Origin of the sequence: Vibrio sp. YMD68 (assembly GCF_029958905.1) — a bacterium.
GTDB lineage: Bacteria > Pseudomonadota > Gammaproteobacteria > Enterobacterales > Vibrionaceae > Vibrio.
The window spans coordinates 1,207,957-1,265,627 of sequence record NZ_CP124614.1 but is presented as its reverse complement, the minus strand read 5'-3'; the positions used below and the strand labels follow the sequence as shown (position 1 = coordinate 1,265,627).

At 42.7% G+C, this 57,671-nt stretch carries 52 protein-coding genes and 1 riboswitch (2 of these 53 only partly in view); of the genes, 16 read left to right on the top strand and 36 right to left on the bottom strand.

Annotated elements, in window-relative coordinates; translation table 11 throughout:
- Positions 1–362: the 5' portion of a two-component system response regulator TorR gene (gene torR, locus QF117_RS11970; RefSeq protein WP_282389124.1), read on the bottom strand. It extends 355 nt beyond the left edge of the window; 362 of the gene's 717 nt are visible here — the first part of the coding sequence; it begins with the start codon at positions 360–362; the stop codon falls past the left edge of the window.
- 242 nt (positions 363–604) lie between these two features.
- On the opposite strand from torR, the gene torD reads away from it, so the two are divergent.
- From torD to QF117_RS11950, 4 genes are all read left to right on the top strand, one after another.
- Positions 605–1,252 carry a molecular chaperone TorD gene (torD, locus tag QF117_RS11965; RefSeq protein WP_282389123.1) on the top strand — a complete coding sequence of 216 codons (648 nt, stop codon included), beginning with the start codon at positions 605–607 and terminating at the stop codon, positions 1,250–1,252.
- A 247-nt stretch (positions 1,253–1,499) separates the two neighbouring features.
- Positions 1,500–2,507 carry an HTH-type transcriptional repressor PurR gene (purR, locus tag QF117_RS11960; RefSeq protein WP_017033756.1) on the top strand — a complete coding sequence of 336 codons (1,008 nt, stop codon included), beginning with the start codon at positions 1,500–1,502 and terminating at the stop codon, positions 2,505–2,507.
- A 142-nt stretch (positions 2,508–2,649) separates the two neighbouring features.
- A riboswitch (cyclic di-GMP riboswitch) is annotated at positions 2,650–2,752 on the top strand.
- A gap of 113 nt (positions 2,753–2,865) precedes the next feature.
- A complete protein-coding gene (locus tag QF117_RS11955) occupies positions 2,866–3,456 on the top strand; it encodes a TfoX/Sxy family DNA transformation protein (protein ID WP_282389122.1) in 591 nt (196 codons plus the stop codon).
- A gap of 145 nt (positions 3,457–3,601) precedes the next feature.
- Positions 3,602–4,294, top strand: coding sequence for a TVP38/TMEM64 family protein (locus tag QF117_RS11950; RefSeq protein WP_282389121.1), 693 nt, complete (start codon positions 3,602–3,604; stop codon positions 4,292–4,294).
- A 100-nt stretch (positions 4,295–4,394) separates the two neighbouring features.
- Here QF117_RS11950 and QF117_RS11945 read toward each other — a convergent pair whose 3' ends face one another.
- The 5 genes from QF117_RS11945 to topA form a co-directional block, all read right to left on the bottom strand.
- Entirely contained in the window at positions 4,395–5,192 is a 798-nt protein-coding gene (locus QF117_RS11945; RefSeq protein ID WP_282389120.1) for an alpha/beta hydrolase, read from the bottom strand.
- 229 nt (positions 5,193–5,421) lie between these two features.
- Positions 5,422–6,876 (bottom strand): glycogen synthase GlgA, encoded by a 1,455-nt coding sequence (gene glgA / locus QF117_RS11940; RefSeq protein WP_282389119.1) that lies wholly within the window; start codon positions 6,874–6,876, stop codon positions 5,422–5,424.
- The gene (gene glgC, locus QF117_RS11935; RefSeq protein ID WP_282389118.1) at positions 6,866–8,083 is read right to left on the bottom strand and encodes a glucose-1-phosphate adenylyltransferase; all 1,218 of its coding nucleotides are present in this window, start codon (positions 8,081–8,083) and stop codon (positions 6,866–6,868) included. The genes glgA and glgC overlap by 11 nt, the downstream gene beginning before the upstream one ends.
- A 338-nt stretch (positions 8,084–8,421) precedes the next feature.
- Positions 8,422–10,137, bottom strand: a complete 1,716-nt coding sequence (locus QF117_RS11930) for a diguanylate cyclase (protein WP_282389117.1) — start codon at positions 10,135–10,137, stop codon at positions 8,422–8,424.
- A 149-nt stretch (positions 10,138–10,286) separates the two neighbouring features.
- On the bottom strand, positions 10,287–12,914 hold the full coding sequence (topA, locus tag QF117_RS11925; RefSeq protein WP_017033749.1) for a type I DNA topoisomerase: 2,628 nt from the start codon (positions 12,912–12,914) through the stop codon (positions 10,287–10,289).
- Between the two features lie 357 nt (positions 12,915–13,271).
- Between topA and QF117_RS11920 the strand changes: the two genes are divergently transcribed.
- Positions 13,272–13,514: a YciN family protein gene (locus QF117_RS11920; RefSeq protein ID WP_282389116.1), complete on the top strand. Its 243-nt coding sequence runs from the start codon at positions 13,272–13,274 to the stop codon at positions 13,512–13,514.
- A gap of 37 nt (positions 13,515–13,551) precedes the next feature.
- On the opposite strand, the gene aroA is transcribed toward QF117_RS11920, so the two are convergent.
- On the bottom strand, positions 13,552–14,832 hold the full coding sequence (gene aroA, locus QF117_RS11915) for a 3-phosphoshikimate 1-carboxyvinyltransferase (RefSeq protein ID WP_282389115.1): 1,281 nt from the start codon (positions 14,830–14,832) through the stop codon (positions 13,552–13,554).
- Positions 14,833–15,099: 267 nt separating this feature from the next.
- Between aroA and aat the strand changes: the two genes are divergently transcribed.
- The 3 genes from aat (at position 15,100) to infA (ending at position 16,818) form a co-directional block, all read left to right on the top strand.
- On the top strand, positions 15,100–15,822 hold the full coding sequence (aat, locus tag QF117_RS11910; protein ID WP_282389114.1) for a leucyl/phenylalanyl-tRNA--protein transferase: 723 nt from the start codon (positions 15,100–15,102) through the stop codon (positions 15,820–15,822).
- Entirely contained in the window at positions 15,819–16,517 is a 699-nt protein-coding gene (locus QF117_RS11905) for an arginyltransferase (RefSeq protein ID WP_282389113.1), read from the top strand. The genes aat and QF117_RS11905 overlap by 4 nt, the downstream gene beginning before the upstream one ends.
- A gap of 82 nt (positions 16,518–16,599) precedes the next feature.
- Positions 16,600–16,818, top strand: a complete 219-nt coding sequence (gene infA, locus QF117_RS11900) for a translation initiation factor IF-1 (protein ID WP_001040192.1) — start codon at positions 16,600–16,602, stop codon at positions 16,816–16,818.
- Positions 16,819–16,966: 148 nt separating this feature from the next.
- Here the strand turns inward: infA and QF117_RS11895 are convergent, their stop codons facing one another.
- Together QF117_RS11895 and cysS are read right to left on the bottom strand one after the other, a co-directional pair.
- On the bottom strand, positions 16,967–17,545 hold the full coding sequence (locus tag QF117_RS11895; protein ID WP_026026762.1) for a thymidine kinase: 579 nt from the start codon (positions 17,543–17,545) through the stop codon (positions 16,967–16,969).
- Between the two features lie 149 nt (positions 17,546–17,694).
- Positions 17,695–19,083, bottom strand: a complete 1,389-nt coding sequence (gene cysS / locus QF117_RS11890) for a cysteine--tRNA ligase (RefSeq protein ID WP_282389112.1) — start codon at positions 19,081–19,083, stop codon at positions 17,695–17,697.
- Positions 19,084–19,282: 199 nt separating this feature from the next.
- On the opposite strand from cysS, the gene QF117_RS11885 reads away from it, so the two are divergent.
- The 4 genes from QF117_RS11885 (at position 19,283) to QF117_RS11870 (ending at position 22,474) form a co-directional block, all read left to right on the top strand.
- Positions 19,283–19,777 carry a peptidylprolyl isomerase gene (locus tag QF117_RS11885; RefSeq protein WP_017038944.1) on the top strand — a complete coding sequence of 165 codons (495 nt, stop codon included), beginning with the start codon at positions 19,283–19,285 and terminating at the stop codon, positions 19,775–19,777.
- Positions 19,778–19,818: 41 nt separating this feature from the next.
- Complete coding sequence (gene lpxH / locus QF117_RS11880) at positions 19,819–20,547, top strand: UDP-2,3-diacylglucosamine diphosphatase (RefSeq protein WP_282389471.1); 729 nt, start codon at positions 19,819–19,821, stop codon at positions 20,545–20,547.
- Between the two features lie 83 nt (positions 20,548–20,630).
- Positions 20,631–21,842, top strand: a complete 1,212-nt coding sequence (locus QF117_RS11875; RefSeq protein ID WP_282389111.1) for an EAL and HDOD domain-containing protein — start codon at positions 20,631–20,633, stop codon at positions 21,840–21,842.
- Positions 21,843–21,994: 152 nt separating this feature from the next.
- Positions 21,995–22,474 carry a YchJ family metal-binding protein gene (locus tag QF117_RS11870; protein WP_282389110.1) on the top strand — a complete coding sequence of 160 codons (480 nt, stop codon included), beginning with the start codon at positions 21,995–21,997 and terminating at the stop codon, positions 22,472–22,474.
- Between the two features lie 242 nt (positions 22,475–22,716).
- On the opposite strand, the gene serS is transcribed toward QF117_RS11870, so the two are convergent.
- From serS to QF117_RS11850, 4 genes are all read right to left on the bottom strand, one after another.
- On the bottom strand, positions 22,717–24,024 hold the full coding sequence (serS, locus tag QF117_RS11865; protein WP_017033737.1) for a serine--tRNA ligase: 1,308 nt from the start codon (positions 24,022–24,024) through the stop codon (positions 22,717–22,719).
- 104 nt (positions 24,025–24,128) lie between these two features.
- Positions 24,129–25,475: a replication-associated recombination protein A gene (locus QF117_RS11860; protein ID WP_282389109.1), complete on the bottom strand. Its 1,347-nt coding sequence runs from the start codon at positions 25,473–25,475 to the stop codon at positions 24,129–24,131.
- Between the two features lie 2 nt (positions 25,476–25,477).
- Positions 25,478–26,092: an outer membrane lipoprotein chaperone LolA gene (gene lolA / locus QF117_RS11855; RefSeq protein WP_282389108.1), complete on the bottom strand. Its 615-nt coding sequence runs from the start codon at positions 26,090–26,092 to the stop codon at positions 25,478–25,480.
- Positions 26,093–26,160: 68 nt separating this feature from the next.
- Positions 26,161–26,775: a YecA family protein gene (locus QF117_RS11850; RefSeq protein ID WP_282389107.1), complete on the bottom strand. Its 615-nt coding sequence runs from the start codon at positions 26,773–26,775 to the stop codon at positions 26,161–26,163.
- 139 nt (positions 26,776–26,914) lie between these two features.
- Between QF117_RS11850 and dusC the strand changes: the two genes are divergently transcribed.
- Positions 26,915–27,865 carry a tRNA dihydrouridine(16) synthase DusC gene (gene dusC, locus QF117_RS11845; RefSeq protein ID WP_282389106.1) on the top strand — a complete coding sequence of 317 codons (951 nt, stop codon included), beginning with the start codon at positions 26,915–26,917 and terminating at the stop codon, positions 27,863–27,865.
- An 8-nt stretch (positions 27,866–27,873) separates the two neighbouring features.
- Here dusC and QF117_RS11840 read toward each other — a convergent pair whose 3' ends face one another.
- The 6 genes from QF117_RS11840 to cysB form a co-directional block, all read right to left on the bottom strand.
- Entirely contained in the window at positions 27,874–29,334 is a 1,461-nt protein-coding gene (locus tag QF117_RS11840) for a GGDEF domain-containing protein (RefSeq protein ID WP_282389105.1), read from the bottom strand.
- A 100-nt stretch (positions 29,335–29,434) separates the two neighbouring features.
- Positions 29,435–30,229 (bottom strand): ABC transporter ATP-binding protein, encoded by a 795-nt coding sequence (locus tag QF117_RS11835; RefSeq protein ID WP_282389104.1) that lies wholly within the window; start codon positions 30,227–30,229, stop codon positions 29,435–29,437.
- Positions 30,226–31,200 (bottom strand): ABC transporter permease, encoded by a 975-nt coding sequence (locus QF117_RS11830; RefSeq protein WP_282389103.1) that lies wholly within the window; start codon positions 31,198–31,200, stop codon positions 30,226–30,228. Before QF117_RS11830 ends, QF117_RS11835 begins: the two co-directional genes overlap by 4 nt.
- Positions 31,201–31,256: 56 nt before the next feature.
- Positions 31,257–32,222 carry an ABC transporter substrate-binding protein gene (locus QF117_RS11825; RefSeq protein ID WP_282389102.1) on the bottom strand — a complete coding sequence of 322 codons (966 nt, stop codon included), beginning with the start codon at positions 32,220–32,222 and terminating at the stop codon, positions 31,257–31,259.
- Positions 32,223–32,381: 159 nt separating this feature from the next.
- Positions 32,382–33,575: a methyltransferase gene (locus tag QF117_RS11820; protein WP_282389101.1), complete on the bottom strand. Its 1,194-nt coding sequence runs from the start codon at positions 33,573–33,575 to the stop codon at positions 32,382–32,384.
- Positions 33,576–33,629: 54 nt separating this feature from the next.
- A complete protein-coding gene (gene cysB / locus QF117_RS11815; RefSeq protein ID WP_282389100.1) occupies positions 33,630–34,604 on the bottom strand; it encodes an HTH-type transcriptional regulator CysB in 975 nt (324 codons plus the stop codon).
- A gap of 304 nt (positions 34,605–34,908) precedes the next feature.
- Between cysB and QF117_RS11810 the strand changes: the two genes are divergently transcribed.
- Complete coding sequence (locus QF117_RS11810) at positions 34,909–35,673, top strand: DNA repair protein (RefSeq protein ID WP_282389099.1); 765 nt, start codon at positions 34,909–34,911, stop codon at positions 35,671–35,673.
- 178 nt (positions 35,674–35,851) lie between these two features.
- On the opposite strand, the gene pyrF is transcribed toward QF117_RS11810, so the two are convergent.
- The 13 genes from pyrF to tig form a co-directional block, all read right to left on the bottom strand.
- Positions 35,852–36,547, bottom strand: a complete 696-nt coding sequence (pyrF, locus tag QF117_RS11805) for an orotidine-5'-phosphate decarboxylase (RefSeq protein ID WP_282389098.1) — start codon at positions 36,545–36,547, stop codon at positions 35,852–35,854.
- A 70-nt stretch (positions 36,548–36,617) separates the two neighbouring features.
- The gene (lapB, locus tag QF117_RS11800) at positions 36,618–37,787 is read right to left on the bottom strand and encodes a lipopolysaccharide assembly protein LapB (protein ID WP_017033723.1); all 1,170 of its coding nucleotides are present in this window, start codon (positions 37,785–37,787) and stop codon (positions 36,618–36,620) included.
- An 18-nt stretch (positions 37,788–37,805) separates the two neighbouring features.
- Complete coding sequence (locus QF117_RS11795; RefSeq protein ID WP_282389097.1) at positions 37,806–38,081, bottom strand: lipopolysaccharide assembly protein LapA domain-containing protein; 276 nt, start codon at positions 38,079–38,081, stop codon at positions 37,806–37,808.
- Between the two features lie 142 nt (positions 38,082–38,223).
- Positions 38,224–38,505, bottom strand: coding sequence for an integration host factor subunit beta (gene ihfB / locus QF117_RS11790; protein ID WP_282389096.1), 282 nt, complete (start codon positions 38,503–38,505; stop codon positions 38,224–38,226).
- 121 nt (positions 38,506–38,626) lie between these two features.
- The gene (rpsA, locus tag QF117_RS11785; protein WP_282389095.1) at positions 38,627–40,297 is read right to left on the bottom strand and encodes a 30S ribosomal protein S1; all 1,671 of its coding nucleotides are present in this window, start codon (positions 40,295–40,297) and stop codon (positions 38,627–38,629) included.
- A 109-nt stretch (positions 40,298–40,406) separates the two neighbouring features.
- Entirely contained in the window at positions 40,407–41,087 is a 681-nt protein-coding gene (gene cmk, locus QF117_RS11780) for a (d)CMP kinase (RefSeq protein WP_282389094.1), read from the bottom strand.
- Positions 41,088–41,250: 163 nt separating this feature from the next.
- A complete protein-coding gene (locus QF117_RS11775; protein WP_282389093.1) occupies positions 41,251–41,541 on the bottom strand; it encodes a helix-hairpin-helix domain-containing protein in 291 nt (96 codons plus the stop codon).
- A 135-nt stretch (positions 41,542–41,676) separates the two neighbouring features.
- Positions 41,677–43,533 carry a peptidylprolyl isomerase gene (ppiD, locus tag QF117_RS11770; RefSeq protein ID WP_282389092.1) on the bottom strand — a complete coding sequence of 619 codons (1,857 nt, stop codon included), beginning with the start codon at positions 43,531–43,533 and terminating at the stop codon, positions 41,677–41,679.
- 174 nt (positions 43,534–43,707) lie between these two features.
- Positions 43,708–43,980, bottom strand: a complete 273-nt coding sequence (locus tag QF117_RS11765) for an HU family DNA-binding protein (RefSeq protein ID WP_017033951.1) — start codon at positions 43,978–43,980, stop codon at positions 43,708–43,710.
- Positions 43,981–44,161: 181 nt separating this feature from the next.
- Complete coding sequence (gene lon, locus QF117_RS11760) at positions 44,162–46,522, bottom strand: endopeptidase La (RefSeq protein WP_282389091.1); 2,361 nt, start codon at positions 46,520–46,522, stop codon at positions 44,162–44,164.
- Between the two features lie 135 nt (positions 46,523–46,657).
- On the bottom strand, positions 46,658–47,938 hold the full coding sequence (gene clpX, locus QF117_RS11755; RefSeq protein ID WP_017033953.1) for an ATP-dependent protease ATP-binding subunit ClpX: 1,281 nt from the start codon (positions 47,936–47,938) through the stop codon (positions 46,658–46,660).
- An 81-nt stretch (positions 47,939–48,019) separates the two neighbouring features.
- A complete protein-coding gene (gene clpP / locus QF117_RS11750) occupies positions 48,020–48,646 on the bottom strand; it encodes an ATP-dependent Clp endopeptidase proteolytic subunit ClpP (RefSeq protein ID WP_017033954.1) in 627 nt (208 codons plus the stop codon).
- Positions 48,647–48,748: 102 nt separating this feature from the next.
- Positions 48,749–50,056, bottom strand: coding sequence for a trigger factor (gene tig, locus QF117_RS11745; protein WP_282389090.1), 1,308 nt, complete (start codon positions 50,054–50,056; stop codon positions 48,749–48,751).
- 545 nt (positions 50,057–50,601) lie between these two features.
- Between tig and QF117_RS11740 the strand changes: the two genes are divergently transcribed.
- Positions 50,602–52,383, top strand: coding sequence for an ATP-binding protein (locus QF117_RS11740; RefSeq protein ID WP_282389089.1), 1,782 nt, complete (start codon positions 50,602–50,604; stop codon positions 52,381–52,383).
- 32 nt (positions 52,384–52,415) lie between these two features.
- The gene (locus QF117_RS11735; protein WP_282389088.1) at positions 52,416–53,762 is read left to right on the top strand and encodes a sigma-54 dependent transcriptional regulator; all 1,347 of its coding nucleotides are present in this window, start codon (positions 52,416–52,418) and stop codon (positions 53,760–53,762) included.
- Positions 53,763–53,881: 119 nt separating this feature from the next.
- Here the strand turns inward: QF117_RS11735 and QF117_RS11730 are convergent, their stop codons facing one another.
- The 4 genes from QF117_RS11730 to ugpC all read right to left on the bottom strand — a co-directional run.
- Entirely contained in the window at positions 53,882–55,243 is a 1,362-nt protein-coding gene (locus QF117_RS11730) for a TRAP transporter large permease (protein WP_282389087.1), read from the bottom strand.
- Between the two features lie 3 nt (positions 55,244–55,246).
- Positions 55,247–55,942 (bottom strand): TRAP transporter small permease, encoded by a 696-nt coding sequence (locus QF117_RS11725; RefSeq protein WP_282389086.1) that lies wholly within the window; start codon positions 55,940–55,942, stop codon positions 55,247–55,249.
- 89 nt (positions 55,943–56,031) lie between these two features.
- A complete protein-coding gene (locus QF117_RS11720) occupies positions 56,032–57,027 on the bottom strand; it encodes a DctP family TRAP transporter solute-binding subunit (protein WP_017033960.1) in 996 nt (331 codons plus the stop codon).
- A 511-nt stretch (positions 57,028–57,538) separates the two neighbouring features.
- Positions 57,539–57,671: the 3' portion of a sn-glycerol-3-phosphate ABC transporter ATP-binding protein UgpC gene (ugpC, locus tag QF117_RS11715; RefSeq protein ID WP_017033961.1), read on the bottom strand. It continues 980 nt past the right edge of the window; only the last 133 of its 1,113 coding nucleotides appear in the window; its start codon lies off the right edge, out of view; the stop codon is at positions 57,539–57,541.

Below are 57,671 nucleotides of genomic sequence, written 5' to 3'. Positions count from 1 at the left end.
GAGATCCGCCACAATAAATTTTTCACTCGAACCAGCAGTTCACGTAATTCAAAGGGTTTGGTGACGTAATCATCCGCACCCATTTCTAAGCCAACAATCTTATCAATGCTGTCCGTTCGCCCGGTTACTAGAATAATACCAATGTCCGACTGACTTCGTAGTTCTCGTGTCAACATCAGACCATCAGAGCCTGGAAGGTTAATGTCGAGCATGACCAAATCGACAGAGGACATTTGCAATATTTCATGCATCTGTTCACCGCTTTGAGCTTCACTCACCGTATAACCTTCATTCTGAAAGTAGCCGACCAGCTTACTGCGTGTTACAGCATCGTCTTCGACGACCAGTATATGATAAGTCATTTAACTCACTTATTTTTATTCATTGGAATGATTTTGCTAGAGCCATTCTATTCATAATTCATCACAATTCTAGCTCATCCGGTTAAGTTTGGACAAATCTTGCAAGTTTATTGATTCAAAACAAGCTCGCTGAATCTGTTCATAATACGACATAATTTCACAATATTTATCACACTCTTAAGTAACCCTATTCATTTTTATTCGCTAAACTAGAAAGATAATTTCTGTTAAGGCTAATGACAATGCAAGAAACAAAAGCATTCAACGAAAAACGGGCTGAAATCTACTGGTGGCTATCTAGCCTATTCGCCAAGGAGCTCACCGAAGCGGATATCGAACAGTACCAGTCTGCTCAGATTAGAGCTTTCCTCACTGGTTTGGGAGAGAACCCATCATTAAAACCTGCGATTGATAAACTCGTTGACGCACTGAATCGACTGCAAGACAGAGAAGATGCGCAACTTGAGTTATCTGCTGATTTTTGTGACCTATTTTTAAAGTCAGATAAAGATTCAGCTCTGCCATACGCGTCAATTTATATTGGCGAGGCTGGGATACTCAATGATACTCCTGCAAAGGAAATGGCTGAGCTGATGGCGAAGCATAATGTGACCGTTCATGAAACCCTCAATGAACCGGCTGATCATATCGCTATTGAACTTGATTTTTTAGGTCACCTGATTATCCGTTCCAATGAAGTTGAAATCGAAAAGCATCTTGACCAAGCACTGATTGAGCAAAAACAGTTTATCTCAACCTACTTGTTATCTTGGGTCCCGCAATTTGCTCATAAATGTCAGCAATTGGATGATTTCGGTTTCTATGCTGCGGTATCTGAATTGATGGGTGCTTTTCTGGAACTCGATTGCCAATACTTAGCTGGCGAGTAAAAACTCAATATAAACACCATGATATTGTCTAATTGTAGTTTTAGATCACGCGAATATGACCGCTTTTCATTGCTTGTACTTCACATGAAGTCTAAAATTAAAATAATAACGACAAAAGAATGACTAACTAACCGCTATTATTGGCGGTTTTTGTGTTTTTACTGATGTAAGATGTTTTTGCTCATGTAAGCACTGAAACGCTTTGTTAGTGAATGGAATTGCAACAGCAATTAACAGGAAAAGAATTATGGCCACAATTAAAGATGTTGCTCGCTTAGCTGGCGTATCAACGACCACGGTTTCTCACGTTATCAATAAAACGCGATTCGTGGCAGAAACGACACAAGAAAAAGTGAATAAAGCCGTTGAAGAACTCAACTACGCCCCAAGTGCCGTTGCCCGCAGCTTAAAATGCAATACAACACGTACGATTGGTATGCTGGTCACTCAATCTACAAACCTTTTCTTTTCTGAAGTCATTGACGGTGTTGAAAGCTATTGTTATCGCCAAGGCTACACGCTGATTCTTTGTAACACCGGCGGTATCTATGAAAAACAGCGTGACTATATTCGAATGCTGGCCGAAAAACGAGTGGATGGCATTCTTGTCATGTGTTCGGACCTTACTGAAGAACTCCGAGAAATGCTTGACCGTCACTCAACCATTCCAAAGGTTGTGATGGATTGGGGCCCGGAAAGCTCCCAGGCCGATAAAATAATCGATAATTCAGAAGAAGGGGGTTATCTCGCCACAAAATACCTGATTGATAAAGGCCATAAAGATATTGCTTGTCTCAGCGGGCATTTTGAAAAAGCAGCATGCCAAGAGCGCATTTTAGGCTTTAAGCGTGCATTGACAGAAGCCAACCTGAAAATCGATGAAGATTGGATCTTAGAAGGTAACTTTGAGTGTGATACTGCTGTCTTAGCGGCAGACCAAATTGCAGCGATGGACAACAAACCAACGGCCATTTTCTGTTTCAACGACACGATGGCTCTCGGTTTAATCAGTCGCTTAGGGCAAAAAGGGATTAACGTTCCTAACGATATCTCTGTCATCGGTTATGACAATATTGAGCTTGCTGAATACTTTTCGCCTCCACTAACGACCGTACACCAACCCAAACGTCGTGTAGGTAAAAATGCATTTGAAATTTTGCTTGAGAGAATCAAAGATAAAGATCATGAAAAGCGCATATTTGAGATGCACCCTGAAATCGTAGAACGAAACACCGTAAAGGATCTCAATAAGTAGGCTGTGTTGACTGGCTTTTCTTTACTTGCTAATTATATGTTATAGTTTAGACTCATTATTGAGATGAATTTGTTGGATGAACATCACAGTAACCAAGCGGTTTAGTGATATTCATTCAGATTGATCAAAGCTTTATTTTTAGTCACGCACAGGGCAAACCACTTGAAAGGGTGGGACGCAAAGCCTCCGGCCTTAACCAAACATTCTGTTTATCACAGGAGTTGGTAGGTAGCGGGGTTACCGATGGCAAGCAATGCAAACATAAAATTTACCCGTAAATGACACAGTTTCTGCATATTTTGCTAACCTCTCGGACCTGATTTGGTGGCGTATTTAACATACACCGAGAACATACAGCATGGATAAACCAATACTAAAAGACTCAATGAGGCTGTTTGAACAGCTTGGACGAGTAAAGTCTCGTTCAATGTTTGGCGGTTTCGGTATTTTTGTTGAAGACACAATGTTTGCACTTGTTGTAAATGACAAACTTCACATAAGAGCCGATAGCATTGCCGTTAAAAAGTTCAAGCAGCAAGGCTATATGCCATATGTCTATAAAAAGCGCGGACACCCTGTCGTAACCAAATATTATGCGTTACCTGATGATTGGATGTCAGATTCCGCAGCCACTCTCGCTGAAGCAAAAAGCTCATTAGAGATCGCAAAGAAAGAAAAAGAAAGCCAAGCATCTGCAAAACCGGATCGCCTTAAGGATTTACCAAATCTTAGGTTAGCAACGGAAAGAATGCTGAAAAAAGCGGGGATTGATTCTGTGGCAACTCTTGAGGAGCAAGGCTCTGTAGCCGCTTATAAGGCCATTCAGCAATCTCACCCATCAGATGTGGGCTTGGAGCTCCTTTGGGCGCTAGAAGGTGCTATTAAGGGGACTCACTGGTCTGTTATTCCCCAAGAGAGACGGGAAGAACTCGCGAATCGATTAAGATAACTCAAAAAACCAACATTCATATGTTGGTTTTTTTATGTCTCATTATCGGCATCAAAATTTGAATCTGTTTATTCTATTGATACTTGAAATTTTTTTACCCTAATACGGTTCTCTATACGCACATCACCTTACAGGTTCTATAACTATGAATAAAAAAATACTCTTTGCCATTTTTCTGATCGGCACCATTCTATTTCTTACGATAAATTACGGGCACCTTTTGACTTTAGAGAATGCAAAGTCACAGCAAGAATCATTGAGTAATATTATTGAATCCAACTTTGCAATCGCAGCTCTAAGCTACTTTGCAATTTATATCGTTGTGGTCGCATTTTCTATCCCAGGTGCTGCGGTTGTAACTCTATTAGGTGCCGCGCTGTTTGGGTTTTGGACCAGCCTGGTTTTGGTTTCTTTTGCCAGCTCAATAGGCGCAACGCTTGCCTTTCTTAGTAGTCGATTTTTGTTGAAGGAATGGGTTCAAAAAAAATTCGGCTCCAAACTCTCTACAATTAATGAAGGGGTAGAAAAAGACGGCGCGTTTTATCTTTTTTCACTGCGCCTTATCCCTGTTGTTCCATTCTTTCTGATCAACCTTTTGATGGGATTGACGCCAATATCAGCTTTAAGATTCTACCTCGTGAGTCAACTCGGTATGCTACCGGGTACGGCCGTCTATCTTAATGCGGGAACCCAACTCGCCAATATAGAAAGCCTTTCAGGCATTGTCTCTTTGCCTGTGATTCTATCGTTTGTTTTGTTGGGGTTATTTCCAATCATCACCAAGAAAGCCATGACGATAATAAGAAAGAGTGACTCTGCGAAGCAAAATGAAGGGTAACGTATTCTTGAGGAAAAAAAGGCGTGGTGCTACAGAATAAGGCTCGTGTAGCACCTAATTGATCTTGCGTGGGTGGGATTCTTGCGTGAGTGGGATCAACCTATCGAGTGCAGTTTTTAATAAACTCTATCGAGTAACGATTAAATTCTTCCGGGCGCTCAACATTACACACATGACCGCAATTAGGTATTTCTAGCAGTTTGCTATCTTGATGAGCCGCAACCATTTCTTTGACTGGTTGAATAAACATATAGTCTTGCTCACCCATTAAATAAAGTGTTGGGATTGGCAACTCTCTATTTTTGAAGTACCTCATCAATGGGTTGACTTCCGCCGTCAAAATAAACCAACGTTTAAACTCTTTCTGGCATAATTTTTTTGCCTCTCGTACAAACATATGACGAGACTCTTTCTGGTTGCGCTGAGGCATAACAACGTACGCAAACAAACGATATAACCACATGTACGGGATGATGTGTTTACTCAAATCACCTAGCTTTATTAATATCTGAGAACGAATATTGAGCCGTGTTACAGCGCCCCCTAAAACCATACTATGCACACGCTCTGACGCAATCTCTGCAATATTCTGAACGATGATCGTTCCTAGCGACATGCCAACGAAGTGGGCAGAGCGAATCTTAACGTGATCCAGTACTTTCAAAATATCCAAGGTCACTTCTCTAAACGTATAACGATTCGCAATAAGATCTTTGATGAATAGATTTGATTTCCCATGCCCACGAAGATCAAGCAGCAAGATATTGAAATGCTCTTTGTATGCTTTAATCTGTTTGAACCATATCGACGAGCTTCCACCTGCCCCGTGCACAAAAACCACCCACTCGTTACTTGAAGGGTGTTCGTATGTCTTATGAAAAAGTAGAGTTTGTGACATTATTCAATAAAACCTAAGTACGCAATCTAATGAACCTAACATAGAAGCCTACCATATTTTATAGTAAATGCTATTTATCGGATAACAAACACCACTCAAATGATTGTCTAGTTGTTGCCTGATGTGACCATTCACCTAAAGATACATTAACGTTACAGAATCGAAACCGCACAACCGTTATCGCTTAAGCAAAAAAAAGCGCCCGTAGGCGCTTGAATGTATAAGAGTGTTACTGAGTGCTTCGATACATAACCAAATAGTGCTTAGCCGCATCATCCCAACAAAAATTCTTTTTCATTGCATCCAGCTGCAATCGACGAATCTCTGGGGTATTTTGCGCATAAAGTAACAGTGAACGCATAAGCGTCAGCAAAAGAGCATTTGCCGTTGGATCAGTAAAGATAAAGCCTGTTGCTTGTTCAGGGTTCTCATCGTAATCCGTGACACTGTCTTTTAAACCGCCCACCCCGCGTACTATCGGAAGTGTGCCATAGGACATACTATAGATCTGATTCAAGCCACAGGGCTCAAACTCAGACGGCATCAAAAAGAAATCCGAACCAGCTTCGACCCAATGAGCCAACTTATTGCTGTACGCTTCGACAAATGCGAATTTGTCTCCATGTTGAGCCGCAATGTCCTTCAATTGACACGCCAATACTGGATCACCCGTACCGACAATGACGATTTGTACATCGTGCTTAAGAAACTCATGCAAAATAGGTAATAAGTAGTGAACACCCTTTTGATGAGTCAGACGACAAACCATCCCATAAAGAGCGACATCTTTAACCGGCAAACCCACTTCTTCTTGTAAGGCTTGGCAATTAGCTTTCTTACCACGAACCATACTCTGCTTTGTCGCTTTGTATTTTTTAGTCAGGTAGTCATCCGTTTCTGGGTTCCACGATGAATAGTCACATCCATTGAGAATACCGACTAAATCGTCTTTACGACGATTGAACTCATAAGACATGCCATGGCTTCCAAGCTCGGTCTTAAGCTCTTCCGCGTACGTCGGGCTAACGGCATTGATCTTGTCAGCACACATCACTCCAGCTTTCAGCATAGTGATATGTGTATCGCTTACCGCAGCTTCAGGCACATGTCTAGAGTGAAACTCAGGGACCGACTGCAATTCATCGTAGCTGAACACACCTTTAAAAACGGCGTTATGAATGGAGATAACACTTCTCATGCCTTGATAAAAGGCGTCTGCTTGATGACGAACTTTCAGGAAGTATGGGACAAGGCCCGTGTGCCAATCATTCGCATGAACAATATCAGGTTGGAATCCAAGCTTAGGGAGCATGTCTAAACTTGCCGCGCTGAAAAAAGCGAACCGTTCTGCATTGTCTGTATAAGCTTGGTTATTTTCCGCATACATTTCCTTGCGAGAAAAATATTTCTCACAACGAATCGCATAGACAGGAACACCGGATACTTCGGTACTCACGACTTGATATTCAGTATGTGGCCAACTATTTAACTGAGTATCAATCAACACCTCAGCATCTTCAATATTAGGGATTTGGCTGTAAGCTGGAATAGCTAGTTTCACCACTTGCTTCAATCTTTGCAAGGATTCAGGCAGTGCCTTGGCAACATCCGCCAAGCCACCACTTTTGATCAATCCTTCAACCTCAGAAGCAACAAATAAAATCGATAGCTTTTTAGTAGCCAATTTTCTCGCCCTTTCCTATCACAACAACACCATCTTCTGACACATGATAGTGCTTTTTATCTTCTTGTAAATTCACACCTATCTGAGTTCCTGGCGCAATATCGGCATTTTTATCAACGATGACACGGCGCAATACACAGCCTTCACCAATCTTGACGTCTCCCAATAGAATACTTTCACTAATATCACACGCTGAAGCAATATTACTTCTGAAACCCAACACTGATTTTTCAATTCTTGAACCACGAACATAACTGCCATTACAGACTAAGCTATCGATAATCTGAACACGTCCATTTGCTGAGTCAGTAAAGGTTGCTGGCGGTAATGCCGGGTAGAATGTATGCAAAGGCCATTTTCGGTTGTATAAAGAGAACGGTGGATCCTTTTTCAACAAATCCATATGAGCCTGCCAATACGCATCAATCGTACCTACATCTCGCCAATACACTTCTTCTCTCTCACCAGTAATGGTATTCGTACTAAAGTCGTAAACAAACACATCACCACGTGGGTACATATTTGGAATGATGTCGTTGCCAAAATCATGCGACGAGTCTTCTTTATCAGCATCTTCAATCAGTTCTGCATACAGGTTTTTCGCTTCGAAAATGTAGTTGCCCATCGATACTAATGCGTTTTCCGGATCGCCTGGAATTGCCTTCGGATTGGCTGGTTTCTCTTGGAAACCCACCATACGGCCTTCTGTATCAACTTCAATGACACCAAACTGTGACGCTTCAGCAAGTGGCATACGAAGTGCAGAAACCGTTAAAGCCGCTTCTTTTTGTTTATGGAAATCAAGCATTTGTCTGATGTCCATTTTATAAATATGATCAGAGCCAAATATGCAGACTTGATCCGGTTCCGCTAATTGCATGAAGTTCAAGTTTTGATAAATAGCGTCTGCAGTTCCCTCATACCAACGCTTTCCCGTTCTCATTTGAGCAGGGATTGGGTCAATAAATCGATCGGTAATCCCACTGATATTCCAACCTTTTTTCATGTGGTGGAATAGAGATTGGGATTTAAATTGCGTCAGTACGTAAATACGCATCAAATCTGCGTTAACAAAGTTATTCAGAGCGAAATCGATTAAACGATAACTGCCACCAAACGGAACTGCAGGTTTACTCCGAGATTCGGTTAACGGTCTAAGGCGAGAACCTTCGCCTCCAGCAAGAATCATACCTAAAACACCAGCCATTTTTTTCTCCATATTTATTATATTATTGTTTGGCACTATAATTATTAGTATTGGGGGTAGCGCCACTGTTCCTTCTTTCACATAAAGTCGATATCAGCGGCTTCGACTTCACGATCAAGCTCCTATACGGTAACTGCTTCCGAAAATAATACAATTTCAAATATGCAATTACGTTAGTTACCTTTATGTTTCCTTCTTACATTCTTGGCTAGCTCACAGATATAGAGTGAATACGAACAAATCAGTAACATTAAACACACAAGGTTTTGATGTACGTTCCATAGAGGAATTATTCGTATTATTGATATCACAAATACTGACACGCCCTGGTAGCAACACTACGAATCAAACAACGATTTTGCTACAGATTCATCAGCGACTGACCATAGTACATAGGATTTATTCGCCGAACGTTTCGCTAAATATAAAGCGCCATCTGCTTTAGCAAGAGCGTCTCTCATTGAATCCTTTGAATCAATGCACGCTCCCCCGATTGTCAAACGGTAATCAGATAACATAGGAACACTGCGTATTTGACGTACAAGCCTTTTACATAAATCTTCTAGTGATCTGTCGCTATCGGTGTTGGTCATGAGTAAAAAATCTCGATGACTCCAACGACAAACCGAATCATATTCTCTAACGCAAGTCTGTATCGCTGCGGCGACTGAATAGCTCACTTCATCGTCAATATCTGATGATAGAGACAAATCATGACAATTATATTGTTCAATATCTACCCACAGCAAACCAAAGCGCGTTCCCTCTCGTTGAGAAATGGCTATCGCCTTTGAGATCTCTCTTTCTATTCCTACTTTGCTGTATAACCCTGTCGATGGGTCTAACGTTTCTAAGCTATGAAGGTCATGTCGTGTCGGTGTCGATTGAAAAGACTGTCGCTCTGATTTCTGCTTGGGCGGGTGGGTCATCAATTCTAGTAGACTCATCATTGCCCCAATTTCGTTACTTGGTTTTTTATTAAATCGCATTTTTTCCGCATTATCATTTGGATCTAAATATCGATGCAAGGAAGCGTGCGTATCAACTATTGGCTTTATGAACAGTTTGTCGATAACGGCATAAAGCGCCAAAGAGAAAGTAACGATCACAACAGCGATTAAGATGTAAATCAAATGTGACTGTTTATATTGGAGAATGTGTTTTTCATTGATAAACGAGATTTCATACCAGTTGATGGCATCAATATATTGGATTGCAGCGACGATATTATTGCTTTCTAATTTTGTTACTAACCTATCTGGCTCCTGACCTAGCCTCTGCCTTTCCATCAAATACTCAATATTCAGGTAGTCTTGTTCATCTACAATCGTCTCAATAATGGACCTAAATGCTAGAGGTTTAGAATCCTGTTGAGGCGGTTGTGGACGACGTGGAAGCTGGATTTGGTAAAACGGATCAACCAGTATGGTATTAATACCTACCTCTGCGTTTTCCTTTAAGTGCTGTTTGTACTCTGAGATATCTAGACCCGTCCCAGCAATGCCTAGAAATTTACCTTTATGGTAAATACCCTGATTAATCCAGAGAAATATTTCATCGAGTTCCTTGCTGTAATCTAAATTCACATTCACGGTTAGCGCACTGGATTTGTGATCGAAAAACCAACGATCATGCTCATTCCCTTCTTCTAATTGATGTTGAAGAGCACCAACCCCCGACACCGAGGTCTGACTAGAATCAAAAAAGTAGTACTCCAGTGACTGGTCTAAAGCAATGAATGAGTTTTGGGAATGAAATCGTTGGTGATAATCATGAAGAACCTGCAAAGCAGAATGCTTGAATTGAACATAATCGGTGTCTTGCGCCCAGGCGACGATAGCGCGATTTGTCGCCAATGCGTCAACGATACTGACATCATGCTCAACATCATGTAAGAGACTATCAAAATCGAAAGTCGACGCTATCTGTCCATATTTCCACAACAGATCGATCGTCATTTGGCGCTCAAAATACCGGACCACCGACAAAACAACCACTATCAAAATGATCGTAGCAATCGTATAAAGCCAGGTAAGTTGGGTGCGAATATTCATAGTTATCACTCTAGTCACTATTCCATAGTTAGAGAGAGTGGATTGCGAGGTAAATAGGATGTATTAAAAAGTGTGCGGTATATCATACTCCATCAGAAAACTCATACTTTAGCATGAAAAAAGCAGCCCCTAAGAGCTGCTTTCAATGGTTATTTTTTGGGCTTTTTCCTTTTGTCGGTAATTTCCCATTTCCCATCGACGAACATGCCGGTCCAGCCAGAAGGCTTACCGTCTATTTCTGAACGCACATAGTTTTCTTTCGTTTTACGGCTAAATCGAACAACGGTAGGTAGACCATCAGGGTCTTCCGTTGGCGCATCAGCTAAGTAAGTAAATTTAGGGGACAGCCTATCTTTGAAACGAACCAATTCAGAAACTAATGGTGCTCGAGTTTCGCGAGATTTAGGAAAATTACTCGCCGCCATGAATAGACCAGACGCACCATCTCTCAAAACAAAATACGCGTCTGAATTTTCACATGGTAATTCTGGTAAATGAACCGGATCTTCTTTCGGTGGTGCAACTTCACCATTTCTCAGAATCTTACGCGTGTTTTTACAGGTCTCGCTGGTACAGTCCATATATTTTCCAAAGCGGCCATTCTTTAGCACCATATCTGAAGAACATTTATCACATTCAACAAGAGGGCCGTCGTAACCTTTAACTTTGAATTCACCGTACTCAACAACGTAGCCATCACAATTTGGGTTGTTACCACAAACATGCATCTTACGTTTTTCATCAATCAGATACGCATCCATTGCTGTTTCGCAAATCGGACAACGTTTCTTAGCTCTCAATGCCTCGGTTTCAACGTCTTCTTCGAGTACATTGATAATGCCGTCTTCATCCCCTAGGTTTATTGTCGTTTTACAACGTTCTTTGGGTGGCAGCGCATAGCCTGAACAACCTAAGAACACACCGGTTGATGCGGTGCGAATCCCCATAGGTCTTGAGCAGGTTGGGCATTCAATATCGGTTTCCACAATATTGTTTGGCTTCATTCCGCCTTCAAGTTCATCGAGGTCTGCTTTTTCTAAGTCACCGGTAAAGTCTGTGAAAAAGTTATTGAGAACGCCCTTCCAGTCCATATTACCTTCTGCGACTTGGTCAAGCTTAGCTTCCATTCGAGCGGTAAAGTCAAAATTCATTAAATCATCGAAACTACCATCGAGACGATCGGTGACAATTTCACCCATTTTCTCTGCATAGAAACGACGTTGGTCCACTTTGACATAGCCACGGTCTTGAATCGTAGAAATAATAGAGGCGTAGGTAGAAGGACGACCAATGCCACGCTTCTCTAGTTCTTTCACGAGTGCTGCTTCCGTGAATCGTGCCGGTGGCTTGGTAAAATGTTGCTTCGGCTCTAGAGTTTCAAGCTTTAATGTGTCGCCAACTTGTACAGCGGGCAAAATCTGATCTTCATTTTTACCTAATGGACGTTGAACACGAGTCCAACCATCAAACTTGAGAATGCGACCTTTTGCTTTTAATGTGTATTCATCCGCTTTCACACTCACGGTAGTGGAATCGTATTTGGCTTGCGTCATTTGACAAGCAACAAACTGATTCCAAATTAATGTGTACACTTTCTGAGCGTCAGGCTCTATACCTTGTAAGTCTTCCGTTTTAACCTCAACACTAGACGGACGAATCGCTTCGTGAGCTTCTTGAGCGCCTTCCTTGCTACCGTAAACAAGAGGTTTAGCTGGCAAGTAGCTTTCACCAAACTCAGTGTTGATATACTCTCTCACAGACTCCACAGCCTCTGAACTCAAGTTAGTTGAGTCAGTACGCATATACGTGATGTAACCACCCTCATACAGCCTCTGAGCAAGCATCATGGTCTTTTTCACGCCATAGCCGAGACGTGTACTCGCAGCTTGCTGCAGTGTTGAGGTGATATAAGGCGCAGATGGCTTACTAGATGTCGGCCTATCTTCACGCTTGCACACTTCAAAAGTGGCATTTTCTAAGGTATTAACCGCAGATAATGTTTGCTGTTCATTGGTCGGCTTAAAAGCAACGCCATCTTTTTGCGCCACTTGTAAACGGAAATTAGTCTCTGTGCTAGTCAGAGTATTCGCATGAATGTCCCAAAACTCTTCTGGAATAAACGCTTTAATTTCACGCTCTCGCTCGACAAGAAGTTTTACCGCAACCGACTGTACACGACCAGCCGATAAACCTCGTGCCACTTTTTTCCAGAGCAATGGAGAAACCATAAAGCCAACCACTCGATCCATGAAACGTCGAGCTTGTTGGGCATTAACTCCATCCATATTCAATTCACCAGGAGTTTCAAAAGCCTGCTGAATTGCATTTTTGGTAATTTCGTTAAAAACCACTCGTTTGTATCGCTGTTCATCACCGCCGATGATCTCACGAAGGTGCCACGCGATAGCTTCTCCTTCGCGGTCCAAATCGGTTGCGAGATAAACATAATCAGCATCTTTAGCCAATTTCTGTAATTCGGCGACGACTTTTTCTTTACCTGGAAGTATTTGGTAATTGGCTTCCCAGTCATTAAATGGGTTAATGCCCATTTTCTTGATTAAAGCTTTGCGGTCTTTTTCTTTCTTGATGCGTGCTTTTTCCTCAACACTCATCCCTTTAGTCGAGATAGCTGCAGCTTTTTTTCCGGTACTTTGACCCGCCGTCGGAAGATCACGCACATGACCGACGCTAGATTTAACGATGAAATCTTTACCAAGGTACTTATTAATAGTCTTTGCCTTGGCTGGTGATTCCACTATAACGAGTGATTTACCCATAATTGACTCAAATGTCCTTAATCGCTGCGCGAAATTTATCGCATGACATACTTAAATGCTTGTTCTTTTTTTACTATCGAGCGAGATTCGAAGAAGATCAATATCTTTTTTTAAAAAATAAATTCAATTGGTCGACAAATCGACAAAATCACAGGCAAATTACCGAGAAATAAATGACTGCCCCCCAATAAACTGGCACATACTAAACACCTAAGTCGTTGTGCTTCCAATCATTAACATAAAACTTAGTCGTAACTCACAAAATCCATTTTCATATTTTCCATTGAATTTCCTTTTTTCTCACATAAAATAGAGTGATATCTAAATGCCATTCATCAGAAAAGTAGCCAAATACGCATGAAAAAAGCCATTTCTAGTTTCGATTTATTGCTAATAGCCAATCAAATTATTCAAGAGCATGATGACTATATTGAGGGCATGAGAGCCACTTCTGTGGAAGAAAAAGAAGATGTTTTAATCTTTAAAGGCGAGTATTTTTTAGACCAAAACGGAATGCCTACCGCCAATACGACAGCCGTATTCAATATGTTTAAGTACCTTGCTCTCCACCTTTCTAAAGAGTTTACTCTCCAACAATAAAAAAGCTTGCCGATGGCAAGCTTCTTTAGCAAATCCACTATTGGCTGAGGCCAGATAGCTTTTCAAAATAGTCGGGGAAAGTTTTCGACGTACATTTAGGATCATTAATGGTCACAGGTGTGTCACTGAGCGCGACCAGTGAAAAGCACATTGCCATGCGATGGTCATCATAAGTATCAATCGCAGCATGTGTCAGCTTACTCGTTGGTGTGATAATGATGTAATCTTCACCCTCTTCCACTTCAGCCCCTACTTTGCGCAGCTCTGTCGCCATCGCTGAAAGGCGATCCGTTTCTTTAACTCGCCAGTTGTATACGTTGCGAATAGCCGTCGTGCCTTTAGCAAATAGAGCCGTGGTGGCTATCGTCATTGCGGCATCAGGAATATGGTTGAAATCCATGTCTATGGCATTTAATTCGCCGCAGCGTGAGATAACATAATCTTCACCCCACTCGATTTCTGCACCCATTTTTTCTAACGCATTGGCGAACTGTACATCACCTTGAATACTGTTTTTTCCGATGCCTGTGACTTTAATTTCTCCACCTTTGATCGCCGCAGCTGCAAGAAAATAAGAAGCGGAAGAAGCATCGCCTTCAACAAGAAAATCACCAGGAGAAACATACGATTGACCGGCTTTGATAATAAAGGACTGATAATCGTTGTTGATTACGTCAATACCAAATTGTTTCATAATATGAAGCGTAATATCAATGTATGGCTTAGACACCAATTCACCTTCAATATCGATGGTAATGTCACCGTTTGCTAGTGGCGCCGACATCAAAAAAGCCGTCAGAAATTGACTTGATATTGAGCCATCAATAGACACGGTGCCAGACTTTAAGCCTGTACCCGTTATTTTCAGCGGTGGGTAATTTTCGCTTTCTAGGTACTCGATTTTAGCACCCGCTTCTCTTAGCGCATTAACCAGGTGTCCAATTGGTCGCTCTTTCATTCTAGGCTCACCCGTGAGCACAAACTCACCGGACCCTAAACAAAGTGCCGCCGCCAACGGACGCATTGCGGTGCCTGCATTACCGAGAAAGAGTTCTTGGGCGTCCTCGACACGGAACGCTTCACCAAGGCCAACCACTTCACATTCCGTTTTGTCTTGTGACAATGTGTAAGAAACACCAAGTTGCTTTAAGGCATTCAGCATATGCCGAATATCATCGCTATCAAGCAGATTGGTTAGACGTGTCGTACCTTGTGCTAACGCGGCAAGAAGTAACGCACGATTAGAAACACTTTTCGAACCGGGTAAGTTCACAACCCCATTTACTTTTTTAATTGGTTGTAACGTAAGACTTTCCATTAAAAATTATTATCCTTGAATTCAATGCTGAACTTCCCAGAGTGAAGCATTAGTGAAAAATTTGATGCTTTCAGACTAACGAAAATAATTCCTGAACTCCAGAGCTAATCTACGTTTCGTTAAAATATTTTTACGCTTCAATTGTGACTTTTATACGCCACCCTATTGACAATAAAAACATCCCCTTTGTAACGACAAAGGCTGACATCAAGAAGAAAAGTGAATACCATTGACTCATCTTCTTACAGCTAGTCTTTCACTACTCTTATGGCTATTTATTTACCCGAGCTATCGCTTACTCAGTTGGTGTTCCCCTCTCCCTATGAAGCACTGACCGAGCCCAATGGATTGCTTGCCTTTGGTGGAGACCTTTCCGCGGATAGAATCTATGCCGCCTATCAGCAAGGTATTTTTCCTTGGTATGGCCCTGGAGAGCCAATTTTGTGGTGGAGCCCAGCCCCTAGAGCCGTCTTTAATCCGGTCAACTATACGCCATCGAAAAGTGTCAAAAAATTTCAAAGGAAATACCAGTATCAGGTTAGCTTGAATCAAGCAACAGACCAGGTAATCCAATTGTGTGGTAATTTGAGACCGGAAGAAGAAACATGGTTGAATCCTGATATGCAGTCTGCATACACAGAGCTTGCAGAGCGAGGATTGTGCCATTCTGTCGAAGTTTGGAGTGATAGCGAACTCATAGGTGGGCTATACGGGATAAGCGTCGGGGCGCTGTTTTGTGGTGAGTCGATGTTTAGCCTTAAAAGTAACGCCTCTAAAATTGCGCTTTGGTATTTTTGTCATCATTTCCAAAAGCACGGTGGTACCTTGATCGATTGCCAAGTGATGAATCCTCACCTCACTTCTTTGGGTGCAACAGAAATACCACGAGACGAATTTTTGAATTCATTGCTACAATTAAAACAACAAGTCGTTACTAATGATTGTTTTAGCACTCAATGGCTCGCATCTCCATTAGAGGATCATAAATGAGCTCTGATATTCAACAAATCAAAATAGGGCTAACAGATAGCCACCCATGCAGTTATCTTAAAAACAAAGAAGAGCGTGTAGCGGTGGCTCTTGATACACAAATGCACTCCCCTTCAAGCTATGAAGTATTGCTGGCTAATGGGTTTCGCCGCAGCGGTGATACCATTTATAAGCCGCATTGCGACCATTGCCAATCCTGCCAGGCGTTACGTGTTTCCGTTCCCGATTTTGTACTATCCAAAAGCCAAAAACGGCTCAAAAACAAAGCGGCCGCTTACCATTGGGTATTAAAAGATGAACTGGATGAAAGTTGGTTTGATCTCTATTCTCGTTATATTCACGCACGCCACAAAACGGGCAGCATGTTTCCTCCCAAAAGCGAAGAATTTGCCAGATTTTCGACCTGCGCGTGGTTAAATACTCAGTTTCTACATGTTTATGAACAAGAAAAACTCATCGCTATCGCTGTCACTGATCTAATGAGTAACAGTGCCAGCGCCTTCTATACTTTTTTCGACCCAGACATCCCTCTATCTCTTGGAACACTTGGTGTTCTATACCAATTAGAGTATTGCCAAATGCAGGGGAAACAGTGGCTCTATTTAGGTTATCAAATCGACGAATGCCCAGCCATGAACTATAAAGTCCGATTTCATCGTCATCAAAGGCTAGTAAATCAACGTTGGCAAGGGTAGAATACGCTCCAACTTTGCATAATTCCCCATTTTGACGGTGAGTAAAGTCCGTTAAAATTGCCAAATTTCTAAAGAGGATTAAATGGCTAAAGAAGACGTAATTGAGATGCAAGGCACTGTCCTTGATACTCTTCCAAACACAATGTTCCGTGTTGAGCTAGAAAACGGTCACGTAGTTACAGCTCACATCTCTGGTAAAATGCGTAAGAACTACATTCGTATTCTTACTGGTGACAAAGTAACTGTTGAGATGACACCATACGATCTTTCTAAAGGACGTATCGTCTTCCGTGCTCGTTAATCTCAGACTGCCTTAGAGCAATCCGAATTAGTCGAATACAACAAAAAGCGGAGCCATGGCTCCGCTTTTTGTTGTTTGTTACTTTTTGCTCTCTGCTAAGTGTTAAGCCTTCTTAACTCAGTAACATGTAAGCTAAGGTCGTTCGGTTTTATTTCCCAAGCGCTTCTTTATAATGACGACGACAAGCAGACACATAACGGTCGTTACCACCAATAGCCACTTGATCACCTTCTGCTATCGCATTTCCCGCTTCATCGGTTCTTATTACCATGTTCGCTTTACGCCCACAGTGGCAAATTGTTTTTAACTCAACCAGTTTATCGGCCCAAGATAATAAATATTGGCTACCTTCAAAAAGCTCACCAAGAAAATCCGTTCTTAACCCATAGCAAAGCACTGGGATGTTTAGCTTATCCACGACCTCAGTTAACTGATAAACTTGCTCTTTTGATAAGAACTGGCATTCATCCACCAAGATACAGTGACGCTTCTCTTGTTCATTTAAATGCGCTATTTCTTCGTATAAATTGGTTTCGCTTCTAAATAACTGAGCTTCAGATTGCAGACCAATACGTGAACTCACCTTGCCGATGCCATAGCGATCATCAAGTGCTGCGGTAAAGATAACAGGCACCATTCCTCGCTCTTGATAATTAAAAGAAGATTGTAAAAGTGTTGTCGATTTACCCGCGTTCATTGCTGAGTAGTAAAAATACATCTGTGCCAAAAGAAAGTACCTGCTTTGCCATTTATTGTATATGAGAGTTGCGTATTATAATTGCGTGTCAGCATTACGCATAAAAGTGATGTGTGGAAAATAAAATCATAAAAGATTGAATATAAAAAAGGGCTGAAAACTCAGCCCTAATTATTCAATTAATTACGACGCCATGTCGTGCCTTCTGCGCCATCTTCAAGAACAATGCCCATTTCAGTGAGCTTGTTTCTTGCCAAATCAGCATTAGCCCAATCTTTAGACGCTCTTGAGTCGTTACGCAGCTTAATCAATCCTTCAATTTCAGCGACTTCATCGTTATCTGCGACATCCCCTTTTAAAAAGGCTTCAGGCTCTTGATGCAAAATACCAATTACGTCAGCAAGCTCACGCATTAGGCTTCCCAATTCACTCGCTTTTTGGAGGTTCTCTGTTTTGATGCGATTAATATCTCGCGCCATTTCAAACAACACAGAATAGGCTTCTGGTGTATTGAAGTCATCATTCATGGCTTCTGAGAAGCGAGAGATATACTGCTCACCACCAGCCGCTGCAACCGTTAGATCTAAACCACGAAGAGAGGTGTACAAGCGTTCTAGTGAAGCACGAGCCTGATTGAGGTTTTCCTCACTGTAATTTAATTGGCTACGGTAATGACCCGACATAAGGAAGTAACGCACGGTTTCAGGGTCATAATGCGCTAACACATCACGAATAGTGAAAAAGTTACCTAATGACTTCGACATCTTTTCTTTGTCGACCATCACCATCCCACTGTGCATCCAAGTATTCACATACTGAGTACCATGAGCGCAGCACGACTGAGCGATTTCATTCTCATGATGTGGGAACTGCAAATCGGAGCCACCGCCATGAATGTCAAAATGATTACCCAATATTGAAGAGTTCATCGCTGAACACTCAATATGCCAACCAGGACGCCCCGCACCCCATGGCGACTCCCAAGTGGGTTCACCTGGTTTGGACATTTTCCACAATACGAAATCCATGCCACTACGCTTGACACTGGTTTCTTCTAAAGTCACACGAGAGCCAGCTTGTAATTGATCGAGGTCCTGGCGAGAAAGTCGACCGTATTCGTCATACTTTTTCACTTCAAACATCACATCTCCGTTGCTTGCTACGTAAGCAAACCCACGTTCAATCAGCTTCTCAACCAGATCAATAATCTCTTGGATGTATTCTGTTGCTCTCGGCTCTACATCCGGTCGTTTCATATTCAGAGCGTCAAAATCCGCATGCATTTCAGCGATCAATCGTTCCGTTAATGAATCGCAAGACTCGCCATTTTCTGCTGCGCGTTTGATAATTTTGTCATCAATATCAGTAATGTTACGAACAAAATTCAGATCAAATCCTAAATAGCGCAAGTAGCGAGAAATGACATCAAAAGAAACAAAGGTACGACCATGACCGATATGACAGAGATCGTATATGGTTACCCCACAGACATACATGCCTACTTTGCCGGCATTGATTGGTTTGAATTCCTCTTTCTGTCTTGTGAGTGTGTTATATATCTTTAACATGATCTCTATCTAATATTTGGTGAAATAAAGTAAATCCGAGTATATCAAGTCACAGCTTTTTAGGTAATCCCACTATGAGCAAAAATCTGATTATATCGGCAAATTCATTGGCAGTTTCTATGAAAATCCACGTATTAAATTGAGTAAAGTTGATATAGAATCTTTGCCCTAAGTCAAAAACATGAGTAAAGGTATAACCATGATCACGCTTCATACTAATTTCGGCGACATCAAAATCCAACTAAATGAAGAAAAAGCACCAGAAACGTGTGCGAACTTTTTACAATACTGCCGTGATGGTTTTTACGACAACACACTTTTTCACCGTGTTATCGATGGTTTCATGATTCAAGGTGGTGGCATGGAATCGGGTCTGCGTGAAAAGGCTACTCGTGCGACAATCAAGAATGAAGCTAATAATGGCCTAAGCAACAAAGTGGGCACGTTAGCTATGGCACGCACAATGGAACCTCATTCTGCAAGCTCTCAGTTCTTCATTAACGTGAACAACAACAACTTCCTAGATTTCCGCTCAGAGAGCATGGATGGTTGGGGTTACTGTGTTTTTGCTGAGGTTGTTGAAGGCATGGACATCGTTGATAAAATTAAAGCAGTAAGCACAGGGACGATGGGAATGCACCAAGATGTGCCTCTAGAAGAAGTCCTTATTACTGGCTCGACTATTGAAGAATAAGTGAGACAGAAGAGCACCTAGTGTGCTCTTCTATATTTATTATGACGACACTATTTATTTCAGACCTACACCTCTCTCCTATACGCCCTGATATCACCCAATGTTTCATCGACTTCATGCGTAACGACGCTGTTAACGCCACTCGCCTGTATGTACTTGGTGATCTGTTCGAGTTTTGGATAGGTGATGATGACAACTCTGAGTTTTCACTGCTGATTCAAAAAGAGTTTAAGCGATTGGTAAATTTAGGGGTCGAGTGTTACTTCACACAAGGTAATCGAGATTTTCTTGTCGGCAAGCGATTCGCCAAACAAACTGGGATGACCCTTCTCAAAGATGAAACCGTGATTGACCTTTATGGTCGCAAGGCCGTCATTCTTCATGGTGATACCTTGTGCACGTTAGACATCAAATATTTGGAATATAGAAAAAAGGTTCATCAGCCATGGCTTCAATGGATGTTTAACCGTATTCCATTTTTCATCAAAAAAAGAATCGTGTCCAAAGTTCAGTCTGACATTAAGGAAGACAAACAGAGAAAATCGATGGATATCATGGATGTAACCCCCGATGAAGTTGTTTCTGTCATGGACAAGCACGGCGTTAATTTAATGATCCATGGCCATACACACAGGCCAAACATTCATCAAGTAAGTACTTCTAACGGTGAGGGAACTCGAATCGTATTAGGTGATTGGTATACCCAGGGGTCTATTTTGGTCTATGATAAGAGTGGATTCAAATTGCAAGAAAAAGCATTTCAAAGTTGAATAAATTAGCAGTAGTGATGCACCTTTTGTGAATCATTACTTGTTGGTGCAGTAAATACAACGCAAAAAGATAAGGGACTTTTTTGAAATATTCTTATGTTGCTCGGCAACCTATCCTGGATCGAGATAGAAAAACCATTGGCTACGAGCTGCTCTTTAGAGATGGCCCTAACAACTGCTTTCCCGAAATTGATTCAGACCTGGCCACTAGTCGCTTGTTGTCCGATCATTTTTTGTCAACCCATTATTCGACACTGGGTGAGCACCTTGGTTTTGTTAACTTCCCATACCAGAGCTTAATTAATAGAGTCCCATCACTGTTTCCTGTCGATAACTTAGTCGTTGAAATCCTAGAGGACTGTTTACCGACCGATGAATTGCTCGAAGCCATCAAAGATCTGGCAAAGCAAGGTTATAAAATTGCATTAGACGATTTTGTCCCGAGCAAAGAATGGAAGGCTTTTTTACCTTATATCTCGATTATTAAGTTTGATATTCGCGCGTTACCCATTGCTAAAACTCGAGTTTTCATAGAAAAAGCAAAAGATACAAAGATCCGTTTCCTAGCAGAAAAAGTGGAAACCCACGAAGAATTTGAGCAGGCCAAAGAGGCTGGCTATCATTACTTCCAAGGCTATTTTTTTAGTAAACCGGAAATGATTCAGCGAAAAGCATTGGAACCGTCATTTGTTACGCTTGTCCAGCTTTGTAAAGAAGTGGCCAAAGACGATATTGATTATAAATCCATAGAAGATCTGGTGAGCTCAGATTTAACGCTTTCTTATAAGCTCCTTACGTTTGTTAACTCATCCTCAACGGTGAGCTCCAAGATCACCTCTTTTAGACAAGCGCTCGTTTATCTCGGAAAAGAACGGTTGAGAAAATTCATTTCTTTAGTTGCTATTGCATCGACTAAAGAATCAAAGCCTCAATATCTTTATGGTCTTTCCGTTCAGAGAGCAAGATTTTGTGAATTACTCTTTACTCATCATCCGTCCGAAGTTGCAGAAGGCAGTGCATTTTTAACAGGTATGTTTTCGTTGTTAGACAGCCTGTTGGATCAACCTCTTGAAGAATTAGTCGAGGCCATGCCAATTGAACAAGAAGTCAAAGAGGCTCTGTGCCATGGCTCCGGCATACTTGGGCAAATATTACTATTAGTCAAAGCGTATGAAAAAGCGGATTGGTCAAAAGTGGCTACAATGACTGAAGGGCTTGGATTGGAAAGTGACAAAGTCAACATCAGTTACGATGAATCAGTGAAATGGACTGCCGACCTTTTCTCTGCCAGTTAACGGAGGTCCTGTTCTACAGCTCGGAACAACAGACAGTATCGTTTTTAGCATAGTTATAGACGACCGCTTTATTAACCACCTTCATATTTTGGCGTCTTTAAATGGCGCCTTATTCATTATCAACACACCCTATATTATTAATGGACCCTATTATGCCTTTATGCCCTTGTGGGAGCTCACTGACCTACACGGCTTGCTGTGAACCCATTCATTTAGATCATTCTGCAGCTCACTACCCGGAGCAGTTAATGCGCGCTCGATATAGTGCTCATGTGCTCAAACTGGTCGATTTCGTCGTTGATACTTACCACCCAAGCTGCTTGGCAAGCGAGTCAAAAGAAGCCATCACTGAGTCTATTCATTGTGATTGGCGTCAGCTTGATGTGACCTCAACACAGCGTGGCAAAGATGCTGATGAAGGGTATGTTTCGTTCAAAGCGTATTTCAATGACGATACCCAGCAGTATTGTATGCAAGAAAAATCACGTTTCATCAGACTAAACAAACTTTGGTACTACATCGATGGCGTTGTCGAAGAAGACCCTTGTCAAAATCAGTCTGTGTCTAAAATCGGACGTAATGACCCCTGCTTATGTGGCAGTGGCAAAAAGTACAAAAAGTGCTGCGGATAAACTGCTGCGGATAAACTCTAGTTGCTTGAAAATAGCGGGCGTTTAAACAAATCTGAAAACAGTCAGTAAAAATAAGACAAACAATAAAAAAGCCGAACAATCTCACTCAATATAAGGGATTGCTCGGCTTTATCTTTCTAATGAAAACGACCTAAACTCAGAAAACCACTGGAACTCTAGGCGGCTTTATCTTTAAAAGCGGCTTTATCTTTAGAGTTCGTTCTATGATTAAGTTCAGAAAATCACCCAATATGAGTGAGCCCGCCCATGTATTTCTGTAACACCGTTGGAATGGAAATTCGACCATCCGCTTCTTGATTGTTTTCTAGAATTGCCACCATAGTACGGCCAACCGCTAGACCAGATCCATTCAGCGTGTGCACCAGTTCTGGTTTCTTCTCACCTTTACGGCGGAAACGCGCTTGCATACGGCGAGCTTGGAAGTCACCCATGTTAGAACATGAAGAAATTTCACGGTACGTTTCTTGTGCCGGAACCCACACTTCTAAATCGTACGTTTTATGAGAACCAAAGCCCATATCGCCAGTACAAAGGACGACTTTACGGTAAGGGAGTTCAAGTAACTGAAGTACTTTCTCCGCGTGACCAGTCAACTCTTCAAGAGCGTCCATTGAATCTTCAGGTTTGGTAATCTGTACCAGTTCAACTTTGTCAAATTGGTGCATACGAATAAGGCCACGCGTGTCACGGCCATATGAACCTGCTTCAGAGCGGAAACAAGGGGTGTGTGCCGTCATTTTAATCGGCATATCCGCTTCATCAGTGATGGTGTCGCGTACCATATTCGTGACCGGAACTTCAGCAGTCGGAATCAAAGATAGCTTACGAGGCTCTTCATCATTCACTTTTTCAGTCAATGGCTCAGTGTGGAAAAGGTCGCCACCGAACTTTGGTAACTGCCCAGTACCAAACAAGCTATCTGAATTGACGAGATACGGTACATACATTTCAGTGTAGCCATGTTCATCGGTATGCAGATCCAACATAAACTGCGCAATCGCGCGATGCAGACGAGCAAATTTACCTTTCATGACGATAAAGCGAGCACCGGTGATTTTAGTGGCACTGGCAAAGTCTAACCCACCGCTAAGCTCACCCAGGTCAACATGATCTTTTACTTCAAAATCGTAAGATTTTGGCTCACCCCAACGAGAGATTTCAACGTTATCGTTTTCATCTTTACCATCGGGTACTGCATCATCGGGAAGGTTAGGAACCGACAAGGTAATCTCTTCAAGCTTACTTTGAACGACAACCAGTTCCGCTTTTTTAGCTTCCAAATCACTGCCTAGCGTACCGATCTGCTTTTTAATCTCTTCAGCACCCGCTTTGTCACCAGACGCCATTTTTTGGCCGATTTGCTTGGAGATGGAATTACGCGTGGATTGTAAATTTTCAACTTCTACTTGAATGGATTTACGTTGCTCTTCAAGTTGACCGATGGTGTCTACGTCAAGTTTAAAACCGCGACGTGCTAATTTTGCAGCTGTTTCATTCAGCTCAGTGCGAAGTAATTTAGAATCCAGCATTGCTAATCCTATGCCTTATAGTTGTGGAAAACACACCAACATAACACTTAAGAAAGCGGTGATGTGTAAAGAAATTATAATCGAACAAATGTATCCAAAAACGCTCACTTTTCATAGCGCTTTCGTGGGCTTTTTGCATCTAAACTAGCCAAGTAATCTAACTTTTCGCCAATTTTTGTCTCCAAACCTCTGTTTGTCGGTGTGTAGTAACGTAAATGACTCATCTCTGGTGGCAGGTACACTTCGCCAGCAGCGTATGCTCCTTGCTCATCATGGGCGTATCTATATTCCGCGCCATAACCCAAATCTTTCATTAAACTTGTCGGGGCATTACGAAGATGCGCAGGCACCTCATATTCCGGATACTCTTTTGCATCTCGAAGCGCTTGTTTCCAAGCGGTATAAACCGCATTACTTTTGGGTGCGCATGCTAGGTAAACGATCGCTTGAGCAATGGCTCGCTCACCTTCGGCTGGGCCGACTCGTGTAAAGCAATCCCATGCCGATAATGCAATTTGCATCGCTCTTGGATCGGCATTACCGATGTCTTCTGAAGCAATCGCCAGTAATCTTCTCGCGATATAGAGTGGGTCGCACCCTGCTGAAATCATTCTGGCAGACCAATACAAAGCGCCATCAGGGTTCGAGCCTCGTATCGATTTATGCACCGCCGATATTAGGTCGTACCAAATATCGCCTTTATTATCAAAACGAGAGACTTTTTCACCCGCAACCTCCGCGAGTAATGGTAGGGTGATTTGTTTGATGCCTTCCTCTTCTTCTGCCATATCGAACAGAAGCTCAAGATAGTTAAGTGACATTCGAGCGTCACCGTTAACCAGCTCAGCCAGCCGATCCAGTACATTGTCATGGAAATGAGCGTTAACCTTACCAAGGCCTCGCGGTTCATCAGCTAAAGCCTGCTCTAAAGCTTGAAGAATCTCTAACGCGGATAACGATATGAGCTTGTAAACCCGCGCCCGAGACAACAGTGCGTTGTTCAATTCAAAAGAAGGGTTTTCCGTAGTTGCGCCAATAAAGGTCACCGTACCATCTTCGATATGAGGTAAAAAAGCGTCTTGTTGAGATTTATTGAACCGATGAACTTCGTCGACAAACAATATTGTGCGTTTGCCAATATTCTTATTTTCTCTCGCTTTCTCTATGGCGGCACGTATTTCTTTAATACCCGAAGTCACCGCTGACACTCGCTCTACTTCTGCATCAGCATAGTTCGCAGCGACTTCAGCAAGCGTGGTTTTGCCCGTGCCAGGTGGCCCCCATAAAATCATAGAATGGATATGACCCGCTTCTAAGGCTCTTCGAAGCGGTTTGCCTGGCCCTAATATATGCTGCTGGCCAATGTACTGTTCCATAGTTTCTGGGCGCATGCGTGCCGCAAGTGGTCGAAAATCTTCATCACCTGAGAAATCTAAACTGAAGTTACTCATGGTTAGTTCCTTTGGTCATCAACCTCTACGCCCTCTGGAATAACAAATACAAAGCGATCGTTTTTTGGTAACTCTAGTTTCACATTACTAAAGCTAAAAAGTCCACGTTGCCCATCTTGCTCGATGACGTTAAACCCTTTCACAATCCCTTTGTTGTCGATATCAATTTGAAACTGACCTTGCGTCGAATCCGCCGTTGTAGGCGTTAGCGTGAAGCGATCGTTTTGTTGCGATACCGTATAGTTCTCCCAATCACTTTCTTCATTGCGAGTGAGTAAAATGAAAGGAGTTTGCTCAACAGCTTGCTTTTGCCAGTACAGGCTCACCTGCTCAATGAATGGGCTGTAATACCACAAGGTTTCACCGTCTGAAATCAGCGTGTTTTCATCTGGAAATGTCGTTTCCCATCGAAACTTACTTGGCCTTGCAATTTCAACAAGACCTTCCCCTTCCATGACGATATCCCCTTCAGGGCTAACGATCTGCTGACTGAACGTCGCAGTGAATCCATCATTTAAAGAAAGTCGGGCACTCAATTCTTCTTGAGGTGTGGCGAAAGCAGAAAAACTGACCAATATTGAACAATGGACTATCAGTAGAAGGCTCCACTTTTTCATGTAATATACTCCTGATTGTTTCAGAACAAACACCCTGTTTTAGGCATCCGTTTCATGTATTTAAAGCTCTATTGACCACAGCATTGTTTGAATTTTTTGCCGCTAGAACACGGGCAAGGATCATTGCGGCCAATGTCTTTATAGGGATTAATACTCTGGCTTTTGCCTCCGACCATAGCTTCATCAGCCGCGAGTGCGACTTCACTCACCATCAGGTCAAGCTGACCAATAAAATCTGATAATGTCGGGGGTGTTTCAATACCAGCATTTTTCATTTGCTGTTGTGTCTGCTCTTCGTCAATTGACAGCATAAATAGCGTCAACAAGGCTTGAAGCATACGCATCGAACCATCGTTAAGCTGTATTTCCTGCCATTGAGGTTCAACAACGGCCCACACGGTCATAAAGCCACTGGCAAATTCAATCAGCTTATCTTGAGTATGTTCAACCTCGAGTAATGCCGATACTTCATATTCATTTCGTTGCAATCGATTAAACTGCGCATGAATCTGTTCCGTTACCAGGCTTATGTGACGTGGCGATGCATCTGAAAAAATTCGGTCTACCCATGCCTCTGGGGCAATTGGCTTAACGGCAAAATTGGCCGCCAAAATAGCGCCTTCGATAGTTTCGGATGAAACATCGCTCGTTAAAGTATCTAGGTTGATAAGCTGATAAGTCATGTCATTTTAAAATCTAAAGAAAAACAGCAATTATTATAGCCTGAAGCAAGGTGTTAGTGACAATCTTATCGTGAGCCTCTACAATCTCGCTGCCAAAATACTCTTCTACCGATCACTACCGCAAAAAGGCGATACATACATGCGTGTCATTCTAGGCCCTATGGAGGGCGTTTTAGACCACTTAATGCGAGAAATCCTCACCGATATCAATGATTATGACCTTTGTGTCACTGAATTTGTTCGTGTTAGTGATCAAGAGCTTCCTGAGCATGTATTCCATCGTCTATGCCCTGAACTGCTGACAGACTCTCAAACCAAATCTGGTGTCCCTGTTCATATTCAGCTATTAGGTCAACACCCTAAATGGATGGCAAAAAATGCGATTCAAGCTGAAAAATTAGGAGCCAAAGGGATTGATTTGAATTTTGGTTGCCCTGCCCGACTGGTCAATAAAAGCAGAGGCGGCGCGGCATTGCTGCAACACCCAGAATTAATCCATGATGTAGTTCAGGCTTGTCGAGAAGCGGTTTCAGACCATATTCCCGTTTCAGCGAAGATCCGCCTTGGTTGGGAAAATCCCGATGATTGTTTCAAGATAGTGGAAGAGATTGAAAAAGCGGGCGCCAACGAATTAACGGTTCACGCTAGAACCAAATCAGGCGGCTACAAAGCCAGTGAAATCAAGTGGGATTACATAAACGAAATCCGTAAGAGTTCTTCAATTCCTTTGATTGCAAACGGAGAAATTTGGAACTACGAAGACGGCCAACGCTGTATCGAAACAACCGGAATCGATTCTTTGATGGTCTGCCGGGGCGCATTTAATGTTCCTAATCTTGGTAATGTGGTTAAACACAATCACAAACCAATGCCATGGGCTGATGTGGTTGAACTCTTACTGGCCTATTCAAAATATGAAATGGCCGGAGATAAGGGAATGTACTACCCGAATAGGGTCAAGCAATGGTTTGCTTATTTAAAGCAACAATACCCTCAGGCCAATGATCTGTTTCGCGAGATAAGAACGTTCAAAACAGCACAACCGATTGTCGAACATATCAAATTATACCAAGCCCAACAAATTCTCTAATAAACACCCTAATAAACAAGTTGATTCTTCCCTGATGTTTTCGCTTGATAGAGCTTTTCATCGGCATTTTTGATCAGCTGAGAAAAATCGACATTGAAACTGGGCTTGACTATTTCAACCCCACCTGACACCGTGAAGCCGGTTTCAACGGCTTGTTTTGAGTGTTGGGTAATTGCCAAGGTGACTCTGTCCAAGGCCTTCTTCAGTTGTGTTTCATCGTTTCCTTCGATATAAACCACAAACTCTTCGCCACCAAAACGAGCAGCAGCGTCATTGCTTCGTGTATTTTTGTCTAACTGGGTCGCCATATAACAGATAACGTTATCTCCTACGTCATGGCCATACCTATCGTTCACTAACTTAAAATCATCAATATCGAAAATAGCCAACGCAAACATTCTTTCAGTCCTTCTTCGGCTCAAAAAAACATCAAACCCACGGCGATTCAGTAAACCCGTCATAGGATCACGCTCTGCTAGATCCTTAAAATGAGTGCGCTCTACATTAATGTTTACGTAAAGTAATGTCAGAACTAAAAATATGTGAGTCAGCAAAATCACCAGCAAACTGAATTTTTCTTGATCTATAAAAAATTTAGCTTCATCGATGAGGTTAGAATCGTAAAAAATGACGTGGTTAAAGACAATACCTTCGTATTCGATACTCCGTAATCTGAATGCATGATTGGGGACGCTATTTAGGTCGGTGTTGAATATTCGGATTTCACCAATAAGTTTGTCTCCAGTATCAAGCAGTAGGTCTACATCAATGTCCAAGGAAATAATGCCCTCGAATACTTGCTCTGAATGCACTGGAATCGTGAAAGCCATAACATGTTTATTTAAAATAACTGAGTTAAGGGGGCCTAATACGGTGATCTTATCTTTATTCTTTGCCGTTTCTATCCAATAGGGGCGAGTTTGCAGCGTACCCAAGAACTCTTTGGTGACGTTTCGAGCCATGGTATCAGGGGAAGAGAAAACGTAACCTTCTTTATCAAAATAATGGATGCCTAATATAAAATCATCAAGATCATGCATGAACGAAAGGGCAGGAGCCAGAGAAACTTGGGTAGAAATACGTTCGTATAATTCACTCTCTGCATTACAAATCGATTTATCACCCACCAACATATAGGTGATGTCAACCGCAGACATAGTGTGAGACTTACCCTGGGCACGGAGCAACGACTCTATCGGCCAGATCTGACATAAATCATCAATAACCTGCTTATTGTGTTCAAGCAGTATGAGCCCCCCCGTTTGAAAGTAATTCGTAAAGTTGTAGTCAAGGGCGGATAGTACTTTTGTTGAACGCAACATCGCGCTTTTAAGACGTTCGTATTCAGACGAAATATTATTGTTCACCAAATCGTAATGGCTCTTAACCACTAAGCTCATCAATACTACCGATACCACCAGAGGCATTAAAATCGCAAACTTTAAACTAAAATGTCGATTTGACTTCATTGAATCGCTCATTACATGTAAAGAAAAAGAGCCCATTGAGAACTGTCTCGATAATGGGCTCATCATATTGTCGTGTTTTATCAGAGTAACGAATCAAGCATTAGTTCAACAATAAGCTGTCATCGGCGAGCTCCTCACCACGAACTTTACTAAACATTTCAAGTAAATCAGGTACTTTCATATTGGCACGCTGTTCACCTGAAACATCCAATACTATTTCACCTTGATGCAGCATAACAGTTCGATCCCCACAGGCTAAGGCATCTTTCATCGAATGAGTCACCATCATCACGGTCAGATTAAACTCTCGAACAATGGTTTTCGTTAAATCGATGACAAAAGCCGCCATGCGAGGATCCAGTGCTGCGGTATGCTCATCTAACAGTAGCAACTTACTGTCTGATAGTGTTGCCATAACCAAGCTCACCGCCTGACGTTGCCCGCCAGACAACAACCCAATATGGTCACTCAAGCGATCTTCAAGGCCAAGCCCAAGAATGCTAATGCGCTCTTGAAAAAGCTTTCGCCGGTTCGAAGACAGCGACAAATTCCATCCTCGTCTCTTACCGCGCATATACGCCAGTGCCATATTTTCTTCAATGGTCAAATCAGCACACGTCCCCGCAAGTGGATCTTGGAATACACGAGCACATTGCTTTGCTCTTTGATCCACCGTTTTTTTCGTCACATCAAGCTCATCTATAATGACTCGGCCACCAACCATAGGTGTCTCGCCAGTCACCGCACCGAGTAAGGTTGACTTCCCTGCACCATTAGAACCAATAACCGTTAAAAATTGGTGTTCAGGAACCTCTAACGTAACGCCTCTCAGTGCTCGGTTTTCTAATATTGTTCCTGGGTTAAATGTCACTTGAATGTCTTCTAACCGAATCATACTGCTTCTCCTGACTCACTGTCCGTTTGAGAGTTTTGCTTCGGATTAACTTTAGAATTCGTGCTCACCTGACTCTCTGCAGGTTTACTCGGCTTTTTTGACTTCATGTTCCCTTTTATTTTAGGAGCAATAAGGGCTATGGCAACAAGAACAGCCGTTACTAGGTTCAGATCCGAAGCCTGCAATCCAAACATCCCACTGCTTAACGCAAAGGCAACAGCCAAACGATATAACACCGAGCCGACAATGACGGCTATCACGGCGACCCAAATCTTTCGCCCAGGAATTAAAGTCTGCCCCAAAATAACGGCAGCTAAACCAACTACGATAGTACCAACACCCGAAGTAACATCGGCAAAGCTATTCGTCTGAGCAAACAAAGCGCCAGAGAAGCCAACAAAGCCGTTGGACAAAGCCAACCCGAAATAGGTGTAAAAGGATGTGCTACCGCCCTGTGCTGAGACCATTCGCGAGTTAACCCCCGTGGCTCTCAACCCAAGGCCAAAATCACTGTTTAATAGCCTTACCACTCCCCAAGCGGATATGAGAACAAGCAAACCAACAACTAATGGGCGGATGTAGAGTGAATCGCCAAGCGCTTCAAACGGCGTGAGAATGGTATCTTCTCCCAGTAAAGACATGTTAGGGCGGCCCATGATTCGAATGTTAATCGAAAAGGCAGCAATCATCGTCAAGATGGAAGCAAGTAAATGGAGAATACCGCATCTAACAGCGAGAAAGGCGGTGACCCACCCTGTTGCTGCACCAGCGATAATCGCCATTGCGGTGGCAAGCCAAGGGTTTATTCCAGCAACGATAGCCGTCGCTGCAACTGCGGCTCCCATAGGGAAACTGCCATCGACACTAAGGTCTGGGAAATCAAGAACTCTGAACGTTAGGTAAACACCTAACGCCACAAGACCGTACAGAAGCCCGATTTCTAGGGCTCCAAAAAAAGCAAAAGCAGACATAACAACTCCCTTTGTACTGCTAAGCCAGTAATCCGATTACTGGCTGTATCACAAAGTTATTTTACGCTTGTTGCGCGGTCAAGTACTGACTGTGGAATCACAATGCCGATTTTTTTGGCTGCTGCAGGATTCACGACCAAATCGGAGCCTTTTGCTATTTTCACATCAAGATCACCTGGCTTATTTCCTTCCAAAATTGCGACCACGTAATCCGCAGTTTGGTAACCTACTTGATAGTAATCAAAGCCCAAGCTTGCTATTGCACCTTTCTCTACGTAAGAAGTCGCTCCACCTAATACTGGTGTTTTTGCTTGATTGGCAGCAAGAATCATCCCTTCAATAGCACTTGCAACGGTATTATCTGTTGGTGCATAAAGAACATCGGATTTTGCAGCGATCGCTTGTGTCGCCGACTGAACATCAGCACTTTTTAGCGCAGTCGCCTCAATCACCTCTAGCCCTTGTGCTTTCGCGCTCTCTTTAAGTAACTCAACTAACGTTACCGCGTTCGCTTCACCAGGGTTATAAACAACGCCGATGGATTTTGCTTCAGGTAAGATTTCTTTGATCAGCTCTACATGTTGATTAATCGGTGATAGGTCAGAAAGGCCAGTGACATTTTTCCCCGGTTTTTCAAGCGTTTTAACCAACTTCGCACCAACAGGGTCAGTAACTGCCGTAAATACGATAGGAATATTTCGCGTCGCAGCGACCAACGCTTGAGCGGTAGGTGTGGCAATACCGACTAAGACATCCGGATTTTCGCCGATAAACTGCCTTGCTATTTGCACGGCTATAGCTGGATTACCTTGCGCGGTTTTATAATCAAACTCTAAATTTTTTCCTTCTTCATAGCCTTTTGCTTTTAAGCCATCTAATAATCCTTGGCGGGTAGCATCTAATGCAGGGTGTTCGACAATCTGTGATACGGCGACTTTAGCTGTTTTTGCCATGATACTGGCTGATGAAAGTAACGCTGTACTTGCAATGATAGCCGTCGCTAAAATTTTACTTGCCTTCATCTTAACTCCTTGATTTAAGCAACTTAGTAGTGAATGTTGTGTTTGGTTATTATTGTTGTTGTGCATTTATCGTACACACTCAATATTAGTACCAGTTACTGAAAACAAAGGGAAGAACGCATTAACAATAAATCAACAAAAAAGAGACATAAAGACAGATTAGTCTCGATAGGCATGAAGTAGGATATTCCTAGGGGTTGTTTCGCGTGAACAAAATTGAGAGAGCGCTACCTGATAGCCATGCTGTTCTAGAAATAGGGCTTTATCTAGCACAAGCCATAACTCTAATGGACGCCGAAACACTTGTTGAACCAAACTCAAACGCTCCATTCGCCAGAAACGTTGTATTCCGAGCTCCAAGAAACGATTGAAATCAACATTAGGCAGTTCAATGCTCTTTTGACTCGCAGCCCAACAACAAAATGCTTCAAAGCCTAGTGAGAGTTGTGATTTTTTAACACTTGGTATTGCTAGGTAAGTATCTGTCAGCTTGTGTTCACGTAACATCAAATCAAAGCCCAAACGGTAAGACATTTCGAGAAAGCGATGCCGCTTAACTCTTTCTCCGCCCGTCACCGTCTCAAGCAAAGGGATGCGTAATTCTTGCTGATTAAGCGCCAATGAAGAGGATTGTGCCAACTGTGACATTGGCTGATATCGATCTGATCCGATTAAGTGATAGCAACAGGGAGAAATCGTCACGGCTGGCAAATTCATTGCTGCTGCTTTACTAAGAAGGCTAACGTGTAAATCCCCACAAGCATGGAGAGCAACAGCATGTTGACCGGTATTCATATAAGCCAAAGGCTCATCGGTTAACGCATCGCCTTGAACAAATGTCATAGGCAGTTCTAAATGATCAGCACATGCCTGCCCTGCGACACAGAGTGACTGTTGAAATTCAAAACTGGTGACTTGCTCCCCTGTTGTCGAGGCCAAAATCCGTCCTAAATAACCTTTACCTGAGCACCACTCTAACCACTCACTGCCTTTGTGTAATTTCGCCGCCGCATCCCCCATTGACAGTATTTGATTCAGTTTCCTACCTGGAATGCCGCTATATAAATGAGGCTCTACCGCTATTGCCTGCTCGCTTTTGAAAGGTAAGTCAATACGTTGATTCACCTCCCTTAATGCTGGAAAATAAGAATAAAGCTGCTCAGCTAGACTGTTTGGTGAAAGCTTAAAGTGCTCTATCTGCTCAATGGTGAGGCTATCTAGCCAAGCAGACAGGGCAAGATGAGATTCGCACCAAGGGTACTGCCCATCAAAGCTTTTGTGAAAAGGTTCAAATCGCCAAAAATGTTCATTCGAACATAGAAACTGGTCAAGTATGTGAAAGGTGTTGTTCATGACTTCCTCTTATCTCAATACAGTGTAAGGGGAAGTCTATCTATTAGAAAGAAATTAACGAACCGGGAGGTCAATATCTTTAAACATTTCTTCTATTTCTGTATTTGATTTAAGTGATATCGCACGCTCTACAACAGGGCGAGTTAAGTGAGGTGCGAACCTTTCCATAAAGTCATACATATAAGTACGCAAAAACGTTCCTCGACGAAAACCGATACTGGTTGTACTGGCACCAAAGATATGGCTGGCATCTATTGCAACTAAATCACCGTCAGTGTTTTGATCAATGGCCATGCTAGCAATGACCCCGACTCCAACGCCCATTCTGACGTACGTTTTAATCACATCTGCATCGGTTGCAGTAAAGACGACTTTAGGGGTCAACCCTTCAGCATTAAAGGCCGTATCCAACTCAGAACGACCAGTAAAACCAAAAACATAGGTTACTAAGGAATACTTAGCTAAATCGTGAATCGTGACGTTCTTCTTTGATGCCAGAGGGTGATCTTTTGTAACAACAATAGAACGGTTCCAATGGTAACAAGGAAGCATAATTGCATCTTGATATAAGTGCAGTGCTTCGGTTGCTATGGCGAAATTAGCGGTTCCTTTCGCAATGGCTTCCGACATTTGGCTCGGAGTCCCTTGGTGCATATGCAAAGAAACTTTAGGATAACGTGTGGTAAACCCTTTAATCACTTCCGGCAACGCATAGCGAGCTTGCGTATGGGTTGTCGAGATGTTTAATGTGCCTTTCTCAGGATGCGTATGCTCACCGGCTACCGCTTTTATACTTTCTACCCGTGATAAGATTTCTTGAGAAATACGGATGATGTCGATACCAGCTGGTGTTACTTGTGTTAAATGCTTCCCACTGCGTTCAAATATTTCAATACCTAGTTCATCTTCAAGTAAACGTACTTGCTTACTAATACCAGGTTGTGACGTATACAAACTTTCTGCTGTCGCAGATACATTTAAGTTATGATTTACAACTTCAACAATATATTTTAGCTGTTGTAGTTTCATTTTATGTCCTCGAAATCCTTGCCGACGGCACAGTGGGCAGTAATAGTTTATAATTATTAGTTATAACGTTAATGACGTATAATTGATAGAAAAATTGAAGCATGGATACTATTGGTTCCCCTGCTACATTGCACAATAATGATTTTTGCAGGCTAACACTCATATTACTGTGCTAATTCAAACTTTTGGTTAATAATAAAACTACAAACAGTGATAATAAAAAGCTCGACATAGTGGTGCCGAATGTTATCCAGATGGTGTATCCTAAAAAGCTAACCATCCAAAACACAAAGATATGGAATTTATGAATATTGGATTAATTATTGCTCTCGTGGCTGTCTTATTGGTATTGGTTCTTGGTTATAACATCATGTTGCAATACAAAGTCAAAGTAGAAACAGCCAAGAAACAAGAATCGGCTCGTTATATTGCGATCATTGATGCGACGGAAGATCTCATTGGTAATGCACACCATATACCTTTCAGTAAAGACCTTTTGGTCTGCTTGAACAATCGAATTCTTGACTCACTTCAAAACATGTTCGAGTTGGATCCTAAAAATAAGCAGCTTGCTCAAAGACTTGAAAACATGAAGCAGCAAATCACTCAATTGAAAGACAATTATCAAGGTGGTGACAGCACAACGTTTAAGGTGCCAAGCAGTGACAAACAAGCCATTGTCATGCTGAAGTTAGTGAAAAGATTACGAGATACCGTGCGTAGTGAACACAACAAAGGGCGTTTTGAAACGCAAGCTTTTGTTGCAGAGAATGCACGGCTAGAAACCATTCAAGTCAGAATTAATATCGAGAATGTTATTAAACGAGCTAACGACTCGATAGTTCGTGGCCAGCCAGGAACAGCACTGCAACTCTTGAAAAAAGGGATTGACGCCTTAAGCTCGAAAAATGATGCCTACTCAAACCAAGCTAGAGAAAAACTCGAAGGTATGTTTAACGATCTCGAGCAGAAGCGACAAAACAAAAATGCTGAAGATTTACAAGGTATCGAAGAAAGAGAAAAAGAAGACGATATGGAAGCTCTGTTTGGCCAGAAGAAAAAATGGTAATCAAGCTATTTCGTTCATAGTAAGTACGTTCAAAGCAAGCAGGTTTACAGCAATTACATTTCTAAGTAAATTTAAAAAAGTCGCATTATAATGCGACTTTTTTGTACATGGTGTTTTTATACAGTAAAAAGGCCGCATTATGCAGCCTGATTGTCATCTCGATAACACACTCTACAACTTACATTAGAGTTTTGTTAATTTCAGTCAGCACGAGTGCAGGGTCCGGCGCTTGGGTAATCGGTCTACCAATAACAAGATAATCTGAACCAGCCTTAGTGGCATCGACAGGTGTCATAATTCGCTTCTGGTCACCTACAGAGGCTCCTACAGGCCTAATACCTGGTGTCACTAACTTAAAGGACTGACCAAGCTCTTCTTTCAGCAAAGATGCCTCTTGAGCTGAACATACCACACCGTCGAGCCCCGAATTCTTCGTTAGTGTAGCTAATCGAATAACCTGCTCTTGTGGCGTTATATTTAAACCGATTCCGGATAAATCAGCTTGCTCCATGCTGGTCAAAACGGTTACACCAATCAGTAATGGACGATCTTTACCGTAAGGTTCTAGGATTTCGCGCGAGGCTGTCATCATTCTCTCACCGCCGCTCGCATGAACATTGACCATCCAAACGCCCAATTCAGCCGCAGCTCTTACTGCTTTCGAACAGGTGTTGGGGATGTCGTGGAACTTCAAATCCAAAAATACAGAGAAGCCACGTTTATGCAACTCGCGCACAAAATCTGGGCCAAATAAAGTGAACATTTCTTTGCCTACTTTAAGGCGACAAGATGCTGGATCAATTCTATCGACAAAGGCTAACGCATCTGTTTGCTTGTCATAATCAAGCGCAACGATCACTTGTTGGTCGTTCATTTCTTCTCCTAACAATTCACAATGTATAAATTAAAACTAAAAAAATGCAGCCCAAAAAAAGCTGCATATACTATTCTCCGTCTAAACCTCTAATCGGTTTGATCACTCCCCAGCCTTTACATGAAGGGCAATGCCAATGCATTGAGTGTGTTGAAAAACCGCACTTCCGGCATCGATAATGAGGTTTTAACTTTAACTGCTCACCCACCAATTTCTGTAACGTGCTAAGGCTTTCCTTGGCTCTCCCTTCCTCGGCATTCGCTAAATGGTAATCCATTAAACGATAAAAACCTTTCATCGTCGGATTTTTTAGCAGCTGACGAGTCAGAAGATCTTGAGCGGAAGCTGTGCCTTCATGCTTGGCAACCAATTGAGCTAACATCAATTCAGCAGACACACCTGATTTTTTTGAAATACAGCGCCTCAAAAACTCTACCAGTCCATTTTCATTGCCAAGATGATAGTAGCAGTCAGCTAATATTGGTAAGGCCTCGCTCACGAAATCACTGTCCTGATCGAGCACATTCTCTAAGTGCTCAACTGTTTTCTGGTATTCTTCCGACTCTAAATACTGCTTACCCAGTAAAATACTTGCTCTAACACACTTTGGGTCTTCGATTAAAGCCTTATGATAATATTGAATGGACTTACCCACGTTGCCATCTTGCTTCTCTTGGATTGCTAACTCACACCAAAAATGAGCAATGGACTTATGTATTCTCGGCTTACCCAGTTTGACCAATAAGCCTGCGAGATGAATCGCCTTTGCCCACTCTCTCGTTTGCTGGTAGATCGCGACCAACTGTTGAAGTGCGGCTTCTCTATGATCAGGCTCTTCTGTCAGTTGCTCAAAAATCTTTTCCGCTCGATCTAAAAAACCAGACACCATATAGTCTTTAGCAAGCTGCTGAAGAGCGATATTCTTCTGATCTATCGTTAGGCCAGAGCGGGAGATAAGATTTTGGTGAATCCGAATAGCGCGGTCCACCTCCCCTCTTGAACGAAACAAATTACCAAGTGCGAGGTGCGTATCAATAGTATTGTCGTCGACTTGCAGCAGCTCGATAAAATGATCGACCGCTTTATCTGATTGGTCAGATAAAAGTAAATTTAGGCCTGTGACATATTGGCGAGAAATCTGGTTAGAGTGCTTCTGTTTTTCTTGCTGTGCGCTACGATTACCCATATACCACCCGTAGGCAGCGGCAATTGGTAATAGCAAGAAAAGGATTTCTAACATCTAGGAAAGTCTACCGTTTTATACTTTTGACTGAATAGGTGGAGTTTCAACCGTTGATTTTTTAAGCTTCTTATTCAACTTACGAACCTGAAGCTGAGATTTAAAGTGAAGAGTGCCAAATATCAACCAAGCTAAGGAGAATCCAGCAACGAAGACACTACCGAGCAATGTCGATAAGTGAAAATCACCTTGTGCTAAAAGGTAATTAAAAGTAACCACAGCTTGGTTTTGGGATCCTAAAGCTAAAGCAATAAGGAACAGAGCAAGTACTACAACGATTTTTATTATTTTCATAATCCATTACCCTAATATTTATAGCAGGTACGATTATGCAGGAAAATTGGCTTACAAACCACGCCTATTATGAACATTCTGCCTATAAAAAAACGGCTAACTGGGAAGCTGGCCGTTTCTTAACAAAACTATAATTTACTGATTAAGATAAGTTAACGCGCTCACGTAATTCTTTACCTGGTTTAAAGTGAGGAACAAATTTACCCTCTAATTCTACTTTATCGCCAGTCTTTGGATTACGACCTACGCGAGGCTCTCTGTAATGTAAGGAGAAGCTACCAAAACCACGGATCTCAATTCTATCGCCACTTTCTAGAGTTGTAGCCATATGTTCTAGTATATCTTTTACAGCATCTTCTATTTCTTTCGCAGACAAATGTGTTTGCTCAGAACAGAGTCTTTCTATCAATTCTGACTTAGTCATAATATTCCTCGTTGGCATTCTTTTTAGAAATTATAGACCTATCGAAAAAATTAGCAAAAAAAAAGGAACCTTTCGGCTCCTTTCTTAGCTATATAGCGATTGTTCTCTTAACGAGAAGCTATTATTCGCCTTTCGCAGCTTTGAATGCGTCAGCCATAGCATTACCGAACCCGCCGTCTTCAGACTTGTTCAGTGAAGCCATTGCTTCTTGCTCTTCAGCTTCATCTTTAGCTTTGATAGATAGGTTGATTACGCGGTTCTTACGGTCTACACCAGTGAACTTAGTTTCAACGCTGTCACCAACGCTTAGGATTAGAGATGCATCTTCGATACGGTCACGTGAAACTTCAGAAGCGCGGATGTAACCTTCTACGCCATCTACAAGCTCAACAGTCGCGCCTTTAGCGTCAACTGCAGTTACAGTACCGTTTACTAGAGTGCCTTTCTTAGTATCAGCAACATATGCATTGAACGGGTCATTTTCCATTTGCTTAACGCCAAGAGAAATACGCTCACGTTCTGCATCTACTGCTAGAACTACTGCAGAGATTTCATCGCCTTTCTTGTATTCACGAACAGCGTCTTCGCCAGTTGCGTTCCAAGAAATGTCAGATAGGTGTACTAGACCATCGATGCCGCCGTCAAGACCGATAAAGATACCGAAGTCAGTGATAGACTTGATCTTACCAGTCACTTTATCGCCTTTAGCTTGCGCTTCAGCGAATGACTGCCATGGGTTAGCTTTACACTGTTTCAGACCTAGAGAGATACGACGACGTTCTTCGTCAATCTCAAGAACCATAACCTCAACTTCGTCGCCAACATTAACAACTTTAGATGGGTGGATGTTCTTGTTAGTCCAATCCATTTCAGAAACGTGTACTAGACCTTCAACGCCTTCTTCGATTTCAACGAAGCAGCCGTAGTCAGTTAGGTTAGTAACACGACCAGAAAGCTTGTGACCTTCTGGGTAACGCTTAGCAATTGCTACCCATGGATCTTCGCCAAGTTGCTTAAGACCTAGTGATACACGAGTGCGCTCACGGTCAAACTTAAGAACTTTAACTTGGATCTCGTCACCTACGTTAACGATCTCTGATGGGTGCTTAACACGTTTCCAAGCCATATCTGTGATATGTAGAAGACCGTCAACACCGCCAAGATCAACGAAAGCACCGTAGTCAGTAAGGTTCTTAACGATACCTTTAACTTCAGAACCTTCTTGTAGAGTTTCAAGAAGCTCATCACGCTCAACACTGTTTTCAGATTCGATAACAGCACGGCGAGAAACAACAACGTTGTTGCGCTTCTGGTCAAGTTTAATAACTTTGAACTCTAGCTCTTTGTGTTCTAGGTGAGCAGTGTCACGGATAGGACGTACGTCTACAAGAGAGCCAGGAAGGAAAGCACGGATACCGTTTAGTTCAACAGTGAAACCGCCTTTAACTTTACCGTTGATGATACCAACAACAGTTTCAGCTTCTTCGTAAGCTTTCTCAAGAACGATCCAAGCTTCGTGACGCTTAGCTTTCTCGCGAGAAAGTTGAGTTTCACCGAAACCATCTTCAACAGCGTCTAGAGCAACGTCTACTTCAGCACCGACTTCAACTTCAAGTTCGCCAGCAGCGTTCTTGAACTGTTCAGCAGGGATAGCAGATTCAGACTTAAGACCAGCGTCAACAAGAACGAAACCGTTCTCGATAGCTACTACAGTACCTTTAACGATGCTGCCTTGTTGGAATTCAGTTTCAGATAGAAACTCTTCAAAGAGTTGAGCAAAAGATTCAGTCATTATTTAATCTTCAATTAATTAAACGTCCATGGGTATCCTACCGCATGGGGTTGATAAATTCGCCAGTCATCATCCTTGCGACCAACGTTCTCAGCTGACTGAGTATAGACTACTCAGCCAATTTAGATTCTATATATTTCATTGCTGTTTCTACGACTTCGTCAATATTCATCGAGGTCGAGTCAAGCAATAGCGCGTCTTCAGCCGGACGTAAAGGAGCAACAGCACGGTTGCGGTCTCTGTCGTCACGTTCTTGAATCTCGCTTAAAAGGTCGCCAAACTTAACATCTAAACCTTTATCTTGCAACTGTTTAAGGCGTCTATTCGCTCTCTCGTGGGCACTCGCATCGAGAAATATTTTGGCGGTAGCACTTGGGAAAACAACGGTGCCCATATCTCGACCATCAGCCACTAAGCCATTGCCTTCAGCAAACGCTCGCTGGCGTCTCAACAAAGCTTCACGTACTCGCGGTAACGCCGCCACTTTTGAAGCCGCCATGCCGGTCTCTTCTTTACGAAGTTCATGTGAGACGTCTTCGCCTTCTAAAATAACCTTAACCAGCTCACCTTCAGCAATAAATTGAACATCCAGATGTGTAGCAAGGGGAACCAGAACATCTTCTGACTCAGTATCCAAGCCGTGATGAATCGCAGCCAGAGCTAGCACACGATAAATAGCACCAGAGTCGAGCAGTTGGTAACCTAATTTGTCAGCTAATAACATACAAAGGGTACCTTTTCCGGCTCCACTTGGACCGTCGACGGTGATCACTGGTGTTTCAAGAGGCATGTTTTACTCCACGTTAGTTTATCGTAAGCAATTTGAACGTCGCTTTTTATGACGAAAAATTATAATGCTATTACCACTTTGGTTCTAGTTACGATTAGACTTTTCGAGAAGAAAATGAGGAAAGCGGCGACGCTTGGTGCGCTTTCCAAACGTAGGCAAAAATTTATAATAAGATACGTGTTCGGTTTTTATCCAAAATTGAAGCCCCAATTCCTTTTACCTTAACGAGATCATCAATCGCTTTGAACTCGCCATATTCTGAACGGTAATCAACAATGGCTTGCGCTTTCTTTAAACCTACGCCGATAAGTAACGTCGCCAGCTCTTCTGCCGGGGCTTGATTAATATTGACGGTGACTTCAATACCTTCGTATTTTGAGGAATCAGAAGCAACTGCGTGGGTAAATGGAAATACGGCAAGTAGTATGGATAAAATAATGGATTTTATAAACATGATTGTGTTTCCTATGTTGGTTGAACAACATCATCCTATCTAGTCAATGACTCCAATACCCAGGCGACACCACAAAAACAAACGGGCCGCATTAGCGACCCGTTTTTATAACATTATCAATTACATCGAAAGCAGCTACTGACTCACTATGAAATAATCGATATCCGTGTTCTCTCTCAAGATACTCAAGATACCCGAAAGATCTTGTTGATTACTCAATTGTACGAGTTGAGCATCGACTTGCGAAGCAAATTGCGTATCGACGTTTACATCCACCTTATCAAGAGCAACGATAACGATATTACCTTCAAAATCTTTCGCTTGGGCATACACTGCCTGCCCATCCACGGGTTTAGCCATAGAAAAAACGGTTTCAGCAAGTGGGGCTCTGCGATCAATGCTTATTGATTCAGAGAACTGTAAATCGTACTCAGACAACTGGCTTTCATCACCGGCAGATAATGCATCAAGAACGTTACCAGCCCGTTCAATAGCCACCTGCTCTCCCTTCACTTGGCGTAGTTGAGCTTCAACTTGATCACGTACTTCATTCAGCGGTAAAACCGTTTCTTCACGACTATCATCGACACGAACAACAATAACATGCTCTGGCGACACTTCGATAACCTCAGAGTTTAGACCATCTTCCATCACTTCAGGACTCAGAATGGCTTGCATTACTGCTGACGAACGCAGAATTTCTGGTGCATCTTGTGCAGAAATGAAGTCGGTCACCTGTATTGGCTGGCTAACGGTGGCGGCGGCATCGTCTAACGAATCTGGATATTCAAACGCGATTCGCTCAAACTCGCTTTGTAATTCGTAAAAAGCGTCTACTGCTTTTTGATCAACAAGGTCGGCCGAAATTTCGTCTTTCACCGCATCAAATGGCTCAGAAACCGAATCTTTCAGCTCATCAAGCTTAATGATGTGGTAACCAAAATTAGATGTCACTACCTCTGAGATATCACCAACATTAGCAAGATCAAAAGCGGCCGTTTCAAATGATGGGTCCATCACGTCACGTTCAATCCAACCTAACGAACCACCTTCTTCCGCACTGCCGATATCCTGTGACAACTCTTCAGCCAGCGTTGCAAAATCAGCACCGGACTTTAGATCAGCAAGTATCTTCTCAGCCGCTTCTAAGTCACCTTGAACCAAGATATGACTCACCTTACGCTGCTCTTCAGTAGAGTACTTATCTAGGTGCTCCTGGTAGTACTGTTTAAGATCTTGCTCTGAGACTTCAATACTTTGTTTTAGCTGCTGTGCAGACAATTCTACGTAGCCTACTTTAACTTGTTCTGGGCGAGTATAACGAACAGAATTCTCTTCGTAGAAAGTTTCAACTTCCGCGTCGGTCAGTTCAATATTACGCGCCAGATCAGCAACAGAGAGCGTGATAGTTCTAATGTCTCTGGTCTGCATGATCAATTCACTTTGCGCGTTGACTTCACCATTGAGTGAAAAGTCACTGTTTTGAAGCGCGGTGAGTAATTGATTGCGAGTTAAGTCTCGGCGTAAGTATTGAGCGAAGCTCTCCGCTGAGAAACCAGCACGTCGTAAACCTGTCTGATAGATATCTTGATCAAACTGACCATTACTTTGAAACTGCGGCATTTCCAAAATCATCGTTCTAATTTGTGCATCGCTAACGCGCAATCCAAGAGATTCAGCATGCTGCTCAAGCAATAAGTCATTGACCATTCGGTCTAACACTGATTTACGAAAAGATTCTACATAGGCAGGGTCAGCTAGCATGTTTGAGAAGTAATCACCAAGCTGTGATTGCATGCGATTACGCTCATTTTGATACGCTTGTTCAAAATCACCTCGCGTGATCTCCGCGTTACCTACTTTTGCTGCTGAGTTTGCATTTCCGCCGATGATATAGCTACCTACACCAGCAAAAACAAATGAAAGGATAATTAGCCCAAGGACTATTTTAACAAAAGGGCCATTCACGCCTTCGCGAAACCGTTCCATCATAATTTAATTGCTCTCTAAAGACGAAGCGTAATACTTCGAAGTAAAAAATTATTTGCGTGATGATACCAGAAAAAGAAATGCGCATCAGTAGGATGCGCATAAATATCATATTCTTTGAAAGCGACTGCTGAAATTTTCAGAAGCTAACTTTGCAAAAGCTAAGCTAACAATAACTTAGTTACAAGCATCTTTTAGTGCTTTACCCGCTTTGAATGCTGGTACTTTTGCTTCTGCAATTTGAATTTCTTCACCCGTTTTAGGGTTACGTCCAGTGCGTGCTGCACGAGTGCGAACGCTGAAAGTACCAAAGCCGACTAGTGCAACCTGGTCACCAGATTGTAGAGTACCGCCTACTGCTTCAATAAATGCATCTAATGCACGGCCTGCCGAAGCTTTTGAAAGGTCCGCTTTCTCTGCAATATTTTCTACTAATTGTGTCTTATTCACTGTGATTCCCCTTTGCGCTACCTGTTATTATTGTGTAGGTAGCTTTCGTTCCATTTACGTTTTTGAATTTAGCCTAAGCCTTGATACAACAGGCTTCAGCCTTAGTGGATAACGTTAGCGCCCAAAAAAAACGCTGACAAGCATTTTTAAGCTAATCAGCGTGTTCTTTTACTTATTTTTGCTACACATCACTCTTTTCTGCGTTCAACGTTACCCCTGAAGGGTCTCTTTCAAGGGCTACGGTTAGAACTTCGTCAATCCATTGAACCGGAATCACCTTGAGATCAGCAATAACATTGTCCGGAATCTCTTCCAAATCACGTTCATTATCTTTTGGAATCAATACCGTAGTAATGCCACCTCGGTGTGCGGCTAAAAGTTTCTCTTTTAAACCACCGATCGGTAAAACTTCACCACGCAGTGTGATTTCGCCCGTCATTGCCACTTCGGCTTTAACTGGGTTGCCCGTCAAACTTGACACTAAAGCTGTACACATTGCGATACCAGCACTAGGGCCATCTTTAGGGGTGGCTCCTTCCGGCACGTGTACATGAATATCTCGCTTTTCATAGAAATCAGGATTGATGCCTAGCTTTTCGGCTCGGGCACGAACGACAGTCATCGCGGCCTGAATCGATTCTTGCATCACATCGCCCAACGAACCAGTTTGGGTAAGTTTACCTTTACCCGGCATAGACTCCGTTTCAATGGTTAGTAAATCACCACCCACTTCAGTCCACGCCAAACCAGTGACTTGACCAACACGATTACTATCATCGGCTTTGCCAAAATCACAACGCTGGACGCCTAAGTAGTCTTTGAGATTGTCCATGGTAACAACAACAGACTTAAGATCTTTATCCAGTAGGATGTTCTTCACCGCTTTTCGACAAATCTTAGATATTTCTCTCTCGAGGCTACGAACACCCGCTTCACGCGTGTAGTAACGAATAATCCCGATGATTGCAGAGTCTTCGATCACAATCTCTTTTGGTTTTAAACCGTTACGCTGTATCTGTTTATCAAGCAAGTGTCGCTTAGCGATATTCAGTTTTTCGTCTTCGGTGTAACCCGATAGGCGAATCACTTCCATACGGTCGAGCAATGGGCCGGGAATATTCATTGAGTTTGAAGTAGCAACGAACATAACATCCGACAAGTCATAGTCGACTTCTAGGTAATGATCGTTAAAGGCATTGTTTTGCTCTGGGTCCAATACTTCTAACAGGGCCGATGATGGATCACCACGCATGTCTGAAGACATTTTATCAATTTCATCTAATAGGAATAATGGGTTTTTCACGCCCACTTTCGACATTTTTTGGATGAGTTTACCCGGTAATGAACCAATATACGTTCGACGGTGACCACGAATCTCGGCTTCATCACGTACACCACCAAGCGCCATACGCGTGTATTTACGCCCTGTAGCAGATGCAATCGAACGACCTAAAGACGTTTTACCTACACCAGGAGGCCCAACAAGACAAAGAATAGGCCCTTTTAGCTTGTTGATGCGATTTTGAACCGCTAAATATTCCAAAATACGTTCTTTAACACGCTCTAAACCATAATGATCTTCATTCAGTGTTTCTTCGGCTTTCGCCAAGTTCTTTTTAACTTTTGAACGCTTTGTCCATGGCACACCGACCATCCAATCAATATAGCTGCGTACAACCGTCGCTTCAGCAGACATAGGTGACATCATCTTAAGCTTTTGCAGCTCTTGTTCTGTCTTTTCTCGTGCTTCTTGCGGCATTTTTGAATCTTCGATTTTCTTTTTAAGAACCTCGAATTCATCAACACCGTCTTCTGTTTCACCCAATTCTTTTTGGATGGCTTTCATTTGCTCATTCAGATAGTACTCGCGCTGAGACTTTTCCATCTGTTTTTTAACGCGACCACGAATACGCTTCTCGACTTGAAGTATGTCGATTTCTGATTCCATTTGGCCCATTAAGAATTCTAGACGCTGAATCACATCAAGAATCTCTAAAACTTGTTGTTTATCATCAAGCTTTAATGGCATGTGAGCGGCAATGGTATCCGCCAGGCGAGCGGCTTCATCAATCCCATTTAAAGAAGTGAGCACTTCTGGTGGGATTTTTTTATTCAGCTTGATGAATCCTTCAAATTGGTTAATTGCACTGCGTACAACCACTTCCTGCTCTTTCTCATCAAGATCCGGAGTTTCTAGGAATTGTGCCTCGGCAAGGAAGAATTCGTTTTCTTTAAATTCAGTTATTTTAGCGCGCTGTTGGCCTTCAACCAGGACTTTTACCGTACCATCAGGGAGTTTGAGAAGTTGCAAAATTGTGGCAACAGTACCAACAGTAAACAAGTCCTCTAACTCTGGTTCGTCTGTATCCGCTTGTTTTTGGGCAACCAATAACACTTGTTTATTGTTATCCATCGCCGCTTCTAAGCAACTAATCGATTTTTCACGACCAACAAACAACGGGATGACCATGTGAGGGTAAACAACTACATCTCGCAGAGGTAGGACGGGGATCTCGATACGCTCGGAACGCTCCAAGTTCATATTATTCTCTCTTCCGCTTTAACATTAAACGTATGACTATTTATGAGTATATGGGGGCTAATGGTGTGGTTTCAATAACAGAATAAAAAAAGGAGGTAATTGATTACCTCCTTTTAAAACAAATGCCTAGTTGGGTTAGTCTGCGCCCGCCGCTTGATTGTCTGTGTTGCTGTAAATCAACAGCGGTTCAGACTCTCCATTAATCACGGTTTCGTCAATAACCACTTTACTTACGTCGCTCACCGAAGGCAGTTCGTACATCGTTTCTAGAAGTACGCCCTCTAAAATTGAACGCAAGCCACGAGCACCCGTTTTGCGGTTCATTGCTTTTTTAGCAATCGCTCGAAGCGCATCTTCTCGGAATTCTAATTCTACATTTTCAAGGTCAAATAGCGCACCATACTGCTTAGTTAGTGCATTCTTTGGCTCACATAGAATTTGAATCAATGCTTCTTCATCTAGCTCTGTCAGTGTTGTTGTGACAGGAAGTCGACCGATAAATTCCGGAATCAAACCGTACTTCACCAAGTCTTCTGGTTCCACTTTCTTAAACAGCTCACCGATGGTTCTGGTTTCATCTTTAGAGCGAACATCTGCGCCAAAGCCAATACCACTGCCTGTTTCAACACGTTGCTCTATGACCTTATCCAATCCAGCGAACGCGCCGCCACAGATAAATAGGATCTTAGAAGTATCAACTTGTAGGAATTCTTGTTGTGGGTGCTTACGACCACCTTGAGGTGGTACTGAAGCAACGGTACCTTCAACAAGCTTCAACAACGCTTGCTGTACGCCTTCACCAGAAACATCACGTGTAATCGATGGGTTCTCAGCTTTACGAGAGATTTTATCAATTTCATCGATGTAGACGATACCACGTTCCGCTTTAGCAACATCATAATCACATTTTTGCAGCAGTTTTTGAATGATGTTTTCTACGTCTTCACCCACATAACCCGCTTCCGTTAATGTCGTTGCATCTGCCATTGTAAATGGCACATCCAAGAAACGAGCGAGTGTTTCTGCTAATAATGTTTTACCGCTACCGGTTGGGCCGATAAGTAAGATATTACTCTTACCAAGCTCAACACCTTCGCTAGTGGTGTCACCGTTACGTAGACGCTTGTAGTGGTTATATACCGCCACAGCTAGCACTTTCTTCGCGTAATCTTGGCCAATTACATAATCATCAAGGTGTTCACGAATCTCTCTAGGCGTCGGTAACGCTTCAGATTGCTTCTTAGGAAGAACATCCTTAATCTCTTCGCGAATAATGTCGTTACATAAATCGACACATTCATCACAGATGTAAACGGAAGGACCTGCGATTAGCTTGCGAACTTCGTGCTGGCTTTTGCCACAGAAAGAACAGTAAAGCAGTTTACTGCTACCACTCTCTTTGCTTTTATCTGTCATTCGCTAACCTCTTAGCCTTTACTCTTTATGTTTGAGTGTATATCAAATCTACTCGAAATGCGTGAAACAATTTTGATTAAATCACTCAGCATTTCGTGTCAATACAGAATCAACTAAGCCATATTCTACTGCTTGATCCGCTGACATGAAGTTATCACGATCAGTGTCACGTTCAACCACTTCTAGCGGTTGACCGGTATGTTCAGCGAGCAATTTATTTAACTTTTGCTTAATTGTTAGAATTTCTTGCGCATGAATTTGGATATCAGACGCTTGGCCTTGGAAGCCGCCTAATGGCTGGTGAATCATCACACGAGAGTTAGGCAATACATGACGCTTACCCGGCGCACCGCCTGCCAGTAAGAACGCACCCATAGAACATGCTTGTCCCATACATACGGTGCTGACGTTTGGCTTAATGTACTGCATCGTGTCGTAGATCGACATACCTGCAGTCACACTGCCACCTGGCGAGTTAATATAGAGAAAGATATCTTTGTCTGGGTTTTCTGATTCAAGGAACAACAGTTGAGCAACCACAAGGTTTGCCATTTGGTCTTCCACTTGACCCGTCAAAAAGATAATACGTTCTTTTAGTAAGCGTGAATAAATATCATAAGAACGCTCGCCACGGGAAGTTTGTTCAACAACCATTGGCACTAAAGCGCTTAGAATCGGTGACATTGCATTTTGTTCTTGGTAGCTCATATTCTTATGTCCCTAAAATAAATGGTCCGGATGATAAGTATCATACGGACCATTGTTAGCAGAATAGTTCACGTTAAGTCAACTACCTACACAATATATTGCTTATTGAGCTGGTTGCTGTTGGTTCATTAGCTCGTTAAAGCCAACTTCCTTTTCAGTAACCTGAGCTTTAGCAATGATGGCATCAATCGCTTGCTCTTCTAGAGCCACGTTGCGCATGTTGTTCATCATTTGTTCGTTCTGCTCGTAGTATGCAACAACTTCAGATGGATCTTCGTATGCTGTCGCCATTTCTTCGATGATAGCTTTCACTTTCTCATCGTCAGCTTTTAGCTCTTCAGACTTGATCACTTCACCTAGAAGAAGACCAACCACTACGCGACGTTTAGCTTGCTCTTCGAACAATTCACGTGGAAGTTGCTCTGCAGCTTCTGGGTTACCGCCAAAGCGTTGAGCCGCTTGTTGACGCAGGCCAACGATCTCTTGGTCAATTAGGGCAACTGGAACGTCGATGTTGTTTTGCTCAACAAGGCCGTCAATGGCTTGCTCTTTGATGCGGTTCTTAACTGCTTGCTTAAGCTCACGTTCCATATTCTTGCGAACTTCAGCTTTAAGTGCATCAACGCCGCCTTCAGCAACACCAAACTTAGCCACGAACTCATCGTTGATTTCTGGTAGTTCACGAGCTTCAACTTTGTTGACTTTGATAGCAAATTTCGCTGCTTTACCTTTTAGGTTTTCAGCGTGGTAATCTTCTGGGAAGTTTACGTCGATTTCAAATTCCATACCGGCTGTTTTACCAGTGATACCGTCTTCAAAACCTGGAATCATACGGCCAGCGCCCATTTCTAGAGGGAAGTTTTCAGCTTTGCCGCCTTCAAACTCTTCACCATCGATAGAACCAACGAAATCGATCGTTGCACGAGTGCCTTCTTCCGCTGCAGAATCCACTTCAGCCCAAGTCGCTTGTTGCTTACGTAGAGTATCGATCATCTCTTCTACATCGCCATCTTTAACTTCAACTGCAGGTTTTTCAACAGTGATGCTTTCTAGGCCCTTCAGCTCAACTTCTGGGTAGACTTCAAAAGTAGCAGTGAATACTAGATCTTCGCCTGCTTTGTTTTCTACTGGAGCAAAAGTAGGTGCGCCCGCTGGATTCGTTTTTTCTTTAACGATAGCTTCGATAAAGTGACGCTGCATCACTTCACCTAGTACGTCTTGACGTACTGCCTGTCCGTACATTTTCGCTACCATTTTCATCGGCACTTTGCCTTTACGGAAACCATCGAAACGACGATTTTTAGCGATATTACGCAGTTCAGCAGTAACAGCATCTTCAATGTTCGCAGCAGGAACAGTAATATTAAGACGGCGCTCTAGGCCTTCTAGCGTTTCAACAGTAACTTGCATTATTTTTAAACCTCAAAAATGGCTCAGGTATCTGAGCTGGTGAGCCAGTAACATAGATAACCTATGAATGACTGCATCTTTATACGACGTTAAGCCGTGCTTAGTTAAATTGAGCATCAATACTAGAAACTTCTAGTATTGGACTAATCAGTGATATCTTCTTGACTATTCGTGGCAACAAGTGACGACGATAAATCGTTCCCACTTGTCTCTACAAAACGAAGGTATCTCCTATTAGTCTCAAGACAAAATTTTAGACGCAGCATTCTATCGAGGGAAGTCCAGACTGTCGAGTCGTTCATTACGATAGGATGATGCATAAGTCTAATTTCGTGACTGACTGCTTTAATTTCCACCATTGGAAAACCACCTGAGAATAAAAGTGGGGGCTAGGTATGAGTTTTCAAGAGACTCGCGCTAATTTTTTAGTAAAAGTACTAAAAAGAGATCTTGCTCCTGTTTTATCACGCATATTTCGCAACTTTTTACGTCCAATTTTCACCCAACATTTAATCTAGACGGGTATCGAATGAAGGGGCAACAGGTTGACCATTAAGCATTTAAATATTGGTTTCATCATTATCTTTGTTTTTTGTACCGTGATCGGAACAAAACTGGTTTGGGATCTACAAAAACAAGATATCTACGCTGTCCACCAGACACAGCTGGACCGATTTTCTGAATATATCACCTCAAAGTTAGATAAGTACGACCATATTCCTCAGTTACTGTCAAAAGACCAAGAACTGCGAGATGCCCTGCTCGCCCCGGCTAACAGTGCACAAATTGAAGTCACTAACCGATACCTAGAACAAGTAAATTCCGTTATTCAAGCGGCCGATACGTACCTTATTGACCGAAATGGAACAACCATTGCGGCTAGCAATTGGAATATGTCACGCACCTTTGTGGGCCGAAATTTCGCATGGCGCCCTTATTTTCAAGAAGCGTTGGAAGGAAACACCAGCCGCTACTTCGCTCTAGGTTCGACATCGGGTCAACGAGGTTACTACTACTCGTATCCGATTACTTTGGCTGCCGAAGTGATCGGGGTGACGGTGGTCAAAATGGATTTATCACTCATAGAAGAAAGCTGGCGCGGAAAACAAGACTTTTTTGTAGTGACCGACCCGGACAACGTGGTCTTTATGTCAAACCAACCTGATTGGCTGTTCAAAAGCTTAACGACGTTAAGTGAAGCCCAAAGAACACGAATCAAAGGCAGCCAGCAGTACCTCGATACCGACATTCGCTCTTTAGGGTTCAGCAATGATGTTTCTGCGGTTCAAGGCAAACTAATTAGCCCTAACAAAGACCGATTATTAGATAGCTATTTTTATTCTTCTCGAAAGTTATCACAGCTCCCCTTAACCATCCGTGTGCTAACACCTCAGCGCATCTTGGTTTGGAGTTCGTTTGTTTTTATTGGCATCCTTACTCTGGTTCTGAGTGTCGCGTATCTGACTATTTTATTATTGTTGAATCGCAAGCTTAAACATCGCCAATTAGAACAAGTTCAAATGGAAGCCAAGCAAAGACTTGAATTTCAAGTCATGACTCGCACTGCCGAGTTACATGCAGAAATTGGCGAGCGAATGCAAACCGAAAAAGCGCTGAGACAAACGCAAGAAGAATTGATTCAGGCGGCGAAGCTCGCTGTGTTAGGGCAAATGTCCGCCAGCATCAGCCATGAACTCAATAATCCCTTGGCCGCTATTCGAAGTTTTGCCGACAATGGAAAGCGTTTTTTAGAGAAACAGAAGTTCGACAGAGTGAACGATAATTTAATTCGAATCTCTGCCTTAACCGAACGCATGGCTAAAATCAGTGAACAGCTAAAGTCTTACGCCAGAAAAACAGAGACCACGGATCAATCAATCACACATGTTACCTCTGTGATTGACGCTTCAACTGAACTGATGTCTCCTCAAATCAAGTCAAACATGGTGAGTTTTTCAGCAGCCATCGAGTCTCAATTACCCATGGTAGAGATCAATCGAATTCAGTTGGAACAGGTTTTGGTTAACTTGTTCACAAACGCGATACAAGCCATGGAAGGGTTGCAGAACAAGACCATACTGCTCAGTGCGTTTAGCCAAAGCAATGAGGTCGTCATTACCATTGAAGATAGCGGCAAAGGCGTAAGCCCTCAACAGAAGAAGCAGCTCTTTGACCCTTTTTATACCACCAAAAAAAATGGGCTTGGTTTAGGGCTGTCGATTTCACATCAGATAATTGAGGGAATGAGTGGCCAACTTACCTATTCTCAGTCCAAGCTCGGTGGCGCATGCTTTTCAGTCAAATTACCGATTCCAACTCAGAAATAGCAATTAGAACGTATAGATACTAAGGAACACTAATGGTCGACATTTTTTTCATTGATGATGAAGTGGATATTCGAATCGCAATTGAACAAAGCTTTGAGTTGGAAGATCTTACGGCTCGATTCTTTTCATCTGCAGAAGAAGCTCTGATCGCGCTCAAAGCCGATGGCCCTCCTAAGGTGATTGTCAGTGATATTTGTCTACCTGGCATTTCTGGGGAAAATTTGCTGACAACCATCATTCAGCAACAGCCGGATATTCCTGTTATTTTGATCACAGGGCACGGCGACATATCCATGGCCGTTGCTTCGATGCAAACCGGCGCTTATGACTTTATCGAAAAGCCATTTTCACCGGACCGGTTAATCAAAACCATCAGCCGAGCCATCGAGAAGCGCAACTTAACATTGGAAAATGAAACACTAAAACGATCGTTAAAGGCCAGCCAAACGCTTGGCCCTCGTATCATTGGCGAGACTCAAACCATCCGCACTTTACGCGATACGATTAGCCACATTTCAAACACCCAAGCCGACATATTGTTATTTGGTGAGACAGGCACAGGTAAAGAGCTTGTAGCTCGTTCCCTACATGAACAAAGCGACCGACGCGAAGAAAATTTTGTCGCGATCAATTGCGGTGCCGTGCCAGAAAACTTGATTGAAAGTGAGCTATACGGGCATGAGAAAGGTGCTTTTACCGGAGCTGAAAGCCATCGAACCGGCAAACTAGAACACGCGCATAATGGTACCTTATTTCTAGACGAAATAGAGTCGATGCCGATGCAAGCCCAGATAAAGCTACTTCGCGTGCTCCAAGAAAGGCAGTTTGAACGAGTTGGGTCGAATAAACTTCATTCACTGAATATTCGCGTAATTGCCGCAACCAAAGTTGACTTGAAACAAGCCGCACAACAAGGCGAGTTTCGTGAAGATTTATACTACCGGTTAAATGTTGTCACGCTGGATTTACCCCCTTTGCGCGAAAGGAAAGAAGACATCCCGACTCTCTTTCACCACTTTCTGCTGGTTGCCGCTGCCCGCTATGGAAAAGCAGCAACGTCACTGCCCAATAGCGAATTAGCAAAAATACTCAGTCACGACTGGCCTGGGAATGTTCGAGAACTACGAAACACCGCAGAGCGATTCGTACTTCTTGGGCAACTTGGGAAGTTGGGCGACAACAACTCATCAGAAGCGATTCAGTCCTCACTCAGCCAGCAAGTCAATGAGTTTGAGAAAGGCATCATCGAACAAACGTTAATTCAAACGAATGGCAGTATCAAAGAAACCATGTCGTTACTTGAACTGCCACGTAAAACGCTTTATGACAAAATGCAGCGCTATCAACTCGTTAAGGAAGACTATAAACACGAACACTAATATCAACTATTGGAAACCAACTAGGAGCATAAATGATCCAATCATCCATGCTCCTATATCCACTATTACCCGTGAACCAATAAACCTATGAACCAATAAACCTATGAACCGAGTCCGATCTATTTAGTGATGATCTCCGGCCCCATTAGCGTTGTTGGCAACCAGGTGGATACCCAAGGCACGTAAGTGACAATAATTAAGAATAAGAACATAACACCAACCCAAGGCATGGCCGCTTTGACAACATTCATCATCGACATCTTAGCCACCCCTGCCGTTACAAACAGATTTAACCCCACAGGCGGTGTAATCATCCCTATCTCCATATTCACCACCATCATAATACCTAGGTGAATCGGGTCGATGCCTAGCGCTATTGCAATTGGGAACACCAGCGGAGCAACGATGATCAATAAGCCCGATGGCTCCATAAACTGACCACCAATCAACAATAACACGTTCACCACAATCAAAAACGCGATTGGCCCTAATCCAGCCGACAACATCGATTCCGTGATCATTTGTGGAATACGTTCTTCCGTCAGTACATGTTTGAGTATCAGGGCGTTAGCAATGATAAACAGCAACATGATCGTCAATTTACCCGCATCATAAAGGGTATCTTTAGTGTCTTTATGCACAAAGGTCTGAACGATTTTAACGAGCAGAGGTTTGGTGTTGGTCTTATCCGCAAATGGCCCCATGTCTTTATACACAAAGTTGGCGATAAAGAAGGCGTACACAGCAGCAACTGCCGCGGCTTCCGTTGGCGTAAAGACACCCCCATAAATACCGCCCAAAATAATGACAATCAACAATAAGCCCCAGCTCGCATCTTTTGCCGCGCTAAAGGTTTCAGACCAACCTACAAACGGTTGAGCTGGAATTTTCTTAACACACGCGGTGATGTAGATAGCAATCATCAACATCACACCGGCGAGTAAACCGGGAATGACACCACCCAAGAACATACGGCCAACAGAGACATCGGTTGCCGCGGCATAAACCACCATCACAATAGAAGGTGGAATTAAGATGCCTAACGTACCTGCGTTACAAATAACCCCAGCGGCGAACTCTTTGGTGTAGCCATTTTTAACCATACCAGCGATGACGATACTACCAATCGCGACCACCGTTGCCGGCGAAGAACCCGACAAGGCTGCAAACATCATGCACGCCACGACCGATGCCATGGCAAGTCCACCACGGAACCAACCGACCATCGCAATCGCAAAACGAATAATACGTTTCGCTACGCCACCCGTAGACATAAAGCTCGAAGCAAGAATAAAGAATGGAATCGCCAGTAGCGTATAGTGCCCGGCAAACGCATTAAACAGAGTTTGTGCCACAGACGCGAGAGACGCATCCGAATGTATCAATAAAAAAATGATACTGGATAAACCTAAAGAAATCGCAATTGGCACGCCAATCAGCATGAACGCGATTACCATTAAAAATAGAAATAACATGGCCATGATCTAGTCTTCCTTGCCGTTTGGTTTCACGTTCACATCCGATTTTTTATACGAATCAGGAGTCAAAGGCGCCATCGCATCATCGTCACTCCCCGCCAACACATCCGCTCTTAAAGCATCGAGATCTTCTTCCGCTTCATGACCTGCAATCATTCGGTCCAGTTTTCCGCTGAAAACCTGAAACGCAATCTGAGTAAATCGGAAGGTCAATAGCGCCATGCCAATCGGCAATGCCATGTAAGGAATAAAGCGCGGCAGTTTTTCGTAACGTTCACCTTCATTCAACCAGTCAGACATAAACTGAAGCATCTCTGGCATTGGAATATCGTCGGTTTCATACCACGCGCGCTCAGTCGCAAACGGATACCAATAATTCCACGAACCAATAAGCAATAATATTGAAAAAGCGAGACAACTGGTCACCGCAACCATAGCGTACACTTTACGTAGCTTCTCTGGTGCCATGTTAATGATGACATCAACACCAATATGAAAGTGCTTTTTTACACCGTAAGATGCGCCGACTAACACCATCCACGCAAACATAAATACCGTTAACTCAAGTGCCCATAAAATATTGTCATTAAAGGCGTATCGAAAAACCACATTGGCAAATGTGAGTAACGTCATTGCGCCTAAGAAGAAAGCAATGAGGGTTTCTTCTATCGCGTCCGTTATTTTTCCTGCTTTCTCAAACATGCTTAGATCCATCAGGTAATGTGGCACCAAAAAACGGTGCCAAGAAACAACAAAGCCCACCAATAGAGTGGGCATTAAAAAGGGGAAGATTAATTATTTGATGCGATAGCCGCTTCAATAAGATCTGCACCGATATCTTTCTCAAATTTCTTCCAAACAGGTTTCATCGCCGTCACCCATTCTTGTCTTTGCGCATCGGTTAAGGTACGAACTTCGCCACCCGCCTCAATAATGTTGTTACGGTTCGCAAGATTCACTTCAGAAGATTTCGCGTTACGCGCCTCTGTCACTTCTTTAATGATGGTACCAAGCTGATCACGAACATCATCAGGCAGTTCTTTCCAGAAGTCATTCGACGTCACAAGTAGGTAATCTAAAATACCGTGGTTAGTTTCTGTTGTGCCATCTTGAACTTCAAAGAACTTCTTACCGTAAATGTTTGACCAAGTATTTTCCTGACCATCGATAACCTTAGTTTGAAGGCCACCGTACACTTCTTTAAACGACATTTTTTGTGGGTTGGCACCAAGCTGTTCAAACTGAGCGACCAGAACATCCGAAGCCTGAACTCGGAACTTCAGACCATCAGCATCTTTAGGAGATATAAGCGGTACGTTAGCCGACATTTGCTTCATGCCATTGTGCCAAAAGCCCAAACCTTGCAATCCGCGTCTTTGCATCGCATTTTTAAGCTTGTCACCTGACTCTGAATTTTGGAAACGATCAACGGCTTCCACATCGTCAAACAGGAACGGTAAGTCAAAGATACGGAACTTTTTCGTGAATTTTTCAAACTTTGATAACGATGGAGCCGCTAATTGAACATCACCGTTTAGCATGGCTTCTAACACCTTGTCATCATCGTACAGTGTCGAGTTAGGGAAAACTTGCATACAAGCTTTACCGTTCATTTCCGTGTTTACACGCTCTTCTAACAACGAAGCAGCAATTCCCTTAGGGTGTTTGTCTGTATTGGTTACATGACTGAATTTGATCACGATTTCACCCGGATCGCAGTTCGCAGCAGCATTAAAACTTGTCAATGCCAGAGCAGAGACAGACAGCAGGGTAAGAGGCTTAAACATTATTATTCTCCTTAGTAATAAAACAGCACCATCTATGGGCTGATGGTTCTAATAGAGCAATTAACAAGCCAGTTTGTAACAAATTGTGTTCAAGCCTTTATCGGTAAGGGATTGAATAAAAAGAAGTCAGTGTATGACGATGAATTTGAGTGCTCTCCATAGGCTAAGTGTAAATAAATGTGTGGAAAGTGACCCATTGAAATCGCCAAAAGGGGGGATAAATGACACATAGCGCATAACACAAAGCACAAAGCACAAAGCACAAAGCACAAAGCACAAAGCACTGTCGGCTTGAATGACCAAACGGCGTCAAACAAAAAAAGTGAAAGTGAGTCATCCCCCCACTTTCACTTTTTTGCACTCGTGATATTCAAGAGTAAAGTGCACCATCCCAAGTATAAAATCAGCTTGAATACTCCCCCGAACATTCAATCTGAAGACCTATCTAGAAATCGGTCATCACTCAAAATGGAAGGTGCACTTTATAACTGTTGCGATTCATTGAGCCTTGTTAAAAATCAATCCGATTTTCTGTTTTCGCATCAAAAAATACCGCCTTTGACAAGTCAAAATGCAGAGGAGCCATCTGCCCTACACTCACCTCAAACTCTGGTGAAAGGCGACACGCTACCTCTTGGTCGTTC

Coding starts and splice junctions, on each gene's coding strand:
- torD (WP_282389123.1), top strand. CDS start 605: ATGCAAGAAACAAAAGCATTCAACGAAAAACGGGCTGAAATCTACTGG.
- purR (WP_017033756.1), top strand. CDS start 1,500: ATGGCCACAATTAAAGATGTTGCTCGCTTAGCTGGCGTATCAACGACC.
- QF117_RS11955 (WP_282389122.1), top strand. CDS start 2,866: ATGGATAAACCAATACTAAAAGACTCAATGAGGCTGTTTGAACAGCTT.
- QF117_RS11950 (WP_282389121.1), top strand. CDS start 3,602: ATGAATAAAAAAATACTCTTTGCCATTTTTCTGATCGGCACCATTCTA.
- QF117_RS11945 (WP_282389120.1), bottom strand. CDS start 5,192: ATGTCACAAACTCTACTTTTTCATAAGACATACGAACACCCTTCAAGT.
- glgC (WP_282389118.1), bottom strand. CDS start 8,083: ATGGCTGGTGTTTTAGGTATGATTCTTGCTGGAGGCGAAGGTTCTCGC.
- QF117_RS11930 (WP_282389117.1), bottom strand. CDS start 10,137: ATGAATATTCGCACCCAACTTACCTGGCTTTATACGATTGCTACGATC.
- topA (WP_017033749.1), bottom strand. CDS start 12,914: ATGGGTAAATCACTCGTTATAGTGGAATCACCAGCCAAGGCAAAGACT.
- QF117_RS11920 (WP_282389116.1), top strand. CDS start 13,272: ATGAAAAAAGCCATTTCTAGTTTCGATTTATTGCTAATAGCCAATCAA.
- aroA (WP_282389115.1), bottom strand. CDS start 14,832: ATGGAAAGTCTTACGTTACAACCAATTAAAAAAGTAAATGGGGTTGTG.
- aat (WP_282389114.1), top strand. CDS start 15,100: ATGGCTATTTATTTACCCGAGCTATCGCTTACTCAGTTGGTGTTCCCC.
- QF117_RS11905 (WP_282389113.1), top strand. CDS start 15,819: ATGAGCTCTGATATTCAACAAATCAAAATAGGGCTAACAGATAGCCAC.
- infA (WP_001040192.1), top strand. CDS start 16,600: ATGGCTAAAGAAGACGTAATTGAGATGCAAGGCACTGTCCTTGATACT.
- cysS (WP_282389112.1), bottom strand. CDS start 19,083: ATGTTAAAGATATATAACACACTCACAAGACAGAAAGAGGAATTCAAA.
- QF117_RS11885 (WP_017038944.1), top strand. CDS start 19,283: ATGATCACGCTTCATACTAATTTCGGCGACATCAAAATCCAACTAAAT.
- lpxH (WP_282389471.1), top strand. CDS start 19,819: ATGACGACACTATTTATTTCAGACCTACACCTCTCTCCTATACGCCCT.
- QF117_RS11870 (WP_282389110.1), top strand. CDS start 21,995: ATGCCTTTATGCCCTTGTGGGAGCTCACTGACCTACACGGCTTGCTGT.
- serS (WP_017033737.1), bottom strand. CDS start 24,024: ATGCTGGATTCTAAATTACTTCGCACTGAGCTGAATGAAACAGCTGCA.
- QF117_RS11860 (WP_282389109.1), bottom strand. CDS start 25,475: ATGAGTAACTTCAGTTTAGATTTCTCAGGTGATGAAGATTTTCGACCA.
- lolA (WP_282389108.1), bottom strand. CDS start 26,092: ATGAAAAAGTGGAGCCTTCTACTGATAGTCCATTGTTCAATATTGGTC.
- QF117_RS11850 (WP_282389107.1), bottom strand. CDS start 26,775: ATGACTTATCAGCTTATCAACCTAGATACTTTAACGAGCGATGTTTCA.
- dusC (WP_282389106.1), top strand. CDS start 26,915: ATGCGTGTCATTCTAGGCCCTATGGAGGGCGTTTTAGACCACTTAATG.
- QF117_RS11840 (WP_282389105.1), bottom strand. CDS start 29,334: ATGAAGTCAAATCGACATTTTAGTTTAAAGTTTGCGATTTTAATGCCT.
- QF117_RS11835 (WP_282389104.1), bottom strand. CDS start 30,229: ATGATTCGGTTAGAAGACATTCAAGTGACATTTAACCCAGGAACAATA.
- QF117_RS11830 (WP_282389103.1), bottom strand. CDS start 31,200: ATGTCTGCTTTTGCTTTTTTTGGAGCCCTAGAAATCGGGCTTCTGTAC.
- QF117_RS11825 (WP_282389102.1), bottom strand. CDS start 32,222: ATGAAGGCAAGTAAAATTTTAGCGACGGCTATCATTGCAAGTACAGCG.
- QF117_RS11820 (WP_282389101.1), bottom strand. CDS start 33,575: ATGAACAACACCTTTCACATACTTGACCAGTTTCTATGTTCGAATGAA.
- cysB (WP_282389100.1), bottom strand. CDS start 34,604: ATGAAACTACAACAGCTAAAATATATTGTTGAAGTTGTAAATCATAAC.
- QF117_RS11810 (WP_282389099.1), top strand. CDS start 34,909: ATGAATATTGGATTAATTATTGCTCTCGTGGCTGTCTTATTGGTATTG.
- pyrF (WP_282389098.1), bottom strand. CDS start 36,547: ATGAACGACCAACAAGTGATCGTTGCGCTTGATTATGACAAGCAAACA.
- lapB (WP_017033723.1), bottom strand. CDS start 37,787: ATGTTAGAAATCCTTTTCTTGCTATTACCAATTGCCGCTGCCTACGGG.
- QF117_RS11795 (WP_282389097.1), bottom strand. CDS start 38,081: ATGAAAATAATAAAAATCGTTGTAGTACTTGCTCTGTTCCTTATTGCT.
- ihfB (WP_282389096.1), bottom strand. CDS start 38,505: ATGACTAAGTCAGAATTGATAGAAAGACTCTGTTCTGAGCAAACACAT.
- rpsA (WP_282389095.1), bottom strand. CDS start 40,297: ATGACTGAATCTTTTGCTCAACTCTTTGAAGAGTTTCTATCTGAAACT.
- cmk (WP_282389094.1), bottom strand. CDS start 41,087: ATGCCTCTTGAAACACCAGTGATCACCGTCGACGGTCCAAGTGGAGCC.
- QF117_RS11775 (WP_282389093.1), bottom strand. CDS start 41,541: ATGTTTATAAAATCCATTATTTTATCCATACTACTTGCCGTATTTCCA.
- ppiD (WP_282389092.1), bottom strand. CDS start 43,533: ATGATGGAACGGTTTCGCGAAGGCGTGAATGGCCCTTTTGTTAAAATA.
- lon (WP_282389091.1), bottom strand. CDS start 46,522: ATGAACTTGGAGCGTTCCGAGCGTATCGAGATCCCCGTCCTACCTCTG.
- clpX (WP_017033953.1), bottom strand. CDS start 47,938: ATGACAGATAAAAGCAAAGAGAGTGGTAGCAGTAAACTGCTTTACTGT.
- clpP (WP_017033954.1), bottom strand. CDS start 48,646: ATGAGCTACCAAGAACAAAATGCAATGTCACCGATTCTAAGCGCTTTA.
- tig (WP_282389090.1), bottom strand. CDS start 50,056: ATGCAAGTTACTGTTGAAACGCTAGAAGGCCTAGAGCGCCGTCTTAAT.
- QF117_RS11735 (WP_282389088.1), top strand. CDS start 52,416: ATGGTCGACATTTTTTTCATTGATGATGAAGTGGATATTCGAATCGCA.
- QF117_RS11730 (WP_282389087.1), bottom strand. CDS start 55,243: ATGGCCATGTTATTTCTATTTTTAATGGTAATCGCGTTCATGCTGATT.
- QF117_RS11725 (WP_282389086.1), bottom strand. CDS start 55,942: ATGTTTGAGAAAGCAGGAAAAATAACGGACGCGATAGAAGAAACCCTC.
- QF117_RS11720 (WP_017033960.1), bottom strand. CDS start 57,027: ATGTTTAAGCCTCTTACCCTGCTGTCTGTCTCTGCTCTGGCATTGACA.